Genomic DNA, 57520 nt, shown 5'->3' with positions numbered 1-57520 from the left:
CATGTGGCGGTGATTTTCAAGGCCGTCCGCGTGTGACGGTGGACGCGCCCGATCGGCGGTAGGTGGGCCGGCGGCGGGCTGGGCAGACTCGGAGAGGTCCAGACCAATACTGGAAGGGGAGGCCCAGTGCGGAAGTTCAACGCCCGCAAGCACACCACCCGGACGCTGGCCGCCGTGGCCCTGGCCGCCGGCGCGCTCGCGACCGGCGCGGGACCGGCGGTCGCGACCACCGGCGCGAGCGCCGCCGGCTGCGTCACGACGGACATCCACACCAACCCGGCGGCCAGAGAGGCCGGGTGGACCGTCGAGTGCACCGACCGCCGCTACATCCACGTCGACGTGACCGTGTTCGCGGGCGGCGTGGCGGACAGCAACCCGTGGGAGGCGCGTTGGGTCGACGCCGGGGACACCTGGCAGGACCTGAACGTCTACCCGCAGACCAACCCGGCCATCGACCACCTGTGCGTCCACATCGTCAGCTACGTGGACCCGACCAACCCGTTCGAGCAGCCGCAGGTCATCGGGCACGAGTGCGTGTGACCGAGCGGTAGTCCACTGTGGACGCCCGTCGGCGCGGCCGTGCGCGGTCGCGCCGACGGGGGCTCACCGGCCCCGCGCCACCTTCGCCCGCGGCGCGACGCCCGGCATGATCAGGAAAACGCGTGCGTGGCCCTGTTGCACCGGATGGGCATGACCGGTGCGCCGATGGTCGACGCCGACGTCACCGCACTGATCGAGATGGTCGGCCGGCACTGCACCTGAGCCGTCACCGACCCGCCGCCACCCGCCGCCCCCGCGCCACCGCCAGCCCGCCCAACGCGACGGCCGCGACCCCGACCACGAGGTCGAGGTACCCGCCCACGATCCCGTACCCGGTGCCGGGCCCGCCCTGGGCAGCCGAGACGACCCAGATCCCCACGCCCACGGCGACCACCCCGGACCCCACGGCGACCGGGGCACCCCGCCCGGCCCGCACGAGACCCACGATCCCGGCGACCACGCCGACCAGCCCGACCACCGCACCCACCAACGACCAGGCGCGCCCGGGGGTGAGGTCGTAGGGGTCGGCGGACTGCGCCAGAACCACCCCGGACCACTCGCTCAGCGCGGACGCGGCGGCGACGACCTGCGACATGATGTCCTCCCAGCTCAACGATTCCTGCGTTGACGCCGATCATGCCGACCAGTCCCCGCGAGATCGTCCCGCACGAGCGGACAATCCCGACTGCCACACCCGCCGCAGGAACGCGCCGCCTACCGCGACCGCGGTAGGCCTAGCGCCACGGCTTCTGCTTCACCAGCTCCTCGTGCACGAGCTTGAGGAACGCCCGGACCTCCGCCTCCCCGTACGGCGGCTCCAGGTCGGCCGTCACCGGGTCGGGCTGGCTCAGGGCCTGGGCGAGGGCCTTCTCGTAGGCCTCCGGGCCGTCGACGAAGTACTCGCGGGCGATCATGGCCTCGACCATGCTCGCCGCGACCTCGCGGTCCAGGCTCGGGGCGCGGAAGAGGCCGTAGACGACGGCGTTCAGCTCGGCTCGGTGCTCGATGGCCATGGCGGGGGTCCTCACGGGTCAGGCGAACAGGGGGCGGCCACCGGGGTGCGGGCCCCGGAAGTCCCAGATCGGCGGGCGGATGCCGTTGCGGCCGAACTCCTGGGCCAGGTTGGACATGTGCTCCGGTCCCGGCTGGTAGTGGCCGCTCGCGGCGGTGGCGTAGTTGACGCGGCCGTTGGTGACCGACAGTTCGCCCGCCGCCGCGACGGGGTGCCCGCCGGCCAGCGACGAGTGGTGGAACTGGCCGGGCGCGTGGTGGTTGGACGCGTAGATGTTGCCACGGCCGTCCATCACGAAGATCGCGCGCCCGCCGCCCCACGCCGACGTGCCCTGTTGCGTGTCGTAGAGCGAACCGTCCCGCGCCCGGCGCAGGTTGCCCTGCCCGTCGATGAACACGCGGTGCGCCTCGCGCTCGGCATCGTCGAGGCGGCGCACCGACCGGCCCGGGAACGGGTTCGCCGGGTGGTTCGGGTCCGTCTCGTGCTTGTACTTGTCCAGCATGGGTTTCTGCCGCGGGTACCGGGGCGTGGTGTGCGGGCCGGGCGTGCCGGGACCGCGCCCCGGGACGCCGGGGCCACCGCCGCCGCCGGAGCGCCGGCCCTTGCGCAGCCAGTTCAGGATCGGCTTGAAGATCCCGGCCCCGCCGCCGCGCCTAGCCACCGAGCACCGCGTTGATCGCCACGTCCAGCGCCATGTCCAGCAGCAGCTTGGTGATCTGCCGGAAGATGGGGATCTCCAGCAGCGACGCGCCGAAGGTCACCACCGCCGTCGCGATCGCCTGCGCGATCTGGATGGCCAGCACCACCAGCTGCGCGATCACCGCGACCTTCAACGCGATCAGCGCCGCCGCGCACACGTACAGGCCCGCGCCGACCATGGCCGCCGCCGTGGCGCCGTCCTCCAGGTTCTTCTTCGGCGCGTCCGCGCCGTCCCAGAAGGCCTTGAACCGCTCCACCGCCTCGGCGGCGTTCTGCGTCCACACGGCCTCGGCCTGGCCGTGCGCCTCGCCGACCGACCCGCTCAGGCGGTCGCCGAAGGCGATCCACTCCCCCGCCATGTCGAAGATCTTGCCCTCGTCGCCCTCCGGCCACGAGAAGCCCAGCGTGTTGAGCAGGCCCGCCAGTTCCGCGGGCAGCATGAGGCCCGTGGTCACCGGCCGTCCCCTCCCAGCCCGGTGAACAGGCCGTGGTTGGCCTGCTCGACGTTGACGTACTCGGCGCCCATCTCCACGAGCTTGCCGCCGGTCTCGGTCAGCACGCCCGCGTTGTCCTCGAAGCTCTCCATCGCCGCCTCGGAGATGACGTCGTAGATCATCTGCATGGCGGAACCCAGGTCGTCCCCGCCGAACGGGTTGCCGTAGGAGGCCAGGCTCGCGCGGAACGCGGCGATCTCCCCGGCCAGGCGCTCGGCCGTGCCGGTGAGCTGGTCCCCCGACCGGCCGATGGCCTCACCCGACAGGTTCAGGTGTCCGGACACTTCTCCCCCAGTCCTACGGCTCGCCGATGCTGCCCATGATCGACTTCATCCTGGCCGTGTAGCCCCGCAACTGCTCGAAGCTCTGCGTGCGCAGCGCCTCCGCCCGGCCGGACAGCCGACCGAAGTCCACAGTGGACGCGTCCGGCGGCTGGGCGCGGCGCTGCGCGGTCCAGTCGGCCAGCGCGGCGTCGAGCGCCTGCCGGGCGCGGTCGGTGAACTGGCGGGCGCTCAGCTCCGGCACGGCCGCCGACAGCTCCACCTTGGACACGGTCCCGTCGGTGCCGACCCGCACCCACACGTCGTGGTCCTCGTCGGCCCCCGAACCGGTGACCTGCGCGCCCGCCAACCCGCCGAGCGTGTCGCGTGCCGCCCGCAGCACGGCCGTGGCCTCGGAGAACAACGCGTCCACGCCGGCGGGCGACGGGTCGCCGTGCATGCCGGTGCGGGGTCCGACCTTGGCGATGACCTGGTCCATCGCCGTGCCGACCTGGCCGAGGAACCGGCTGCTCCGCTCGCCGATCTCGGCGAGCTTGCCGATCAGGGCGTTCAGGTCGGGCATCGGGTCCTCGGCGGTCGGCGCGACGGCGCGCGCGGCGGCCAGGGCCGCGTTGGTCGCGGTCGCCAGGTGCCGCCCCAACTCGGGCGCGGCGACCTCGGCCGGCGCGACCCGCAGCGCCACGGCCGTCACGCGGCCCCGCGCGACGGTCACGGTGACCAGGCCGTCCGGGGATTCGCCGACGTGCTCGCCGGTGTCGGCGGGCAGTTCCCCCAGTCCAGCGTCCTCGTCGTCCAGGGCCCGCCGGTACTCGTTCAGCCGCTGCTCAGGGCTGGGTCCAGCAGCATCCACTGTGCACCTCCCACGCGCCGTGGATCAGCCGAGCGTACTAGACCACATGCGCCGAGCAGCCGCTTTCCGAGAACCCGTCGACTACCAGGGCACCGGGCCGTCGGCGCCGAAGAACCCGCCGGTCGGGCCGTCGGCGGCGAGGGTGGCCAGGCGGAGCACCACGGCCGCGCCCTGGGCCGGGGTCAGGAAGCCGGTGTGGTCGTTGATGTCGGTGTCCACGTAACCGGGGTCGGCGGCGTTGACCAGGATGCCGTCTTCGCGCAGTTCGTTGGCGTACTGGACGGTCAGCGCGTTCAGCGCCGCCTTGGACGGGGAGTACGCCGCCGACGGCAGGAGCGCGGCGAGCGGGCCGTTCGGGTCGGCGTTGAGGGACAGCGAACCCGCCGCGCTGCTGACGTTGACCACGCGCGCCGCCGGGGAGCGCCGCAGGAGGGGCAGCAGGGCGTTGGTCACGGCGATCACCCCGAACACGTTGGTCTCGAACACCGACCGGACCATGCCCAGGTCCACGGTGCTGGGCACCTGGTCCACGGCGTCGAGCGGCGCGACCCGGCCGGAGCCGGTGACGCCCGCGTTGTTGACCAGCACGTCGAGGCGGCCGAAGCGCTGCTCGACCCACGCGGCGGCGGTCGTGGCGGTGGTCGGGTCGGTGACGTCCAGGGTGACCGCGTGCGCGTCGCCGCCGTCGGCGCGGATGGCGGCGGCGGCCTCCTCGCCGCGCCGCCGGTCCCGGGCTCCGATCAGGACGGTCGCGCCCGCCGCCGCCAGCAGTTCGGCGGTCGCGCGGCCGATGCCCTTGTTCGCGCCGGTGATCAACGCCGTGGTCCGGTGTTCCCGCATGGTGCAAGCTCCTCGCTCGATCGTTCGTCCTACGCCCCTGGGGACGAGGTGGCGCCGGCGTTCTGTGACATCGCGGCCGGATGTCACAGGGCGGGCGGCTGTCTCGTCCTGGGTGGTGGACCTGTCGGCGTCGGGGAGGGTGCGGTTCATGCGGGTGGGGAGTCGGGCTGGCGAGTTCGAGCGGCTGCGGCCGTTGCTGTTCTCGATCGCCTACCGGATGCTGGGCAGCGTCGGCGAGGCCGAGGACGCCGTGCAGGAGACGTGGTTGCGCTACGAGTCCGCCGGTGTGGAGCCGGAGTCGGTGAAGGCGTACCTGTCCGCGACGGTGTCCCGGATCGCGATCGACGTGCTGCGCTCGGCGCGGGTGCGGCGGGAGGCCTACGTCGGCGAGTGGTTCCCCGAGCCGCTGCTGACCGACCCGTACGAGGACCCGGAGCGGTCGGCGGAGCTGGCCGACTCGGTGTCGATGGCGGCGCTGGTGCTGCTGGAGCGGCTCAGCCCGTTGGAGCGCGCGGTGTTCGTGCTGCGGGAGGTGTTCGGGTTCGGCTTCCCCGAGGTGGCATCGGCGGTCGGCCGTTCGGAGGCGGCGTGCCGGCAGCTCGCGGTGCGCGCCCGCCGCCACGTGGACGCGGGTCGCGCGCGTTTCGCGGCCGACCGGCGGGAGCGGGAGGAGTTGGCCGGGCGGTTCTTCGCCGCCTTCCGCGAGGGTGACGTGGCCGCGTTGCGCGTCCTGCTCGCCGCCGACGTGGCGATGGTCGGCGACAGCGGCGGCAAGGCACCGCTGTGGAGCGACGGCGTGTTCGGGGCGGACGCGGTGGCGCGGCTGTTGGGGGCGTTCATGGCGCCGTTCACGCGGATCGGCGGGACCGTTCAGCCGCACGAGGTCAACGGGCAGCCGGGGGCGATCTTCCGCGACCGCGCGGGCGGGATCGTCAACACCCTGGTGCTCGACGTTTCCGGGGGCCGCGTGCAGACCGTCCGGGCGGTGCTCAACCCGGACAAGCTCGCCCACCTGGGGCCGGTGGCGGACGCCTTCGCGGTCGTCCGGGAGACCATCCGGGCCCGCCGCGCCGCCGGGTGACGCGGAAGCCCGGCGGCGCGGCCTTCCCGCGTGGTCGAGCGCGCCGGGGTGCTCGGCACGGGTCGCGCGGCGGCTACGGCGGTTCGATGGAAGTGGCTCAACGGCATCCGACCGCACGGCGGTTGACGCGATCACCGGGCGCGAATATGGTCTAGACCACTTGCCGGAACCGGCCCGCGCTCACGAGGGCGGGCCGCGTCCGGAGCACGATCCGGCCGCCGCGGACCCCCTGCCCAGGGACACCCCCTGGGGTTCCTCCGGATGGAGCTTCGAGAATGGGACTCAAGCGCAAGCTCGCGGCGGCGCTCGCCGGCGTCGCCGTCGCACCCCTCCTGGTGGTGGCGACCGCCGCACCGGCCAGCGCGCACGGCTACATCACCTCACCGCCCAGCCGGCAGGCCAACTGCGCCGCCGGCAAGGTGTCCAAGTGCGGTGACATCATCTACGAGCCGGCGAGCGTGGAAGGGTTGAAGGGGCAGCAGAACTGCCACGGCGGCGACGCCCGCTGGGCGCCCCTCAACGACGACAGCAAGGCCTGGCCGGCCGCGTCGGTCGGTGACACGGTGTCGTTCAACTGGCTCATCACGGCCAACCACGCCACCACCACGTGGCAGTACTTCGTGGGCGGCAGCAAGATCGCCGAGTTCAACGACCACGGCCGCCAACCGGGCCGCACCGTCAAGCACGACGTGAGCCTGGGCGGACGCACGGGCCGCATCAAGTTGCTGGCCATCTGGAACATCGCCGACACGGCCATGGCGTTCTACAACTGCGTCGACCTCCAGGTGGGCCCCGGCGGCGACCCGACCCCGACCAGCACCACAACCCCCACGACAACCACCACGACGACCACGACCACGACCACCCCGCCGGTGACGGGCCCGTGGACCGCGGGCGTCGCCTACCCGACCGGCGCACAAGCCACCTACGGCGGCGCGACCTACCGCTGCATCCAGGCGCACACCTCCTTGAGCGGTTGGGAGCCGCCCAACGTGCCGTCCCTGTGGCAACGGCTGTAGACGAACCCGCCACGGCCGGTGTCCCGCGCCACCTCGAACGGCGCGGGACACCGCCACCCGCCTCAGCGTCCTGCTCGCGCCAGGTCGCCGTGGGCTTCGGCCGACAGGTCCTGCCAGGCCTCCCAGGTCCGGAGGCGGTCGGCGTAGGCCTGTTTCACCATCGGGTAGAAGCCCTGGCCGAAGAGGACGCGCAGGGGCGGGTTCTCCGCGTCCACCAGCTTCAGCAGGGCCCGGGCCGCCGCCACCGGGTCGCCGGCCGGCTGCTCGCCCGCCACCGCCGCCAGGCGCTCGCGCAGGCCCGCGTAGGCCGGGTGGGCCGTGGACAGGTGGCCGTTGGCCAGCGGGTCGGGGTTCTTGCCGTTCCTGGTGGCGAAGCCGCCCGGCTCGACCACCGTCACCTTGACGCCCAGGTCGGCGACCTCGGCGGCCAGCGACTCGTTCATCGCCTCCACGGCCCACTTGGAGATGTGGTACGCCCCGCCCAACGGCATCGCGATGAGGCCGGCCGCCGACGACAGCTGCACGATGTGGCCCGAGCCCTGCGCGCGCAGGTGCGGCAGCACGGCCTGCACCACCCACAGCGCGCCGAACACGTTGGTCTCCAACTGGTCGCGCACCTCCCGCTCGGTCAGCTCCTCGATCGCGCCGATCTGCGCGTACCCGGCGTTGTTCACGACCACGTCGAGCCGGCCGAAGTGCGCCACCGCCCGCTCGACGCCCTCCGCCACGGCCGCCCGGTCGGTCACGTCCACCGCCAGCGGCAGCACCGCGTCGCCGTGCCCGGCCACCAGGTCGTCGAGGCTCGCGGTGTCGCGGGCGGTCGCCGCCACGCGGTCGCCGCGCGACAGCGCCGCCTCGACGAAGCAGCGGCCCAGGCCGCGCGACGAACCGGTGACGAACCAGACCTTGCTCATGGGACTCCCCTTCTCCTGCCGCGGCAACGAATGCCCGATCGACCCGGAGACACCGGCCCCGGAGGCCCCCGTGACAACTCGTGACCCACGTCACGGCGCCCAGCGCGGCAGGGCGCCGGCGAGGTGGCCGCGCAGGCAGTCGGCGCGGCGCAGCTTGCCGTTCACGGTGTAGGGCAACGCCCCCGCCGCGAGCAGCTCCACGCCGTGCGCCTGCAACCCGTGCGCCACGTGCACCGCGCGCCGGACCGCCTGCACCAGCTCCGCCGGGTCCGCTGCGGACTCCGGCACGACCTCGACCAGCACCACGAGCCGTTCCCGCTCGCCGTCGTCCACGCCCAGCGCGCACACGCCCCGCTCGCGCACCGCCGGGTGCGCGCGTTCCACGGTCGCCTCGATGTCGTGCGGGTAGTGGTTCGCGCCCGCGATGATGATCACGTCCTTGGCGCGGCCGGTGACGAACAGCTCGCCGTCGTAGCGGAACCCGAGGTCGCCGGTGCGCAGGAACCGCCGGCCGGGGTGGTCGGGCACCACCGCGTCGAACACGTCCGACTCGGCGTTCCAGTACCCCAGGCCGACGCTGGGCCCGGCCACGTGGATCTCCCCCACCCGGCCGTCGTCGCACGGCCGCCCGGTGACCGCGTCGACCGGCACCACGGTCGTGGCCGCCGGCACCGAGCCCGAGCTGACCAGCAGGCGCCCACCCGCCGCCGGTTCGACCGGGCGCGCGACGCCCGCGGTCAACGCCGTGCGGTCCACGCGCAGCAGCACCGGTCCCTGCCCGATCTGGCCCGCCGTGACCAGCACGGTCGACTCGGCCAGGCCGTAGGCGGGCACGAGCGCGTCCCGGCGCAGCCCCGCGCCGGCGAAGGTCTCGTGGAACCGGTCGAGCGTGGCCGCGCGCACGGGTTCGCCGCCGATGAGCAGCATCTCGACACCGCTGAGGTCGAGGGTGGCCAACTGCGCCGAGGTGATCCGGCGCGTGCACAGGTCCAGCGCGAAGTTCGGCGCGCACGTGTCCACCCGGCCGACGTCGGACAGCGTGCGCAGCCACGTGTACGGGCTGCGCACGAACGCGGACGCGGCCATGGTGACCACGTCGTGCCCGGAGTACAGCGGTTCCAGCACGCTGCCGATCAGGCCCATGTTGTAGTGCTGCGGCAGCCACAGCACCGACGGGGGCCGGGGTTCGCCTTCCGCGTCGGCGGGCCGGGCGGTGGCCTGGTGGATCATGGCCAGGTTGTGCAGGACGTTGGCGTGGGTCAGGGTCACGCCCTTGGGCTCGCCGGTCGACCCGGACGAGTACTGGAGGTAGGCCACGCTGTCCGGGCCCGTGTCGGGACGCTGCCAGCGGTCGGCCCGCTCGTGGTCGAGCGCGTCCACGGCGATCGGGACCAGGTCGCCCCACGACGCTTCCCCTTGCGGCTCGGCCAGTTCCCGCTCGGTGGACAGCAGCACGCCGGGGCGGGCGCTGCGCACGACGGACTCGACGCGTGCGCCCGGACCGCCCAGCGGTGGCACCGGCACCGCGACCACGCCCGCGTAGAGGCAACCCGCGAGGGCCACGGCGAAGTCCAGGCCGGGCGCGAAGCCCAGCAGCGCGCGGGACCCGGCGGGGACGACGTCGAGCAGCCGCACCGCGAGCGCGCGGGCGCGGGTGTCGAACTCGGCCAGGGTCAGCGCCGCGTCGGGCGAGCGGTGCCGGAAGACCCGGCGGCGCGGTTCGGCCGCCGCTCGCGCGCGGCACAGGTCCACCAGGGTGGCCAGCGGGGTGCCGTCGCCGGGCAGGTGGACCCGGGGGTCGAGGATGCGCATCAGCCGTTCCTCCCGTCGCGGCCGGACAGCAGCCACGCCGCCCGGGTGTCGGCGCGGCGCAGCTTGCCGCTGGTGGTGTAGCGCAACGTGCGGGGGCGGACCGGGACGACGAGGTCCACGTCGGGCACCTCGACCGCCACCGGTTCGCGGGTCTCGGCCAGCACGACGACCCGGCCGGCGGGGTCCTGGAACGCGCACGCGGCGCGGATCGACGGGCGGGCCGCCACGACCGCGTCCTCCAGGTCGTAGGGCATCAGGACGCGGTCGCCCACGGTGATCGCGTCGGCGAGCCGGCAGCGCACGTGCAGCCGCCCGTCGTGCAGGAAGCCGAGGTTGCCGGTGCGCAGGAACCCGCCGCCGTGGCCGGGCACGGTGGTGTCGAACGCGGGGTCGCCGGGCCGCCGCCAGTAGCCCGCGCCGACGCTGGGGCCGGCGACGCGGATCTCGCCGACCCGGTCGGGCGGCAGCGGTTCGCCGGTGCCCGGGTCGGTGATCACGACCGCGGCCGCGGGGTCCGGGACGCCCGAGGCGACCAGCCGGCACCCGTCCGCGCTGGGCCGCACCCGGCCGCGGGCCAGCTCGTCGGGGTCGAACGCGGTGACCACCGGGCCGGGCGGTCCCCCGCTGACCAGCACGGTCGACTCGGCCAGGCCGTAGCCGGGGAAGAACGCCTCCCGCCGGAACCCGCTGGGGGCGAACCGGTCGGCGAACGCGTCCACGGTGTCCGCGCGCAGGGGTTCGTCGCTGATCACCGCGACCCGCAGGCGGCTCAGGTCGAGCGCGTCGCGCTGCTCGTCGGTGACCCGCCGGGCGCACAGGTCGTAGCCGAGGGCGGGCGCGGCGGCGAACCGCGCGCCGTAGCGGTCCAGCGCGGCCAGCCACGTGACCGGGGAGCGGGCGAAGTCCTGCGGGGCCATGACCACCGAGGTGTGCCCGGCGTAGAGGGGGTGCAGGACGCCGCCGACCAGGCCCATGTCGTGGAACAGCGGCAGCCAGGTCACCGTCGGCGGCCGGTCGGGCGCGTCCGGCGCGGACCCGGTGATCAGCCGGACGTTGGCCAGCACGTTGCCGTGGGTGATCACCACGCCCTTGGGCCGGCCGGTCGCGCCGGAGGTGTACTGGACGTGCGACACGGCGTCCGGTCCGACCGGGACCGGCTCGAACCGCCGCGCGTGGCCCGGGTCCACCAGGTCCGTGGGCAGCGCGCGGTCCACCAGGCCCCGGCCGGCGAGCCGGTCCGAGCCGCACAGCAGCAGGTCGGGCCGGGCGTCGGCGACGATGTCGGCCAACCGCTCGAACCGGGGGTCGCCGTGGGTGCGCCGCGTCGCCGGGGCGGGCACCGCGACGATCCCGGCGTACAGGCAGCCGAGGAACGCGGGCACGAAGTCCACGCCCCGCGCGTGGCTGAGCACCGCGCACCCGCCCGGTGGCGCGAGGTCGCGCAGCCGGGCGGCGATCGCCCGCGCCCGCAGGTCCAGTTCGCCGAAGGTGAGCGCGGCGCTCTCGTTCCCGGCGTGGTCCAGGAAAACGTGGGAGCGCCGATCGGGAAAGCGTTCCGCCCGGTGTCGGCACAATTCCACGACGTCCGTCGGTTCGGCCAGGGCCGGCATGACGCCTCCTTTCCTCAGGTGGACCGGAAACGTAAGCCGGGCGCGCGGCACGGCGAATCGGCCGCGCGGCCGATCCGGCGCGGCGCACGACCGTGCTTGCCTGCACCCACCGACGAAAGGGGAACGACGATGGCAGCGCGCCGGCCGCGGATCGAGTACGCCCTGCACCCCACCCTGCCCCCGCCGCCCGACGACCCGGTGGTGGTGACCGGGCTGGGCCTGACCACGCCGCAGGGCGGTGACGTGCCGACGTCGTGGGCGGCGTTGCTGGCCGGGGAGTCCGGGGCCGTCACCCTGCCGTGGGCGGGGTCCCTGCCGGTGCGGATCGGGGCGCCGCTGCGCGCCGACCCGACCGCCGTGCTCGACCGCGTGGAGGCCCGCCGGTGGGACCGCTGCCAGCAGGTGGCGGTGGTCGCGGCCCGGGAGGCGTGGGCCGACGCGGGGCGGCCGGACGTGCCGCCGGAACGGTTCGCCGTGGTCGTCGGCACCGGGCTGGGCGGCGGCGGGACCCTGGTCGCCCAGCACGACCGGATGCGGGAGCTGGGCCCCGACCGCGTGTCGCCGTTCGCCGTGACCATGCTGATGCCCAACGGCCCGGCGGCGGCGGTGAGCCTGGCCCTGGGGGCGCGCGCCGGGGCCCACGCCCCCACCAGCGCGTGCGCGTCGGGCGCGGAGGCCGTCGCGTGGGGCTGGTCGTTGCTGCGGTCGGGCCGGGCGGACGTCGTGCTGGCCGGTGGCGCGGAGGCCTGCCTGGGCGAGCTGTCCCTCTCGACGTTCGCCCGGATGGGCGCGCTGTCGCGGCGCAACGACACCCCGACCGCGGCGTCCCGACCGTTCGACCGGGACCGCGACGGGTTCCTGATGGCCGAGGGCGCGGGCGCCCTGGTGCTGGAGAAGGCCTCCCACGCCCGCGCCCGGGGCGCCCGCCCGTACGCGGTGCTGGCCGGGGCGGGCATGAGCGCGGACGCGCACGACATGACCGCCCCCGCGCCGGGCGGCCAGGTGCGGGCGATCGGCGAGGCCCTGCGCACCGCCGGCCTGGACCCGCACGACGTCGGTCACGTCAACGCCCACGCCCCCGGCACGCGGGTCGGCGACCGGGTGGAGGCCTCGGCGATCCTGGCCGCCCTGGGGTCGCACCCGCTGGTCACCGCGACCAAGTCGGTGACCGGGCACTGCATCGGCGGGGCCGGGGCGATCGAGGCCGCCTTCACCGTGCTCACCGTGCACCACGGCCTGATCCCGGCGACGGTGAACCTGACCGAGCCGGACGTGCCGCTGGAGGTCGTCGCGGACGGCCCCCGCCGCACCCGCGTGACCGCGGCGCTGTCCCACTCCTTCGGCTTCGGCGGCCACAACGTGGTGCTCGCCTTCACCGGCCCGTAGGGCGGGTCAGCAGCGCAGGCCTTCCCGTTGCGCCAGCAGGGCGGCGTGCATCCGGTTGGGCAGGGCCAGCTTGGTGAGGATGTGGGAGACGTGGGTCTTCACCGTCGCCGCCGTCACGTGGATCTCCCGGGCGATCTCGCGGTTGGACCGGCCCTGGGCGACCAGCCGCAGCACCTGGCGTTCGCGTTCGGTCAGGTGCCGCAGCGGCGGCGCGGCGCGCAGCCGGTCCACCAGCCCGGCGGCCAGGTAGGTGCCGCCGGCGGCCACCGCCCGTGCCGCCGCCTCGGCGTCGCGCCCGTCCCGGCAGGCGAACCCGCGTGCGCCGGTGTGCAGGTAGCGGGCCAGTTCGTGCGGGAAGACCAGGGCGACGACCCGCAGGCCGGCGTCGGCGAGCCGCCGGACCGGCTCCTCGTCGGCGGTGTCCGCCAGCACCACGTCCGGGCGTCTGCGCAGCGCCGCCGAGAGCGTGTCCGGGCCCGGGACGGTGCCGGGCAGGGCGGGCGGCCGGCGCAGCGGGTCGGCTACCAGGAGGACGTCCATCAGTGCCCCATCCCCATGCCGCCGTCCACCGGGATGACCGCGCCGGTGATGTAGCCGGCGCCCGGTCCCGCGAGCCACTCGACCACCGACGCCACCTCCTCCGGCTCGGCGAACCGGCGCAGCGGGATCGCGTCGCGGTAGGCCGCGCCGTACTGCTGCGGCAGGTCCGCGGTCATGTCGGTCACGACGTACCCGGGCGCCACGACGTTCGCCGTGACCTGCCGGCTGCCCAGCTCCCGGGCCAGCGACCGCGCCAGGCCGATCAGGCCCGCCTTGCCGGCCGCGTAGTTGGTCATGCCCGCGCTGCCGTAGGTCGCGGCGACCGAGGAGATGAAGATCAACCGGCCGGAGCGGTTGCGGACCATCGGCCCCACCGCCCGCCGCGCGCAGCGCCACGCGCCGGTCAGGTTGGTGTCCAGGACGCGGGTGAAGCGGTCCTCGGTCATGCGGGTGATCAGCGTGCTGTCGGTGATGCCGGCGTTGGCCACCAGGACCTCCACCGGGCCCAGCTTCTCCTCCACCTCCCCGAAGGCCACCTCCACCGCCTCCGGGTCGGTGACGTCGCACCGCACGCCGAACAGGTAGTCCGGCACGACCGCGCCGCGGTGGGTGACGGCCACCCGGTCACCCCGTTCCGCGAACGCCCGTGCGGTGGCCAACCCGATACCGCGGTTGCCGCCGGTGACCAACACCGTTCGGCTCATGTGCCGCTCCTTTTCCTAGGCCGGTCGAATGATTTCCGGAGCATTCACAGATGTGCCCCGGAATCGGCTTGTACGGTTGGTTCCGGTGATGGGCACCGGCGCCCCCTGCAATGGACATTAGGGAGGACGGCCGTGCACGCCGTAGACATCACGGGACGGCCGGTTGGCATTTCCGGCCGGCGCGGCACGGCGGGCATTCGCGGCATGGTCGCGGTGGGGCGCGAGCACGGGGTGGACGTCCGGACGCTGCTCACCGGCAGCGGGGTCACGCCCGAGCAGGTCGAGGACCCGGCGGCCGTGGTCCGCGCGGCGCAGGAGCTGGTGGTGGCGCAGAACCTGGTCCGCGCGTGCCCGCGGCCGGGGCTGGGCATCGACGTGGGGTCGCGCCTGCGGCTGCGGCACTACGGCGTGTGGGGGTTCGCGCTGCTGGCCAGCCCGACGCTGCGGGTGGCCGCCGAGGTCGGGCTGCGCCGGTTGCCGCTGACCTACGCCACCGCCGGGGTGTCGGTGCGGGTGGCCGGGCCGGAGGTGCGCGTGCAGGTGGACGACGCCGGCGTGCCCCCGGCCGTGCGGGACTTCGTGGTGGAGCGGGAACTGGAGTCGATCCGCGGCATCATCGGCGGGCTGCTCGGCGAACCGGTGCCGCTGCTGCGGATCGACCTGCGCCGCGCGCCGACGCCGGGGCTGTTCCGCGACGTCCCGGTGTCCTTCGGCGCGCCGCGCGACGCCCTGGTGGCCCCGACCGCCCTGCTGGACCGGGCGCTGCCGCAGGCCGACCCGCACACCATGCGCGTGTGCGCCCGGGAGTGCGACCTGCTCATGCTCGGCCGGCTCGACGGGGTGGTGGCGACACGGGTGCGCGAGGTGTTCCGGGCGGCCGGCGTCCTGGACATGGAGTCGACAGCCGCCCGGTTGCACCTGTCCTCGCGCACCCTGCGGCGGCGGCTGGCCGCCGAGGGCACGTCGTACCACCGGGTGGCGGCGGAGGCGCGGCACGCGGCGGCGGTCGAGCTGCTGACCACGACCCGGTTGGGCGTGGAGCCGATCGCCCTGCGGCTGGGGTACACCGACGCTTCGACGTTCACCCGGGCGTTCCGGCGGTGGACCGGGGTCACGCCGGGCGCTTACCGCGCCCGCGGGCCGGGCTGGGCGTCGGGCGGCACGGAGCCGAGCGCCAGCACCGCCGCCACCGCGCCGGCCGCCGCCAGCAGCACGAACACGACCGGGTAGCCGCCGAGCCGTTCGGCCACCGCGGTCGCGATCCACGGCGACACCGCCGCCGTCACCGCCAGCGGCGCGTGGAGCAGGCCGCCGAGCCGGCCGTAGTGCCGGGTGCCCCACCGGTCGGTGACGGCGGTGGCGTGCAGGAGTGTGAAGGTGCCGCGCGCCGCGCCGGCCAGGACGGAGGCGGCGACCAGCGCGACCGCCGGACCGGGGACCAGGCCCAGCAGCAGGGCGGTGGCGGAGGCGGCGAGCAGGACCGCGACCGTGCGCGCCCGCACCGAGGTACGCGCCACCAGCCGCCCGTACCCCAGGCGTCCCAGCACCTGCCCGACGCCGGCCAGGCCCAGCGCCCACGCCGCGACGGTTGTCGGCATCCCGCGTTCGGCGAACAACGGCACCATCGCCACCACCACCGCGTACACCGCGACCCCGCCCAGGCTCATCGCCACGACCAGCACCGCGAACGGGCGGCTGCGCGCGATCACGGTCGGGTCGTCGGACCGGTGCGCCACGACCGGCGGCGCGGGCCACGGCCGGCGCAGGCCGAACAGGTGCGACGGCACGGTGAGGACGGCGAGGACACCGGCCAGCACCAGGTAGGTCTGCCGCCAGTCGAGGTGTTCGGCGAGCACCGCGGTCAGCGGCGCGAACACCGTGCTGGCCAGGCCGCCGACCAGGGTCAACACGGTCAGCGCCGCCACCCGCCGGTCGCCGTGCCAGCGGGTCAGCGCGGCGAACGCGGGCTGGTAGAGGGTCGCCGACATGCTCGCCCCGACCAGCGCCCACCAGGCGAAGAACCACGGCGGCGACGGCGCGGACGCCATCCCGGCCAGCGCGCCGACCGCGGCCAGCGACCCGACCGTCATCACCGGCCGCGGGCCGACCCGGTCGAGCAGGCGGCCGACCGGCACCCCGGCCGCCGCCGACACCAGTTGCGCCACCGAGAACGCCCCGATCACGGCGGTGAGCGACCAGCCGGTGTTCGCGGCGATGCCGGGCGCCAGCACGGGGAAGGCGTAGAACAACACGCCCCAGGCGGTGATCTGGGTCAGGCACAGCACCGCCAGGACCCGGCGCGGCCCCACCACCGCGCCGGGCCGCGCTTCCTCAACCGCGCGCACGCCACCCGCCTTCAGCCACCCGCACGTCACGCCCCCTCAGCCGCGCACACCGCGCCGCATCCTCAGCAGCACGCACGCGCCGCGTCCTCAGCAGCGCACACCCCGCCGCGTCCTCAGCAGCGCGCGCCGGGCGCGGACAGCGTCAGGACCTGCGGGGTGCCGCAGCAGCCGCCCGACGCGGCCTCCGGCTCGGCGTCGAACACCCCGGACCCGCCGCACACCCCCGTCTCGGGCAGCGTCAACTCCACCCGCCCGGCGGACTCGTGGTCGCCGGCGATCTCCGCGACCACGCTGCGGACCTGCTCGTACCCGGTCATGGTCAGGAACGTCGGCGCGCGCCCGTAGCTCTTCATGCCCACCAGGTACACCCCCGGCTCCGGCTGGCGCAGCTCGTTCGCGCCGTGCGGGTAGACCGTGCCGCACGAGTGGACGTTCGGGTCGATCAGCGGCGCGAGCCGGACCGGGGCCTGCAACACCGGGTCCAGCTCCAGCCGCACCTCCGACAGCCACGACAGGTCCGGCCGGAACCCGGTCAGCACCACGACCTCGTCCACCGGGTCCAGTCGGTGCCCGTCCTGCGACTCCAGCACCAACCGCTCGCCGTGCCGCTCGACCGCGGCCGTGCGGAACCCGGTGACCACCTCGACGTTGCCCGCCCGCGCCGCCGCCTTGGCCCGCAGCCCCAACGCGCCGCGCGCCGGGAGCTGGTCGGCCTCGCCGCCGCCGAAGACGTTGCCCACCGCGCCCCGGCGCAGCAGCCACGTGACGTGCGTGCCGGGGTGCTGCTCGGCCAGTTCGGCGAGCACGACCAGGGCGGTCAACGCCGAGTGCCCGCTGCCGGCCACCGCGATCCGCTTGCCCGCGTACCGCTCCCGCTCCACCGCCAGGTCCGGCACCCGGTAGGCGATCCGGTCCGCGGCCTCCCGCTCCCCCAGCGCCGGCAGCCCGTCACCGCCCAGCGGGTTGGGGTCGCCCCACGTGCCGGAGGCGTCGATGACCGCCCGCGCCGTGATCCGCTCGCCCGCCAGGTGCACGGTCAGCGGCTCGGTCTCGCGGCCCGCGTCCACCACCCGGTCCCGGCCCCGCCGGGCCACCCCGATCACGCGCGAGTCGTAGCGGACGTACCGGTCCAGCTCCTTGGCCAGGGGCTCCAGGTAGTCCGCGACCCACTCGCCGCCGGTCGGGTACCCCTCGGGCGCCCGCCACCCGGTCGGCTCCAGCAGCCGGCGCGCGGCCGGGTCCACCAGCTCCGACCACCGCGAGAACAGCCGCACGTACTTCCACTGCGCCACCGCCGCGCCCGCCCGGGGACCGGCCTCCAGCACCAACGGCCGCAGACCCCGCTCCAGCAGGTGCGCCGCGGCGGCCAACCCCGCCGGACCCGCACCGACCACGACCACCGGAAGCTCGCTCACGCCACTACCCCTTCCATCGACGTTCTTCTATCAACGTGGGGCGACTCTATAGGCAGGCATCTATGGGCGCAACCTCTCCGGCCCTCTATAGTCGACGCCATGACGACCACGCTGACGCCCACCACCCTGCCGGTCGAGGACGCGACGACCTACGCCCAGTGGTTCGCCTGCCTGGCCGACCCGACCCGGGTCCGCCTGCTGCACACCGTCGCGGTGTCGCCCGGCGAGATCGCCGTCGGCACCCTGGCGGAGGCGATCGGCGTCAGCCAGCCCACCTGCTCCCACCACCTGCGCAAGCTCGCCGAGACCGGGTTCGTGCGCCTGCGCAAGGAGGGCACCCAGACCCTCGTGTCGGTCAACCAGGCGTGCTGCACGGGCCTGCCGCACGCCGCCGACGCCGTCATGGGCACCGTCGTCACCCGGCCGTGCTGCCCGAGCGACCTGCCCGCCGACGTGACCGTCCGCGCGATGACCGAGGACGACTGGACCGACGTCCGCCGCATCTACGGCGAGGGCATCGCCACCCGCAACGCCACGTTCGAGACCGAGACCCCGAGCCGCCGCACCCTGGACGCCAAGTGGCTCCCCGACCACCGCTGGGTCGCCGAGATCGACGGCGAGGTGGTCGGCTGGGCGGCGGCCACCCCGGTCTCCGCCCGGGAGTGCTACGCGGGCGTCGCGGAGACGTCGGTCTACGTGGGCGACGGGGTGCGCGGCCGGGGTGTCGGGAAGTCGTTGCTGCACAAGCAGGTCACCGCCGCCGACCAGGCGGGGCTGTGGACGTTGCAGACGGCGATCTTCCCGGAGAACCGGGCCAGCATCGCCCTGCACCACGCGGCCGGCTTCCGCACGGTGGGCGTGCGGGAACGCATCGCCCAGCACCACGGCGTGTGGCGCGACACCGTCCTGCTGGAACGCCGCAACGACACCGCGGCCGACTGCGCCTGCTGAGCCTCACGCGCGGGCCGGCACGCTCCGGGCGCGCTCGATGTCCGGTCCCCGGTAGAGGCGTTCCGGGATGCGGGCCAGCGTGGACGGGTGCACCTGCGGGCCGAGCCCGTAGAACTTCTGGAAGCTCATGATCAGCGGGCGCCAGCGGTCGGGGTCGATGTGGTCCTCCGACCCCGGCACCCTGACGTCCTCGTGCACGAACACCCGCTGCACCCGCACCTCGACGGCGAGGATCGACCCGCGCTGCCGCTCGTCGCGGTCGGCCACCGGGTGCACCGCCTCGACCACGACCTCCATGGCCACCGGGCACTCCGCCACCCGCGGCGGCCCGACGGTCTCCGACGCCACCGCCGTGAACCCGGCCCGCGCGAACTTGTCGGCGACGTGGAAGTACCCGCGCTCGGCCTTGCCCGGCGGCACCGGGTCGGCCCCGGTGGTCAGGGCGAGCCGGTCCACGTTGGCCGCCAGCCGGTCGCAGGGCAGGTTGAGCACGGCTTCCCCGGTGCGCAGGAGGTTGCGCGCGGTGTGCGCCCTGGCCCCGATGCCCAGGACCGCCCGCCAACCGAGCCAGAAGGCGGAGGAGATGGGGGCGAGGTTGGGCGTGCTGTCCTCGTTGTCGGTGGAGACCAGGACGACGGGCGTGCCGAAGTACAGGATGCCCGGCTCGATCGGCTGGTGGAGGGGGGTTTCCGAGGTCACGGGCACCAGTTTCGCCGGCCGCGGAGACCCGCGGCCGGCGGGAAACGGCCGTCGCGCCGACGGGGCCCGCTCGGCTCGGTGGAAGGGGCCGACGGCAGTGGGAGGGACCGGCCGCAGTGGGAGGGACCGGCCGCGGTGCGAGGGGCCGGCCGCGGCGGGAGGGGCCGGCCGCGGCGCGTCTAGGCCGCGGCGGCGCGGGTGGAGGTCGTCCAGGTGAACCCGTCGAGGTCGGTGAAGGCGGTCGAGTCGCCGCCGATCGTCACACCGTGCGAGCCGTCGCCCTCGGGAGCGACACCGACGTCCTTGGCCAGGGCGCGGCGCCGGTACAGGGCGAGCTTGACCGGGCCCGTGGCGAACTCCACGTACATCCGGCCGAAGCTCTTGCCGACCGCCAGCCCCCGGCCCGCGTAGAACTTCTTCGCCGCCACCACGTCCGCGACCCCGAGCAGCAGCACGACCTCGTCCACCTCTCGCGCGACCGGCCCGGTGTCCTTCTTCGCCGACGTCGCCACCTTCCAGATCGCCCCGTCCGGCGCCTGCACGACACCGCCGTAGCCCCACAGCGACTTCGCGGCCGGCTTGAGCACCGTTGCGCCCGCGGCCACGGCGGAGTCCACATAACTGTCCACAACAGACGGCTGGGACACCGTCAGGGCCAAAACGAAGCCGCGGAAACCGGTCCCGACCGCGTCGGAGGCACGGAAGTCCAGGACGTCCAGGCCGAACGCGGCGGTGTAGAAGCGTTCGGCGGCCTCGGTGTCGGCCACGTCCAGGGTGAGGGAGGCGATGTTCGTCATGGCTTGAACGCTAAGCGCCGGCCGCCGCGCGGGGCTTCTCGAAACCTGACCGGTTCGGGTCATGATCAACTCGTGGGCCGAGCCACGGGCGGAGGCGTCCGGCGCGGAGTCGGCGGCCAGGCGCGCGGCTCGTGCGCCATCCAGTCGAGCAGCGCCGGGACCTCCCGGGGTGCGGGCGGCGCGCCCTGCGGCACGGCCTTGGCGTCGGCGGGACCCGCGGCGATCGTCGCGGCCCATGCGCGCCGGCCCACGCCCCCGGTGCTGGACCAGGTCGAACAACGCCCAGCCGGGGCACAGCGGTTTTCACCGCCGCAAAGGCAGGTGGGCGGTGAACCAGGCCCCCTGGTCGTGCTGCTGGGCGACGAGCGTCCCGTGGTGGGCGGCGGCGATGCGGCGGGCGATGGGCAGGCCCAGGCCGGTGCCGCCGTCGTCGCGGGCGCGGGCCTCGTCCAGGCGGGTGAACCGGCGGAAGACGTGCTCGCGCTGGTCGGCGGGGATGCCGGGGCCGTCGTCCAGCACGTCGAGGCGGGCCCGGTCGCCCTCCCGGGCCAGGCGCACGGTGACGGTGGTGGCCGCGTGGCGGACGGCGTTGTCGAGCAGGTTGCCCAGCAGCCGGGCGAGCAGGGCCGGGCGGCCGGCCACCGGGAGCGGGTCGTCGGGCAGGTCCGCGACGACCCGGACGCGCTCCGAGCGGGGCAACGCGGAGCGCACCACGGCCGTGAGGTCGACGGGCTCGGCCGGCACCGGGGGCGGCGCGTCGAGGCGGGCCAGCAGCAGCAGGTCGGTGGACAGCTGTTGCAGCCGGTAGGTGTCCTCCAGCGCGCTGTCCACGACCCGCCGCCAGTCGGCCAGGTCGGGGTGGGCGGTGGCGATCTCCAGCTCCGCGCGCAGCGCCGCGATGGGGCTGCGCAGCTCGTGGGACGCGTCGGCGACGAACCGGCGGTTGTCCTCGATCGCGGCCTGGAGGCGGTCCAGGGTCGCGTTCAGGGTGGTGGCCAGGCGGGCGAACTCGGTGCGGGCGCGCGGCACCGGCACCCGGCGGGTCAGGTCGTGCTCGGTGATGTGGGCGACCTCGCGGCGGATCGCCTCGACCGGGCGCAGCACCCGGCCGGTGGCCGACCAGACGACCGCGCCGAACAGGCCGGTCAACGCCGCCGCGCCGCCCACCAGCAGCAGCACCCGTTCGTTCAGGGTGGTCTGGGCGCGGGCGAGGTTCGCCCGCTGGAGGCGGCCCAGCGGGGTGGTCGCGGTCGCCGGGTAGCGGTCCCCGGTGTCGGTGACGTGGGTGAACGCGACGCTGTCGGGGTCGGTGAACGGCCACAGCGACAGTTCCGGGATCTCGGCGGAGGAGCTGTAGTGGGCCTCGCAGCGCACGACCTTGTCGGCGTCGGCCACCCCCGGCACCACCACGTCACCGATCCGGGTGGCCGGTATCGCGGTGTCGTGCCCGTCGCCCTCGCACCGCTCGCCGAACGCGATGTCCCCGACCACGTCGGCCGTCAGCCGCCCGGCCACGCAGACGACGCTGAACTTGGCCGGCGAGCTGTCGAACCGCATCGCCTCGGCGCGCAGGAACACCGCCGCGAACACCGCCATCGTCGCCAGCGGCACCGCGACCACGGCCGTGGCCACGACGGTCACCCAGACCCGCAACCTCCCGCGCGTCACCGGTCGCCGCCCTTCGCGGACACCTGGTAGCCGACGCCGCGCACGGTCGTGATGGCGTCCGGGCCGATCTTGCGCCGCAGGGCGCTGATGTAGACCTCGACCAGGTTGGGGTCGGGTTCGCGCACCTCGTCCCACACCCCGTGCAGCACCTCCGCCTTGGTCACCACCTGGCCGGCGCGCCGCATCAGGAACTCCAGCACCGCGAACTGCTTGGCGGTCAACGAGACCACCTCCCCGCGCCGGCGGCACGTCCGCGTGGCCGGGTCGAGTTCGAGGTCCCCGGTGGTCAGCACGGCCGGCCGCGCGGGCGCGCCGCGCCGGACCAGCGCCCGCAGCCGCGCGACCAGGACGAGGTAGGAGAACGGCTTGGTCAGGTAGTCATCGGCGCCGGTGTCGAGCCCCTCGGCCTCGTCCCACTCGCCGTCCTTGGCCGTGAGCATGAGGATCGGCGTCCACACCCCGGCCGCGCGCAGCTCCGCGCACACGCGGTAGCCGTTCAACCCGGGCAGCATGATGTCCAGGACGATCACGTCGTAGGACCGCTCGCGCGCCCGCCACAACCCGCCGCGCCCGTCGCGCTCGACCTCCACGACGAACCCCTCGGCCGCCAGCCCGCGCACCAGCAACTCGGCCAACCGCCGATCGTCTTCGACCACCAAGACCCGCACCCGCCACACCTTGCCGCAAACGCGGTCACGGCACCTGAAACCTCCTTCAGGTCGCTACAGCGGGACTTCAGGCGTCAGCGGGCACAGTGGTGCCAGGTCGCCGGACGCGAGGGGGAGGCGGCGACCGGCGCCAGGCCCTTCCCCGGGCCGCCGGACCCGGGGAAGGGCCTGCGCTCACGCCGGGACCGTCCACCTCTGGTTGGCGCCGCCGTGGCAGGTCCAGACGAGCAACTGCGTGCCGTCGGCCGTCGACCCGCCCGAAGCGTCCAGGCACTTGCCCGAGTTCGGGTTCACCAGCGAACCACCGGCCCCGGCGGTCCAGTTCTGCGCGCCCGACCCGTTGCACGACCACAGCTGCACCTTCGTGCCGTCGGCCGTGCCCGCGCCGGACACGTCCAGGCACTTGCCCAGCGCTCGCCAGGTCTCACCGGACCGCGTCCACGTCTGCGCCGCGGACCCGTTGCACGTCCACAACTGCACCTTGGTGCCGTCGGCGGTCGCGCCGCCGGAGACGTCCACGCACTTGCCGCCGGCCCCGACGATCGGGCCCGACCCGGCCGTTCCCGGCGCCACCGCGAAGTCGTCCACGTCGAACAGGCCCGTGCCGCTCCCGGTGAAGGCCAGGTACAGCCGGTGCCGGCCGGACGGCGCCCCGCTCAACGCGGTCCGCACGTCCGCGAACGTGGTCCAACCCCCCGTGTTCGGCACGGCCACCCGGCCCAGCACCGGACCGGTGGCCGAACCCGTGCGGACCTCGATCGTCCCGCCCGGCCCGCCGGACACGACCCGGGCCTGGAAGACGCCCGCGCCGGTCAGGTCCACGTCGTCGTAGGCGGCCCAGTCGCCCGGGTCGACGAACCCCAGCGTCTGGCCGTTGTGCGCGCCCGCCTTCGCGAACGCCTGCACGCCGCTCGCCTGGCTGAACGATTCCGCCTGCACGGTCCGGTCCAGCTCGCGCACCCGGACGTCGCGGAACGACACCTCGTCGCCGTCGCCGTGGTTCTGCAGGCCGATGTGACCGGCCAAGGACCGGTTCGGGTCGGTGTTGGTGAAGTCGTTGACCAGCACGCCGTTCAGGTACACGCGGAGCCGTTCGCCCTCCACGAGCAACTCGAAGGCGTTCCACTCGCCGGGCGGGTTCAGCGCCGCGTCCCGCGCCGCCACGTCCGGGGACTTGAAGCCGTAGACCGCGCCGGTGGTCCGGTCGGGGCTGTCGGTGGCGTCGATCTGGACCTCGTAGCCGTTGTCCACCGCCGACCACGGGTCGGTCGAGGGCGGGAAGCCGATGAACACGCCGGAGTTGTCGTCGCCGGCCATCCGCCAGTCCAGCTTGAGCGAGTACGACGTGAACTGCCGCCCGCTGTGCCAGAACAGGCCCAGCCCGCCGAAGCTGGTCAACGTCGCGTCGGTGGTGGTGAACCCGCCCGGACCGGCCTGCGACCACCCGTCGACCGACCCGGCGAACAGCCGGGTGTAGCCGCTTTCCGGACGGCAGTCCATCCGCGTCTGACCGGCGGCGTACCGGATACCGCCCAGCAACAGGCCCTTGAACGCCGGTTCGGCGTAGGAGGACGCCGTGTGCCCGCCGCCCACGTAGAAGCTCCGGCCGCCCTGGTAGGTCTTGCACCAGACGTGCGGGTGGTCGGCGCCCATGTTGCCGCCCGTGTAGCCGCTTTCGTCGAGCGTGGCCAGGACGCGGGCGCCCGACCTGGGGTTGGCGCGGTAGTTGTACCACTCGTCGGTGCGCGTCCAGGTCGCCGGCAGGTGGGCGGTGGCGGCGGTGGCGCGGTTCTCCACCTTCACCGGGGCCTGCTGGATCGCCGGGTGGGAGTGGAAGTACGCGCCGACCAGCTCGCCGTAGAACGGCCAGTCGTACTCGGTGTCCGCCGCAGCGTGCACGCCGACGAAACCCCGCCCGGACTTGACGTGGTTCTCGAACCCGGTCTGCTGGGACGCGTTGAGCACGTCCCCGGTCGTGTTGAGGAACACCACGGCCTCGTACTGGCCCAGCGTCCCGTTGGTGAACACCGCGGCGTCCTCGGTGGCGGTGACGGTGAACCCGTTGGCGGCCCCCAGGTCCTTGATCGCCTGGACGCCGGCGGGGATGGAGTCGTGCCGGAACCCGGCCGTCTTGGAGAACACCAGGACGTCGTAGGTCGCGGCCGACGCGGGCACGGGCACGGCCGGCGCCAGGAGCGCGGCTGTCAGGAGCGCTTTCACAGCGTGCGTTTTCACGGGGTCGTCCACCTCTGGTTGGTGCCGCCGTGGCAGGTCCAGATGATCAGTTGGGTGCCGTCGGCGGTGCCGCCGCCGGACGCGTCCAGGCACTTGCCGGAGTTCGGGTTCACCAGCGCGCCGTTCGCGCCGGCCACCCAGTTCTGGGCCCCGGTCCCGTTGCACGTCCACAGCTGCGCCTTCGTGCCGTCGGCCGTGCCCGCGCCGGACACGTCCAGGCACTTGCCCAGCGCCTGCCACGTCTGCCCGGCCCGCTGCCAGCGCTGCGCGCCCGTGCCGTTGCACGTCCACAGCTGGACCTTCGTGCCGTCCGCGGTGGCCGCGCCGGAGACGTCCACGCACTTGCCGCCGGGCCCGACGATCGGACCGGTGGGGCCGTTGAGCGTGAAGGAGTCCACGTCGAACAACGCGCCCGCGCCGCCGCTGAACGTCAGGTACAGCGCGGTGGTGCCGGTCGGGGGGCTCGTGACGCTCCCGCTGACCGTCGTGAACGTCTCCCACCCGCCGGTCACCGGCACCGCCACCGACCCGAGGACCGTGCCCGTGGGCGAACCGGCGCGGACCTGGAGCGTGCCGCCGACCCCGCCGGAGGAGACGCGTGCGGCGAACCCGCGGACGTCGCCCAGCGCGTACGGGGTGAACGACACCCAGTCGCCGTTGTGGACGTCGCCGACCGTGTAGCCGCCCTCGGCCTGCGACTTGGCGATCCGGGCGATGCCCGAGGACGTGGTGAAGTGCTCGGCCTGGCGGTGCCGGGGCTGGGTGACGCTCTTGGCGTGCGTGGTCAGCGCGGGCTGGCCGTTGGCGCCCAGGTCGGCGTACTCGGCGTCCCACACGCCGAACACGTTCGCGGCCTCGTCGTGCTCGCCGTCGGCGGCCACGGTGATCGAGCCCGTGCAGCCGGTGCGGGTGGTGATGACGTGGCCGTGGTTGTCGTGCCCGATGCCGTAGGTCATTTTGACCCGGTTGCAGTCGATCGCGCCGTCCTCGGGGTCGGTGACGGTGATGCGGAAGGGGATCGTGTCGCCGTAGGAGAACGGCACGCCGTTGACGGGCAGCTCGATCGTCACCTCGGGCGCGGTGTTGCCGACGGTGACGTAGACGCTGGCCGACCCGGTCGCGCCGCCGGCGTCGGTGACGGTCAGGGTCGCGGTGTAGGTGCCGTTGGCGGTGTAGGTGTGCGACGGGTCGGCCGCCGTGCTGGAGGTGCCGTCACCGAAGTCCCAGCGGTAGGTCAGCGGCGTGCCCTCGGGGTCGCTGGACCCGGCGGAGGAGAACGCGACGGCCAGCGGCGCGTGCCCCGAGGTGACGTTCGCCGCGGCGCGGGCGGTGGGGCCGCGGTTGGTGCCGGCGATGTACTCGATGCGGTAGAGCGCGGAGTTGTGGTCGCCGTTGAAGTAGCCGGTGCCGTAGTCCAGCACGTACAGCGCGCCGTCCGGGCCGAACGCCAGGTCGATGATCTGGGTGCCCGACCACGGCATCGCCTCGATCGTGCCGGCGGACCCGTCGGAGTCGACCGCGATGTCCTTGATCCAGCGGCGGCCGTACTCGGCGGCCATGAAGTGCCCGTCGAACGACTGCGGGAACTTGACCGTCGAGGTGGAGGCCGGGTCGTAGCGGTAGACCGGGCCGCCCATCGGCGACTCCGAGCCCGAGCCGAACTCCGGGGGCGAGCCGGCGTCGCCGCCGTAGCGGATCCAGCTCGGGCGCGCGGCCGGGAGGGTGGACCGGCCGGTGTTGCGGAAGGAGTTGTTGGTCGGGCTGCCGCAGTTGTACTTGGGCCCGGTGGCGCCGGTGGCGAAGTTCCACTCGTTGTAGGTCTCGGCGCTGGTGTTCGTGCCGGTGCAGTACGGCCAGCCGTAGTTGCCGGGCGAGGTGATCCGGTTGAACTCGACCTGCCCGGACGGGCCGCGGTTGGCGTCCGTGGTCGCCGCGTCGGGGCCGTAGTCGCCCAGGTAGACCGCACCCGTCGCCTTGTCGACGGTCATCCGGAACGGGTTGCGGAAGCCCATCGCGTAGATCTCGGGACGGGTGTTCGGGGTGCCGGGGGCGAACAGGTTGCCGCTGGGCACGGTGTAGGTGCCGTCGGCGTTGACCTTGATCCGCAGCACCTTGCCGCGCAGGTCGTTGGTGTTGGCGGAGGTGCGCTGGGCGTCGAAGGCGGGGTTGCGGTCGGCGCGCTCGTCGATCGGGCTGTAGCCGCTGGACTGGAACGGGTTGGTGTCGTCGCCGGTGGACAGGTAGAGGTTGCCGGCGGCGTCGAAGTCGATGTCGCCGCCGACGTGGCAGCACATGCCGCGATCGGCGGGGACGTCGAGCACGGTGCGTTCGCTCGCGGTGTTCAGCGTCCAGTCGGCGTTGAGGGTGAACCGGGAGAGCCGGTTGACGCCGCGCCAGGTCTCCCACGTGCTCGCGGTGCCGGTCGCCGGCGCGTCGCCGGTGGGCGTGGAGAGCTTGGGCGCGTAGTAGAGGTAGATCGCGCGGTTGGTGGCGAAGCCGGGGTCCACGCCGACGCCTTGCAGGCCTTCCTCGTCGTGGCTGTAGACGGGCAGGGTGCCGACGACCTTGGTGGCGCCGGCGGCGTCGGTGCGGCGCAGCACGCCGTCCCGGGCCGTGTGCAGGACCGACGTGTCGGGCAGGACGGCCAGGGAGATCGGCTCGCCCATCTCGGCGACCCCGCGGGCCAGTTCGACCTGCTGGAAGTCGGCGGGGTCGTGGTGCGCGCGAGCCGGCGGCCCGACTAAGAGCAATCCGGCGGCGAGCAGCAGGGTGCCGCAGATGCGTGGGGTTTTGGGCATGGCGGTGTCGCGCCTCCTTGAGCGAGCCGGCAGGGGTGTTGCCCAGGTCACAGCAAGGTAGGACGCACTTTTGGAGCAGGTCAATCAAAAGTCAACTATCAGACACCGACCATTGGCCGTCTTTCGCCGTAAGTGGGTCGGAGCTGCGCTTCCACCGCGCTCAACGCGGGTCAGAGCTGCTCCTCCACCGCGCTCAGCGCGGCCAGGACCGGCGTCAGCAGGTCGGCGGTGTCGGGCGCGAGCCGGACGTGCGTGGACACCGGCACGTCCCGCGCCTCGCCCGGCGGTTCCCCGTGACCGGGCTCGACGGCCGGCACGCTGACGCGCCGCACCGCGTCCCCGTAGCGGACGGTCACCGTGGCCACCAGTGAGTCCGGCACCAGGTCGGCGGGCGGCAGCTCGGGTGGCGCGTCGTCCAGGAGGCCGGCGTCGCGGGCGGCGTCGAACACCCGTCGGGCGGTCTCCGGCGGCACGGTGCCGGTCGAGTCCGCGTCCGGTTCGGCGGAGAACTCGTCCACCAGCACGCGTCGGGCCGCGCCGGAGCCGGACACCGCCAGCCGGTACTCGTAGCGCTCCCCCGGCGCGCCGCCGGTCACCTCGAACGACACCTCGGCCCCCTCGTCGGCCGACCGCAGCCGTTGCAGCACCTCGGCCCGGCGCGCGGTCGCCATCCGGTCCAGGGAACGCAGTTCCACCGCCACACCCTCCACTTCGGACGGTCCTTCGCCGGGCGCCGCGGCCGGGGTGTGGCCGCAGTGGGAGGACGCCAGCCGGTTGTAGAGGCGGGCGACGGTCTCGGTGTTGTCGTCCATCACCGTGCCCGTGCCCACCGGGTTGCGGGCCGGGCACGCCGACGTCGCGTACTCGTCGGGGTGGCCCAGCATGTGCCCGAACTCGTGCGACGCCACGTCACCGGTGTCGCTGGTGTCCCACGTGGTCATGTTGGACCGTTCCGGGCCCGGCCGCACGCGGACCACGTGGTGGGCGCCGCTGGTGACCCACTGGACGTCGAAGGTGAACCGCTTGCGCTGCCCGTTGCCGACGCAGTCGAACCGGTTGGACCACTTGCCGATGATCCCGTTGCGCCAGGTGGTGCGCAGGGTGTTCATGGTGGCGTCGCTGATGCCGCTGTCGGGGTTGAGCTGGATGCGGATGGTGACGTGCGTGTCGGCCTGGTGGTAGGCCGCGCGCCAGCCGAACGTGCACTCGCTGACGTTGAACCCGATCTCCGCGCCGACCCGGAACGGGCCCGACCACGTCCACGGGGCGCGATCCAGGCGCCAGAAGAAGTCCACGTCACCGGCTTCCGTGGTGGCCAGGACCTCCAGATTGCCGACCGTGCCGTAGTTGGACTGGATCAGGGCCGCGTTCACGTACCGCGCGCCGCCGCCGAACCGGCCCGGCGCGCTCCACGTCATCCCGGCGTCGTTGTTGCGCCACAGGTGCGCCAGACCGCCGTCGCGGTGCGGTACCACGACCTCGAAGTTGCCCTTCGTGCCGTGCCTGCCCTGCACCAGCGACGGCGTCCCGCGCAGTCCGCTCGCGACGCGGAACGGGCCGGACCACGTCCAGGGAGCGCGGTCCAGCCGCCAGAAGAAGTCCAGCTCGCCCGCGTCGGTGGTGGCCAGCACCTCCAGGTTGCCGACCGTGCCGTAGTTGGACTGGATCAGGGTCGCGCCCGCGTACCGCGCGCCGCCGCCGAACCGGCCCGGCGCGCTCCACGTCATCCCGGCGTCGTTGTTGCGCCACAGGTGCGCCAGACCGCCGTCGCGGTGCGGGACGACCACCTCGAAGTTGCCCTTGGTGCCGTGCCTGCCCTGGATCAGCGCGGGTGCGCCCCGGACGCCGGTGGCGACGCGGAACGGGCCCGACCACGTCCAGGGGGCGCGGTCCAGCCGCCAGAAGAAGTCCAGCTCGCCGGCGTCGCTGGTGGCCAGCACCTCCAGGTTGCCGGTGGTGCCGTAGTTCGACTGGATCAGCGTGGTCGCGAGGTACCGCCGTGATCCGCCGAAGCACGTCGGGCCGCTCCACGTCATCCCGGCGTCGTTGTTGCGCCAGAGGTGGACCAGCCCGCCACCGTGCGAGGACGGCACGACCGCTTCGAAGTTGCCCTTGGTGCCGTGCCGTCCTTGGACGAGGAAGCCGCTCATGGCGCACCCACCCCTGTCGGTTGCCGGGATGCCCGTGGAGTCGCTCGCCGCCCGGCTCCGGTTAGCCACCCCGCTCACACCGAACGGGTGAATCACCCCGTGAATCCACCTCACTACGGAGTGACGCGGGTCACTCCGGGCTTACCCTGCCGGCCATGACGATCGATGTGCAGCAACCGAGGCCCCACGACCTGGTCGGCAACCTGATCCGCATCGGCGGCGTGGCCGGCGGCGCGTTCGAGGCGAACTTCAACTACCGGGTGCACGAGGGGCACGACGAGGTGACCGGGTCCTTCATGGCCGGTGACGGGACCGGCGGGCACGGCCAGTTCCAGCTCACCGTGGACGTGAGCGGAGCGGCGTTCACGCTCGAACGGCTCTTCGTGGAGGTCTTCCACGTCTCGCCGAAGGACGGCGCGGAGCTGGACAAGGTGGTCGTGCCGGTGGTCCACGGGCCGCGCATCCTGCCCGGCTACCGGGTGTACCTGGAGCACGTGGTGCAGGCCGGCGAGACCCTGTGGGCCATCGCGACCCGCTACTACGGCTCCGGCAACCTCTACCACCGCCTGGTCGCCGCCAACCCGCACACGATCACCAACCCGAACGTCATCCACCCGGGCGACGTGATCCGCGTACCCCAGACCTGATCACCTGGTCACCTCGTAGACCAACTTCTGGATGCCGTTGCCGTAAGCCTGCGACTCCACGAGCCCCAGCCCCTGCTTGTCCTTGTCCGCCGCACTGAACAGCCGCTTCCCCGCACCCAACAACACCGGGAACACCAACAGGTGGTACCGGTCGATCAAACCCGCGTCCGACAGCGACCGGTTCAGCGCCGCGCTGCCGTGCACGATGATCGGGCCGCCGTCGCCCTCCTTCAGCGCCGCCACGTCGTCCAGGGAGCGCAGGATCGTCGTCTCGCCCCAGTTCGACACCAGGTCGTCCTCGCGCAGCGTGGTGGACACGACGTACTTGGGCATCGCGTTGTAACCGGCGAACTCCTCGGTCATCGTCGGCCACACCGGCGAGAACGCCTCGTAGCTGACCCGGCCCATCATCATCGCGGCGGCTTCGTCCTGCTCGCGCGCCTTGATCTCGTAGGCCTCCGGGAGGAACTCGATGCCGTTGAACGTCCAGCCGGTGTTGCGGTAGCCGGGCTCCCCACCGGGCGCTTCGACGACGCCGTCGAGGGAGACGAAGGCGGTGGTGATCAGGGTGCGCATGGGGTGCTCCTCGGTTGTTCCGTGTTGCTCTCGTGCAGTGCGTCGAACACTGCCGCACAGGATCGACAACCGCCCGATGTGACGCGCACCACACCTCCGCGCGGCCGGCGGCGCGGGGCGGGGCGGCGGCGCGGGGCGGGGCGGCGGCGCGGGGCGGGGCGGCGGCGCGGCGCGGGGCGGGGCGGGGCGGCGGCGCGGCGCGGCGGCACGGGGCGGCGGCGGCACGGGGCGGCGCGGGGCGGCGGCACGGGGCGGGGCGGCGGCGGCACGGGGCGGCGGCACGGCGCTCTCGGAGAAGACACCGGGCAAGGGCCCGTGCAGGCTGGGACGGAACGGTCGGCGTGAGCGGGGATGTGGTCGGATGCTGCGGAGCGTGACCGGTGCGGGCGGGTTCGGCCGCGCCACCCGGGGACGCGTCCGGCCGCTCGGACCCCGCCCGCCGGCCGAGACCACGTCCGCCGCCGCGCGCCGGCCGCACCGCGCGGGGCGGCGAGCGGGTTCCCCCGGCGACGCGCACCTCCTGGGAGACACGGATGACTGACCTGTCGGATTTCCGGATCCTGCGGCAGAACACCTCGCCCGAGGTGGAGTCGCTCGACTTCGTGCCCGAGCCGGTGCCGCTGCGCCCCGTCCCCCCGGCCGCTCCCAGGACCGCCCGGCGCACGATGGCGTCGGTCCGCAAGAGGCTCGACGAACTGCGGCAGCGCGTGCTGGCCGGGGACCCCGCGGGCGTCGAGCGGCAGCACTCGCTGGGCAAGAAGACCGCGCGCGAACGGCTGGACCTGCTGCTGGACGAGGACTCCTTCGTCGAGATCGACCTGTACCGGCAGCACCAGGCCCGGGGCATGAAGATCTCGGAGAACCGACCGCACTCCGACGGCGTCGTGGCGGGCTCCGGCACGATCCACGGGCGCCGCGTCTTCGTGTACTCGCAGGACTTCTCCGTCTTCGGCGGCTCGCTCGGCGCGGCGCACGCGGCGAAGATCCACAAGGTGATGGACCTGGCCATCGCGACCGGCTGCCCGATCATCGGGCTCAACGACAGCGGCGGCGCCCGCATCCAGGAGGGCGTCATGGCCCTCGACGGCTACGGGGGCATCTTCCGGCGCAACGTCGAGGCGTCCGGCGTCGTGCCGCAGATCAGCGTCGTGATCGGCCCGTGCGCGGGCGGCGCGGCGTACTCCCCCGCGCTCACCGACTTCACGTTCATGGTGCGCGACACCGCGAAGATGTACCTGACCGGTCCGGACGTGGTCGAAGCGGTCAACGGCGAGCGGGTCACGCACGAGGAACTCGGCGGCGCGGAGGTCCACGGCAGCCTGTCGGGCGTGGCGACGTTCGTCCACGACGACGAGGAGTCCTGCCTGGAGGACGTGCGCTTCCTGGTCTCCCTGCTGCCGAGCAACAACCTGGACGGACCGCCGGTGAGCGAGCCCGTGGGCGCTACGTCGGACGCGCGGCCCGCGCTGGCCGACATCGTCCCCACCGAGCCGAACAAGCCCTACGACATGCGCGCGGTCCTCGGCGAACTCGTGGACGACGGCGAGTTCCTGGAGGTGCACGAGAACTGGGCGCGCAACATCATCTGCGCGCTGGCCCGGATCGACGGCCGCGTGGTCGGCGTGGTCGGCAACCAGCCGATGGCGCTCGCGGGCGTGCTGGACTCCACGGCGGCCCAGAAAGCCGCTCGCTTCGTGCGGTTCTGCGACGCGTTCGGCATCCCGCTGGTGACCCTGGTGGACGTGCCCGGGTTCCTGCCGGGCAGCGAGCAGGAGCACGGCGGCGCGATCCGGCACGGGGCCAAGCTGCTCTACGCGTACTGCGAGGCGACCGTGCCGCGCATCCAGGTGATCATCCGCAAGGCCTACGGCGGCGCGTACATCGTGATGGACTCCCGCTCCATCGGCACCGACCTCTCCCTGGCGTGGCCCACCAACGAGATCGCGGTCATGGGCGCGGAGGGCGCGGTGAACGTCCTGTTCCGCCGGGAACTGGCCGCCGCGGCGGACCCGGCCGCGCTGCGCGCCGAACTCATCGCCGAGTACACCGAGCAGCTCATGCACCCGCGCTACGCCGCCGAGCGCGGACTGGTGGACGACGTGATCGACCCGGTCCAGACCCGGGCCGCTGTCGCACGTGGACTCCAGATGATGGCGACCAAGCGACGCGGTGTGCCGGCGCGCAAGCACGGCAACGTCCCGCTGTAGCGGGGCGGTCGCACCCGCGGGCCGCCTACCCGAGCGCGCTCGACCGCCCCGCGGGCGGCTTCCGCTTGGCCGCGACGGGGTCGCCGACGCCCGCCAGACCGCCCAACTCGCCCGCGACGCGCCGCCGCGACGAGCGCACCGACTTCGCCGCCGCGCCCGGCGCGTCGCCCACGCCGACCATCAGCGCGACGAGCTGCGACTCGAACAGCCCCGCCACGTCGAGGTCCGCGGTGAAGTAGTCGCCGAGCTCCAACGTGACCAGGCCGTGCGTGGCGATCCACATCTGGTAGGCCACCAGTTCCGCGTCGGCGGTGCCGAAGCGGCCGGCCTGGACGCACCGGGCCGCGCACGTGACGACGTTGGACAGGGTGTAGCGGCCGTGCTGGCGGTCGTCCTCGGTCAGCGAGAAGCCCGCCAGCGACGCGCCGCCGAACATCACCCCGTACAGGTGGGAGTTCTCCAGCGCGTTGATCCGGTACGCCCGGCCCAGCAAAGCCATGTCCGACACCGGGTCCGCGGTCTCCCGCACCGCCGTCAGGTAGCGCTGGAGCCGCGCGAAACCCTCGTGCACCATCTCCCGCACGAGCCCGGACATCCCGCCGAAGTGGGTGTAGACCGCCATGGTCGAACTCCCGGCGTCGGCGGCGATCCGCCGCGTCGACAGCGCTTGCGGCCCCTCGGCGGCCAGCAGACGGGCGGCGATGTCGATGAGTGCGGTGCGGGCGGTCGGGTCCGATCGGCGTGGGCTCACCTTGACAAGGTTACATAACACCGATATTTTGATCAACGGCATCGTCATGCCCTCCCGGTTTCAGCACCCGGCTGGAGGTACCACCGTGTCGCCCAGGACCAGGAACCTCGCCGCGGTCGCACCACTCGCGCTCGACCGGCTCGGCCCCGCCGACGAACTGCCCGTCCGGGGCGAGCTGCCCGACGAACTCCGGGGCTGCTTCCTGCAATCCGGCCCGCGACCGCCCGCCGGCGAGGTGATCACCGGCGTGCGGATCGGCGACGGCGTGGCGCGGTGGTACCGGACCCAGGACCCGGAGGGGTGCCTGCCCGCCGGGCCGGTGCCCGCGCTGGCCCCGCGCGTCCGTCCGGCCGCTTCGGGCACGAAGCTGCTCGCCCACCCCGTGCAGGACCCGACGACGCGCGAGTGGCACACCATCGCCACCACACCGGGTTCGACGGAGGCCGAGCACCTCGTGATGGCCACGTCGGGCGCGGTGAGCCGGGGACGCTCGTTCGCGCTCGGCGCGCCGACGCTGGTGACCACGCTCGCCCTCACCCGCGACCACGTCGTGGTGTTCGACCTGTCGCTGGTGCACGACCACGCGGCCGAGCTGCGCGGCCTGCGCCACGCCCACACCTGGCGGGCGGACAAGCCCGCTCGCCTCGGCCTGCTGCCGCGCACGCCCGGGAGCGGCGAGCTGCGGTGGTTCCCGGTCCGGCCCGGCGCCACTTTCCGCGCACTGAACGCCTTCCAGGACGGCGGAACCGTCGTCGTGGACGCCCTGCGCCACGACGGCCCGCTCGACGCCGAGCAGGCCCCCAGGCCGTACCTGGGGCGCTGGACGCTCGACCTGGGCACGGGCGCGGTGACCGAACGGCGGGTGATCGCGGCGGTGGACTCCGCGACCACCGACCCGGCGGCGTGCGGCCGTGAGCACCGGCACGTGTTCGGGACGACCGGTCGCCTGCTGTTCCACCACGACCTCCACACGTCCACTTCGGACGCTTACGACCTCGGCGCGGGCCGGCGCGGCGGACAGCCGGTGTTCGTCGGCGGCACGACCGGCGAGTGGCTGCTGGTGTTCGCGGAGAACCTCGGCCGGCGCGGCAGCGAGGTGCTGGTCTTCGACGCGCGCCGGCTGGGAGCCGGTCCGTGCGCGTCGGTCCTGCTGCCCGGGGCGGTCCCGGCGGCCGACCGGGCGACCTGGCAGCCGTTCGCGGAGCACGGTCCGCTGTAGACGGTCCTCTGCGGACCGTCTGCTGTGGACGGTCTGGACGCGCTTCGACCACCGCTGCGCGCGACAGGGCCCGTGGTGAGCGCGCAGCGGTGGTCGAAGGCGTCCCGGGACGACGGGCCGCCAGGGGGGAAGCGGCCCGTCGTGGTCCGGGTCGGGCGCCGGCCGGGTGGTCCCGACCGGCGTGGACCGGGGTGTGCGGCCGGTCAGGACGTGAACTGGCCCGGTTTCCGGCCCTCGCCGGCGGGGCCGCGGTAGGCCTGGGCGATGTCCAGCCAGGCGTCCGCGTCCGGGCCGGTCGCCGTCAGCGCGAGGTCGTCGCGGTGGCGGCGGCGGGTGGCGAGCAGGCACAGGTCCGCGGCCGGGCCGGTGATCTTCTGCTCGGCGTCGGCCGGGCCGAACGCCCACGTGGCCCCCGACGGCGCGGTGACCTCGAACCGGAACGGCGCGGCGGGCGGGTTCAGCCGCCGCGACTGGTAGGCGAAGTCCCAGGTCAGGGAGACGAACTGGGTCACCCAGAACAGGCGGTCGGTGCGCTCGCGGACCACGCCGAGCGCGTCGGCGACGTCCTGGCCGTGGGCGAACATCTCCATCATGCCCGCGGAGGCGAGCACCATCGGCGGCAGCGGCCGGACCAGCCAGGGCACCACCTGGTCGGCCGGGACCGCGGCCAGCGCCTTGATCGCGGTGTCGGTCTCGGCGCGCCAGCGCGCCCGCAGCGCGTCGGGCGTGTAGCCGGCGTACTCGGCCAGCGCGGCGTTGACCGCGCCGTCGAAGTTCGCCGCGGCCTTCGCCGCCAGCTGCCCGAACAGCTCCGGGTCGGAGGCGGCGGTGCCCGCGAGGCGGAAGATGAACGCCAGGTGGGCGACCTGGTCGGCCACCGTCCACCCGGGAGCCGGGGTCGCGCGCTGCCACGCCGCCTCGTCGACGCCGGTGATGAGTCCCTCGAACTCCGCGGCGTCGTCGGTCAGGTCGGAGATCACGTCTCGCTGAGTCACACGCCTTGTCCTTTCGCCCGTGCGTCCACCCAGGATGGTCGGCGGTGGAACGCGCTGTCTTCTCGGTGGGTGCCCTGTCTCAGGCCGACTTGGCCGCGGACGGCGGGTCGTACCGGTGCATGCCGCCACCGAGGAACAGCAGCGCCTGGCCCGTGCCGCAGCTCGCCTCGCGCACCAGGCCCAGGAAGATCGAGTGGTCGCCGCCGTCGTAGACCGCCTCCAGGTCGCACTCCAGCCACGCCAGGGAGCCGGTGAGCAGCGGCACGCCGGTGTGCCGGCCCGGGAACCAGTCGACCTGGTCGAACTGCGCCATGCCGGTCGGGCGACCGCGGGTCGCGAAGTACCGCGCCAGCCCCTCCTGCTCGCCGCCGAGCACCGAGACGCCGAACGCGCGCGCGTCGAGGATCGTCTGGTGCATGCGCGCGGTGCGGGCCACGCAGCACAGCACCATCGGCGGGTCGAGCGAGACGGACGTGAACGAGTTCGCCGTCATGCCGTGCGCGTCCGCGCCGTGCGCGGTGAGCACGGTGATGCCGGTGGCGAACCGGGCCATCACGTCGCGCAGCTCGCGCTTGGCCGCCTCCTTGTCGGCAGCGGTGTGCAGCACGGCCACCGGGTCGCCGCCCTGGTGCCGCTCGGGCTGCCCGGCGCTCACCGGGCGTCCCGCGGGCCCGCGGCGGCGCTCGGGAGCACCGCGTCGGTCGTGGTCGCGCGCGTGCACGCGTTCCGCTGCTTGGTCCTGGCCACCAGGCCCTCCCGCCGGTCGACTCCTCCGCACGCAGTCGGGGTGGGCCCCACCGGCGTCGGCGCAATCCGCCGACCGCGAGCAGGCGCGGCCCCGGTGCTCCCGCACCGCCCGACTGACGCACCCCAGCGTGCGGCAGCCCGCGGGCACCCGGCCACTCTCCCTGTGCGGTGGGCGAAATCGTCGGCGCACTCCGGGATATCCCCGGCGACCGCGGCCGGCCCTACCCTCGGGGGCAGGCCCGCCGCCGCGTGCCGCGGGAGGTCGAGACGAGCGGGGAGGACCGACATGCCACCGATCCTGGGAGCGCTGCGCAGGTTCGCGCTGACGCCGAAGCTGCGCTCGGTGACGTTCGCCGAGCGCGGGTTCCCGGCCGCGGGCACGCCCGCCGCCGAACACCTGGAGTCGATCCCGCAGTCGGTGGTGTGCGGTTTCGAGTGGGGCATCGAGCAACCGACGCTGTGGGACGTGGAGCGGCGGCTGGCGACCGTGTCGCCCGAGCTGCGCGGGTTCGCCTACGAGGGCGCGGCGATGGCGTTCGCGGTGCGCGACGCGATGGCGGGTGGGAAGGGCACCAGGACCAAGGAGTTGTTGGAGGGTCCGGGTCTGCCGCACCTGTTCCTGACCTACATCGGCATCGGCTTCGCCATGGCGCGGCTGCCGAGGGCGTTGTGGCGCAACATCATGCCGGACCTGGAGGGCGTGCCGTTCTTCCCGACGATGAGCTGGCTGGCCGTGGACGGCTACGGGTTCGACGAGGCGTACTTCAAGACCAAGCGGTTCGTCGGCGCGCAGGAGCCGTTCAAGCCCTACCCGTGGACCGGTCGCGCCGACTACTTCCCGCGGGCCGCCGACCAGGGGGTGGGGCGCGCGCTGTGGTTCATCGAGGGCGCGCGGCCCGAGGAGGTCGCCGCGGCGGTCAACGCGTTCCCGCCGGCGCGGCGCGCCGACCTGTGGAGCGGGGTGGGCCTCGCGGCGACGTTCGCGGGCGGGTGCCCGGAGGAGGGGTTGACCCGCCTGGTCGCGCTGGCCGGCGACCACGCCGACGAGGTGGCGCTGGGCGCGGTGTTCGCCGGCACCGCGCGCACGGCGGCCGGGCACGTGCCCGAGCACAGCGAGCTGGGGGTGCGGGTGTTCACCGGCGGTTCGGTGCAGGACGCGGTCATGCTGGCCGCCACGGTCGCCGTCGAGCCGGAGGACGTGGGTCCCGGCGACAGCCCGGCCTACGAGCTGTGGCGCGAGCGGATCAGGGAGCACTTCCGGAAGGGCGCGTCCAAGGCCGCGTGACCGCCCTTCGCGCGAAGCGGAACGCCCCGCCCGGCGACTTGCCGGGCGGGGCGTTTCGTTGGGTGATGTGACGGGCGGGGGCGGTTGCGGTGCGGGGTCAGGCGACCGTCGAGGCGGTTTCCAGGGTCCGGCCGTAGGACCCCGCGCTGATGGCCAGCATCGCCTCGTCCAGGTGCGCCAGCAGCGCGGGCGGGTCGAAGATCGACTTCCGGCGCAGCCGCACGTCCACCGGGCGCACCGGCCGGCCCTCGGTCACCTTGATCGGACCGGACACCGCCACGTACGTGTCGTGCTCCGCGTCCACGCCCAGGCCCACCGCCCGCGCGATGAGGTACCAGGTGCCGTCCGGCACGTCGGCGACGCCGAACCCGCCGGCGCCGTCGAGCGTGGTGTGCCGGACCGGGAGACCGCGGGCGATCCGCTCGGGGAACAGCCCCAGCACGACGCGGCGCGGCCGGAACTCCGGCGGGTGCTGCACGCTGCCGCGCAGCACCGGGTGCCGGTCGCGGGCCGGTCGGTCGGTGCGCGGGTGCTCCTCCAGCGGCGGCACGTAGCCGCAGTGCTTGCGGTAGGTCGTCGGCGAGACGCCCACGCTCAGGCTGAACCGGGAGCTGAACGTGCCGATGCTGTTGTAGCCGACCACGTGGCTGATGTCGGCCACGGTCAGCGAACTGGTCAGCAACAGCCGCTTGGCCTCCTGCAACCGCAGTGCGGACAGGAAGCGGCGCGGCGACACCCCGGTCACCCGCAGGAACATCCGCGAGAAGTGGAACTTGCTGAACATGGCGGTGCGCGCCATGTCGTCGATCGTGATCGGTTCCCCCAGGTTGCCCTGCATCACGCGGATCACGCGCTCGACCGATTCCACGATGGCCTCGTCCATGCTGCCGCCGATCACTCGGAAGGTTTCGACTCAAACGTTCGGGCCGATCGAACGTAAGTTGACGCGAAATCGGCGGCAAGGACGTTCCGCGGCGGCTCGACAGCCGGACCACCGCCGCTTGAGCGCCGGTCTACTTCCGCTCTACCCCTGCTCGTCTTCGCAGGTAGAGGGCTCCTCACGGGGAAGGTCGCACGGGAGGAGATGCACCCGAAGGAATTCCGCACCCAGAATTGCGGAATTGGTTCGCGGCACAGACAGGAGGAGCCGTGGAAGCGGTCGGGAAATCCGACGACCAGATCCAGACAAGCACCTTGGAAGCCTTTGCGGACACGATTCTCCCGGGCGTCAAGCGCAGTCCGGACGACCGGGCGATCGCCGGTGTCTGCGACGACCCCGGCGCGGTGGAGGCCGGCGCCCTCGACCTGCTCAACGACCCCGCGACGGGCGTCGCCGCCGGGCTCGGCCCCCTGTCGCAGGCGCTCAACGCGCACGCGGTCGCGTACGCCGAGGAGCGCGGGCTGCGGCTGGACGCCGACGTGCCGCCGTTCGTGGCGCTGGACTACGAGGACCGCGTGGCGCTGGTCGACCGGCTGACGGCGCCCGGGCACCCGGAGCAGAGCGGCTGGGTGCTGCTGGCGATGTTCAGCAACATGGCCTTCGACACCGCCGCGCACATGAGCACCGGCGAAGCCCTCGCCCAGGGCCACCCCGGCCTGCTCCAGATGGGGTTCGCCAAGCCGGACAGCGACGGGCTGTGGCGCTTCCCCGACTTCAGCTACGGCCGCGAACTGGCCAAGCGGCACCCCGAAACGACGGAATCCGGGAGTCCGGCATGAGCGCGGTGGAGAGTACCGACGTCCTGGTCGTCGGCAGCGGGTTCGGCGGGTCGATCACGGCCTACCACCTCGCCGCCGGCGGCGCGAAGGTCGTCGTGCTGGAACGCGGCCCCTGGTTGGAGGGCAAGGACTTCGACCACGACTACCTGCTCGGCAAGTCCTACACGCGGGTGTTCGACTTCGTGGCCGGGGAGGGGATGAGCGTCCTGGGCGGCAACTGCGTCGGCGGCGGCAGCGTCGTCTACTTCGCCGCCCTGCCGCGCGCGCCCCGGTACGTCTTCGAGAAGCAGGGCTCGATCGGCCGCCGCATCTGGCCGGAGGCGATCAGCCGCGACACGCTGGAACCCTGGTACGACCGGGTGTCCGACGTGCTGCCGGTGAGCCAGCAGAGCTGGAACGACATCTCCTACGCGGGCGGGCTGTGGGCGGCGGCGTGCCACCACTCCGGGCACACGGCGAACCCGGTGCCGGTCGGCATCGACACCGCCAAGTGCACCAACTGCAACTGGATGATGGCCGGCTGCCGGTTCGACGCCAAGAAGTCCATGCTGTTCAACTACCTGCCCGCGGCGCTCGCCCACGGCACGCAGATCCGGCCGCTGCACGAGGTGCAGAAGATCACGCGCAACGACGACGGAAGTTACCGCGTGCACTTCAACACCATCGACGAGGTCGACTACCGGATCAGCACCGGCAGCGGCGCCATCGACGCGAAGATCGTCGTGCTCGCGGCCGGCGCGGGCGCCACGCCGGTGATCCTCCAGCGCTCCGAGGCGGAGCTGGGCGCGATGCCGCACGGCGTCGGGCGTTACTTCTCCGGCAACGGCGAGCGCCTCAACACCGCGATCATCAACGAGGAGCGCGTCGGCGAGGTGCTCGGCCTGCGCCGGCCCAACGGGGCGGTGTACGAGGCCAACCAGATCGGCAAGGGTCCCGTCGTCGCGTGCTGGGACCACGTGGACGGGAACAAGCCGGAGTACTCCCGGTTCAGCATGGAGCAGCTCTACTTCCCGCCGGGGCTGGGCACGATCCTCGCCCAGGTGCCGGGCAAGACCGGGGCGACCTGGTTCGGCAAGGAGAAGAAGGAGATGCTCAAGCGCTGGAAGTCGTGGCTGACGATCTTCCTGATGACCGAGGACGACAACGAGGGCGTCTTCGGCCCGCCGCCGCCCACCGGCAACGCCTACCGCATCTCCCAGCAGATGCTGGGCAAGGGCCCGCTGCGCTACGACCCGACGCCCAACACGTTGCGCGGCTGGGCGGAGGCCGACGCGGCGGCCAAGCAGATCCTGGAGAAGGACGGCCTGGCCACCGTCGCGCCGTGGACCAACGACCTGGTGGGCGCGTACACGGTGCACCCGTTGTCGTCCTGCCGGATCGGCGACGACCCGGCGACCTCCGCGCTGGACGACCGGCACGAGCTGCGCGGCCACCCCGGCATCTTCGTCACCGACGGCTCGTCCGTGCCGACCGCGCTGACGGTGAACCCGGCGCTGACGATCGCCGCGCTCGCCGAACGCGCGGTGCCCGGCATCGTGCAGGCGGCCCGGGACCGCGGCGTCGAGGTGACCTACGGGGCCCCGCTGCCCAACGGGGCGGCCTCCCGCCCGGTTACCGGTTCGGCCGCGTGACCGGTTCGGCCGGGTGACCGGTTCGGCCAGGTCAACAGTTCGGCCGGGTCAACAGTTCGACCCGGTGAACAGTTCGGCCGGGGGACCCCCGCGCCCGCAGGAGCCGGCCCCGCGGCCGGCTCCTGCGCGGTGGGTCAGGCGCGGAAGAGCACCGACCGGTCCTCGACCGACGCCTGGCCGGTGAGGATGGCGTGGTGGAGCTGGCGCACCCACGGCGACGGTTCGACGCCCGAGTGCTCCACCATCTGGTCGCGCAGCCTGCGGTAGACCGCCAGCGCCTGGCTCTGCCGGCCGCTGCGGCACAGCGCGATCATGTGCTGCACGTGGAAGTTCTCCTGCATCGGGTACCGCGCGCACACCGTCGCCAGCTCGCCCAGCAGCTGGTGGTGGCGGCCCAGCGCCAGGTCCGCCTCGATGCGCAGGTACAGGTCCCCGAGCCGGTTCTCGTCCAGCCGCATCGCCTCGATCGCCAGCTGCGGCCCCAGCGGCACGTCCGCCAGCGCCCGGCCCCGCCACAGCCGCAGCGCCTCGCTGAGCGTGCGGGACGCCCGCTCGTGGTCGCCTTCGTTGACCGCCTGGCGGCCGGCCGCCGACAGCTCCTCGTAGCGGACCGCGTCCACGGCGGTCGGTTCGACGTCGAGCAGGTAGCCGGTGCGGCGGGTGATCAGGATGTCCTTGGAGGTCTTGTCGCCGCTGTCGGCCAGCGCCATGTCCAGGTTCCGGCGCAGCTTCAGGATGTAGGTGCGCAGGGTGGACACCGCGGTGCGCGGCGGGCGGGCGGCCCAGATCTCCTTGATCAGGGTGTGCGCGGGCACGACCCGGCCCGCGTTGAGCGCCAGGAGCGCGAGCAGCTGGCTCGGTTTGCTCGCGTTCGGCACGATCGAGACACCGCCCAGATCGACCATGAGCGGACCTAGCACGACGATTTCGATGCGCATGAGCTTTCTCTCCCCAGTTTTGTCTTGCGGACGGATCTCCGTCGACATGAAGAACCCTTCGCGCGGCGGGCGCGAAGGAATGCGTGGTGCCCGGGTAAGCCGGAGGTCACGAGCGAGCCGGACGCGCCCCGGCCCCGCTCCACGACGACCGGACCGGGCGCGGATCGCGGCCCACGCCGGCCGCCGCCGGGCCCTGCGGCGGCCCGGCCCCCCAGGACGCGCGGGCCTCGCCCGCCACGGCCGGGCCTCGCGGCGGCGCTGCCCGCTCCCCCACCCGCATCCCGCGGCTCGGGCGCACCCCCGCCCGGCCCTGCGGCCACTCAACCCCCCGGGACGTGCCGGCCGTTGCCCGGCCCTGCGGCCACTCAATCCCCCAGGACGTGCCGGCCGTTGCCCGGCCGTGCGGCGACCCAGCCCCCCAGGGCGTGTCGGCCGTTGCCCGGCTGCGCGCCGGCTGAGCGGGTCGGGGATCGCCTGTCCACGGCTCGTCGCCCCCACCACCCCGGCGGCCCCCCAGCGGGCCCTCACCACCCCGGCGGCCCCCCAGCGGGCCTCCGGCGCGGTCCCGGCGGTCGGTTCGCGGCAGGTGTGCACCCTCGGCGCGCAGCGCTGCGCTGCCGTCCCCCGCGCCGAGCCACCCGACCGCGCCGACCACCACGCTCGCCCCCCATCGCAGACCCGACGATCACAAATCTTCCGGAATCCGCTACTGACTTCCCATCGGTCCGCTATCGCCCGCCAATAGAAAACGCGAAGTACGAAACCATCCATTCCGAGCTGGCCCGATCGGGCGAGTTCCGCCGATTTCCCGAAGCCGCGCAGCAGCAAGCCGGCCGGCGCACGAGGCGCCGGCCGGCTGTTTTCGTGAAATCTGGTTGAACGATCACCTTTCCGGGCGCAACGCGGCCCCGCGGGCCGGACCTCCCTCCGCGAGCCACGAGCTGACCCGGCGCGCCGCCGCCAGGCCCGCCCACGCCGTGAGCTCCACGAGCGTGGCGTCACCGGGCGCGGTGCGGCGGAAGTCCTCCACCACGGCGTCGTCGACCTGGTAGGAGGCCAGGGCCACCAGCAGCGCCAGCCGGCCCGCCGCCCGGTCCTGCGGCGGCAGCGTCGCCACCGGCTCGTCCAGCCACGCCCGGCTGATCCCGGGCGCGGCGCCGTCCCACTCGGCCAGCCGCGCCGTCACCAGCGCGCGGACGCTGTCCGGCACGGACCGCGCACCCGCCGCCTCGACGGCCGCGTAGGCCCGGGCGAACGCGTCGGCGACCACCGGGTTCGAGACCGCCCAGACCAGGTCGTCGGTCACCGGCGCGGCGGGCAGCAGATCCAGCGACTCCCCCGCGGCCGGGCCGTGCGCGTCGGGCCGCAGCACCCCGCCGAGCACCTTGCGGGCCTGTGGCTTGGCCGACTCGGGGACGTGCGACGGGAACGGCGACTCGCTGAGGAACACGTTCACGACGCGGTTGTAGTAGTGGAACGCGACGGCGACCCCGACCAGCTCGGCCGCCTGCTCCGGCGGGAACGGCGCGGCCACCGGCGTCCCGGCCGACGCGGTCGCCCGCGCCCACTCGATGAGCACGTCCCGGTCCGCGCTCGCGTGCGGCACGGCGTCCAGCGTCATGCCGTGCACGTCCGCGCAGTACGGGCAGGAGTTGGCCAGCGACACCCCGGTCGCCACCGCCTCCTTGGCCACCCGCTCGGCGGACCCCCGCGCCAGCAGCGTCTCCCGCAGCACCATCCACGCGGCGGCCAGGGTCTCCGGGGCCGCCGAGTGCAGCGCGACCGGCGGCGCGAGCATCTTGAAGTCCCGCTCCACCTGCCGGTACACCCGGGCGACCAGGCCCGTGGCGTGCCGCCGCTTGACCACCCGCACGTGGCGGGTGTCGTTGAGCGACCGGCGCACGGCGAAGCGGACCAGCTTGGCAACCATCGACGCCCTCCCCTCACCCCGAGGCGCGGGCCAGCACCGCGCCGACGACGAAGTCCGGGTACTCCTCGGCGACCGCGTCGACGTCGGGCAGGATCGTCACGTCGCCGAGCCCGGCGGCCTCGAACGTGGCCCGCCAGGCGGCGGGCGTGAGGAAGCCGTGCGTCGGCCGCCGCACCGGGTCGGTGGCGACGTCGGTGAAGCTGTCCAGGAAGTCGAAGATGATCTCGGCGTGGATCGGGCGCGCGGCCTTCGTCGGGCGCACGCACTCCGACACCACGACCGTGCCGCCCGGCTTGAGCGCCTTCGCGGCCTCCTTGACGACGAAGTCCATGTCGTGCGCCACGTGGAAGCAGTTGACCGCGTAGACCACGTCGTAGGTGCCCGGCTCGATGCCCTGCGGCTCCCACGGCAGCGTCATGTCCACCCGGTCTGGCTCCACGACCGTGGTCGGCGACGCCGCCGCCTTCGCCGCCCGTTCACCGTGCCGCGCGAAGGTCTCCGCCACCTCGGTGAAGCGGTAACGGGTGATCGCGGGCCCGAGGGTGCGCAGCGCGTGCTCGGCCGCGCTGCCGCAGCCGCCGCCGATCTCCAGCACCTCGAACGGGCCGCCGTCGGCCGGCACCAGCCGCGACAGCGCCTCGGTGCCGACCGCGTTGTTGATGGCGTAGAGCAGGTTGTCGTTGGAGAAGTACTTCAGCCACAACGGGAGCTTGTCGGGCGCGAACAGGATCTCGTCGCCCGCCGCCTCGCCGGCGAAGAACCGCTTGGCCTCGTCCACCAGCGTCCGCAGGATCTCCACCGCCACGGCCGCGCCCGGCTCGCGCTCGGACAGCTCGGCCGCGACGGTGTCGAAGTCCGGGGCCGCCGCCGGGCCCGCGTAGTAGCGCCCGTCCTCCTGCTCGAACACGCCCGAGGACGTGAGCTTCTCGTACAGGAACGCCAGCGGGACGGTCCGCCGCCACGGGATCGACAGGTCCTTCTTCGCCTGCCCGACCGTGATCCCCGACGGCCGCGGCAACGCGTCGATCGAGCCGAGGATGCGGTGCGCGGTCGCGTCGACCAGGCGCGAGAACGCCTCGTTCGCCGCGAGGAACCGGAACGTGAACAGGTCGCGGACGCGCTCGTCGGCGATGGCGGCGCGGAGCTTCGCGAACTCCGCCGCCTTCGGGTGCTCGGGGTTGGTCATGGTGTTCACCGCCCCTTCCGGGAGGTCGACGCGCTCAGGCCGCCCGGTTGGCGGGCTCGGACCAGTCGCGGACGGTCATGGGCAGGCCACCGCCGAGGCGCAGCGACATCATCGGCTCCGGCTTGACCCGGAACCCGGGCACCGCGACGAGCTTCAGGTCGCGCATCAGCGTGGAGATGATGAAGGTGGCCTCCATCGTGCCCAGGTGGTTGCCGACGCAGAACCGGGGGCCCGCGCCGAACGGGATGTGCGCGTAGCGCGGCCGGTCCGACGGGGTCTCCGGATCGAACCGCTCGGGGAGGAACCGGTCGGGCTCCGGCCAGTACCGCGGGTGCCGGTGCAGGGTGTACGGGCAGATCAGCACCTCCGCGCCGGCCGGGACGTGCCAGCCGCCCACCTCGTCCTCGGCCAGCGCGCGCCGCGGCAGGATCCACACCGGCGGGTGCAGGCGCATCGCCTCCTGCAACACCATGTTGGTGTACCGCAGCTTGATCAGGTCCTCGTAGGCCGGGCGGCGGTCGCCGTAGACCGCCACCGCCTCCTCGTGCAGCTTCCGCCGGACCTCGGGGTGCTTGGCCACCAGGTCCAGCGTCCAGCCGACCGTGCTGGCCGTGGTCTCGTGCCCGGCCAGCAGCAGCGTCACCAGCTCGTCCTGCATGCGGCGGTCGGCAACCCGGCGGTCGCTCTCCTTGGCGGTGGACGCGATGAGCCGGGTCAGCACGTCGTCGCCGGAGGCGACCGGGTTGGCCTTGCGCTGCGCCACCAGCAGGCCGACGATCCGCTGGAGGTCGGCGCGCGCGTGGCGGAAGGCCCGCTGGCCCTTCAGCGGCAGCCACCGCGGGACCATGCCCATGGTCTCCATCTCGAACATGGCCTGGTCCTGCACGGCCTCGAACGAGTGGCCCACCGAGTCGAACTCGCCCAGGTCGGCGTCGAGCAGGGTTCGGCCCAGCACGCCCAGCGTGAGCGCGGTGACCTCGGAGAGCACGTCGACCGGCTGCTCCGCGCCCAGGTGCGGGCGCAGCCGGTCGACCAGCCCGAGCGCCTCCTCCACGATGACGTCGGCCTGCGCGGCGATCCGCTTGTGCTGGAACACCGGCTGGATGGTGCGCCGCTGCTCCTTCCACAGGTCGCCCTCGCTGGTCAGCAACCCGTCGCCCAGGGCGCGCTTGGCCTCGGTGTAGCCGATGCCCTTGTGGTAGTTGGCGGCGTTGTCGGCGAGCACGTGCTTGGCGTGGTCGGGGTGGTTGAAGATGTAGAGCTTCATCGGGCCGATGGCCACCCGCACCGCGTCCCCGTACTCGCGGACCGCCTCGCTCATCAGGCCGAGGCGGTCCGCGCGCAGCTGGCGCAGGATCCCCAGGGCCGCCCGCCGGGGCGGCCCTGGAGGCACTCGGCCACCGCTGGTGGTCATGCCACTGCCGTGCGGGCGGCGTGCTTGCCCGCCGCCTCGCCGTTGTGGTTGACCGAGATCGCGAGCGCGGCCTCGTCCTTCTCCCGCTCCAGCCGGGCTCGCTCCGCCGCGGCCTTGTTGACGAAGTGCAGGCCCCACAGGAACATGCCGCGGATCAGGCAGACCAGCGCGGTGGCGATGAACAGGCCGTAGGCGATGTGCATGACCATGAACAGACCGTACGCCAGGGCCACGCCGGCGCCGAACGCGAACTGCGCTCCCGGCCGCGACGGCGTCGTGCCGGGGTCGGTCACCATGTAGTTGGTGTAGAGGATGAACGCGACGCCGGTCATGACCGCGAGCCCGCCGGGGATCGAGGTGTCGAACAGGATGCCGCGCACGATCGCCTGGAGCGCGAAGAAGGTCAACCAGCCGAAGATCAGCCACATCCGGTCGGTCAGCTTCGCGTTGAGCATGGTGCCGGTGATGATGATGATCCCCGGCAGGATCCAGCTCCCCCAGTCGTTGAGGCCCTCGGTGAAGTGGTACGGCGGCGCGATGCTGCCCCACGGGAACAGGACGAGCACCATCAGGATCCCGAAGTTCGACGGGTTCATGTAGTGCCGCAGGTTGCCGCGCACCGGGGCGCGCAGGATCCACTTCGCCGCCACCGCCAGGGTGACCGCGAACATCATCACCCAGATCCGGTCGTTGACGTAGATCAGCATGTTCAGCGCGATCGAGGTGATGTGCGTGGGCAGCAGGAACTCCGCGAGGCCGCGGAACCCGTTGCCCGCGTAGCGGGGCGCGCGCCCCTCGACCCGGGCGCCGATGGTCTCCAGCACCAGTTCGACGAAGTAGCCGGTGCCGATGGCCACCAGCGGCCAGGTCCACGGCTGCTCGAACCCGAGGAAGATGTACCCGGCGATGTTGAAGATCGTGATCGAGATGGCGAACCGCTTGAGCGCCTTGATCACCTTGGCGTGGTGCGGCGGAGGTCCCCCCGCGGGCGGCTTCCCGTCGGCCTTTGCTTCCTGGACAACCATTTCCGTCCTCACTTCTCCTCGGCCGTGTCGCCGAGCACGAACTCGTGCCTGCCCTGGTCGAGCTTGAGCTCCTGCTTGTGGACCTCGCCCTGGCGGTCGCGCCACTCCAGGGTCACCGCCACCGCGCCCTTCGCGTCGCCGAGCCCGATGTGGACCTCGGTGCTGCGCTTGCCGCCGTGCCCGCTGCCGCCGTCCACCCGCTGGACGTACTTGCGGCCGTCGGAGGTGGTGACCGTGACCTGCGCGCCGGTGGCCGGGGACCCGGCGGCCTTGGCCGAGCCGGTGGTCCGCGCCTGCTCGCGGGTCAGCTTGAGGTTGAGGAAGCCGCCGGGGTCGGGGGCCTCGTTGTGGTAGTACACCGGCTCGCCGTACTGGCGGGCGACCGCGAAGTCGAGCAGGCCGTCGCCGTCCGCGTCGCCGGTGGCGATGCCGCGGGTCGGGATCGGCACCGCCAGGCCCAGCTCGGGGGCCAGGTCGGTGTAGCGGCCGTCGTCGCCCTTGACGAAGAAGTGCAACGTCTCGCTGCCCGCCAGGTCGTCGCCGGCGTTGGCGTTGGGCCAGTAGAACGGGTTGGCCACCACGGCGTCGTTGGCCATCGCCAGCTCTTGCAGCTGCGGCCAGCGGTTGGTCGCGCCCCGGATGAAGCCGTTGGTCACGGTGATGTCCAGCTCGCCGCGGTTGGTGAAGTCGGCGAGCTTGTTGTCCCACGACCAGCCCGACCAGGCGGTGCCGTTGCCGCCGCTGACGTCCTCGAACGGCGCCTCACCGTCGCGCAGCCGCGTCTGGAGGTCGGCCTTGTCCTTGGCGGTGTTGACGTAGTGGAAGTTGCTCTCGACGATGCCCCACCCGACGGTCAGGTTCGACACGAACATGTCGTACAGGCCGTCGTGGTTGGTGTCGCCGAAGTCGACGCCCATGCCCTTGAACGAGTCGTCACCGATCCGCTTGGACTTCGGCGTGCCCGGGGTGCGGTCGGTCCGGACGGTGGCGAAGCTGACCTTGCCCGGCTCGGACCTGTTGTGCAGCAGGCGGTCCTGGCCGAAGTCGTTGGCGATGTAGAGCTCGGGCAGCAGGTCGCCGTCGAGGTCGTTGGCGCTGACCGCGAGCGTCCAGCCGTTGCGGGCCTCCTCGGGCAGCGCGTCGGCCGGCAGCGCCTCGAACCGCGCGGTCGGGTTCGCGCCCGCCGTGCCGCCCTTGCCCAGCAGGATGTGCTTGCCGCCGCCGTTCTGCGCGTGCGACAGCGAGTGGTTCATCACCACCCCGCCGTTCTTGCTCGGGTCGATGACCGGGCTGTCGGGGAAGTAGTTGCCGACGAACACGTCGTCGTGGCCGTCGCCGTCGAAGTCGGCGACCGTGGCGGCGTTGGAGTTCCACTGCGGGCCGTCGTAACGCCCGTCGGAACCCTTGTTGTCGCCCGCCACCGCCTCGACCGCGGTGAACGCGGACGCCGAGAGCCCGGTGTGGTCGGCCTCCTGCAGGTGGATGACCGGCGTGCGGCCCCACATGTAGATCAGCAGGTCCAGCCGGCCGTCCTCGTTGAGGTCGGCGGGCACGCAGCCCATCGGGGCCATGACGTCGTTGACCGGCAACGGGTCGGGCTTGAGCTCGAACGGCGCGTAGCGGTCGCCGCGCGCGTCGGGGACCGGGGTGACGATCACCTGGTCGGTGCGCGGGTCGACCACGCACAGGTCGTTGGGCAGGCCGTCGCCGTCCAGGTCGTTCATGGCGACCGCGGCGCCGACCGAGGAGATCCAGGCGTCGATGTGCTTGTAGGCCTGGTTCACCGGCCGGATCGACTGCTGCTTGTCCGACGCGGGCAACGCGACGCCGTGCTCGGCGAAGGAGTACTTGCCCGCCATCGCGTTCCGGGTCTCCGCCGAGCTCTGCGGCAGGCTGACCACGAAGTAGGAAACGACGACGACGACCAGCGCGATGACACCGGTCAACTGCCTGCGCAGCATGCCAAACATCTGTTCACACCTCCGTGGGGACGAGTGCGTCGGCGAGCCGCTGCCGCCACAGCTCGTAGGCCGGCTCGGCGCCGGCGGGCTGGTGGTCGGGGCGGCACTGGTCGGTGAGGGCCGCCGCCTCCTGCGGCGTCCGGCCGCACAGCACCCAGGTGGCCAGCGCCGAGTGCGCGGGGATGATGTCCGCCCGCACCCGCGCGTGCGCGGCGAACGCGCTGCCCTGCGCGAGGTTGCCGCGGTACTGGCCCGCGCGGGCGAGGAGGGTGCGCAGCTCCCGCTCGGCCTCGACCGGGTCGCCGCCGCCCGCGGCGTAGGTGGCCGCGAGCCCGACGCCGCTCCACAGGTCGGCACGCCGGCGTGCCGGGAACGCGTCGACCAGGTCGGCGACCAGGTCGGGGTCGGTGCCGCGGACGAACCACGCGGCGCGGCCGATGCCCTGGTCGATCGCGTGGTTGGCGTAGCCGCCGTGCGGTCCGCCCGGCCACGGGAACGCCGGGTCCTGGTACTGGCCGTCGACGTAGCGCGCGGTGTGGAAGTAGGCCTGGTGGAAGCCGTAGCCGTCGAGGACCAGCGGCGCGAGCACCGGGTCCAGCGACGACGCCGCGGGCCAGCGGAAGCGCGGCAGCCGCGCCATCGCCCAGCCGATCCCGACGTAGGCGAGGTACTGGTACTTCCGCCCGGTCGGCGTGGCCAGGAACCGGTGGACGTGGTCGGAGCGGCCGAACGGCAGCCCGTCGAGCATCGCCAGGCCCATGCCCGCGCCTTCGTAGGCGAAGCCGCGCAGCCAGTCGGGCAACTGCTCGATGTGCTCCTCCGCCTCGGCGGGCGTGCGCGCCTCGACGGCGTGGGCGTAACCGGTCAGGAATGTCTTGCCGACCGTTTCGAGCCGTTCTTGGGCAGCCGGACTCTTTTTGTGGAATCCACGCTTCTCAAGACTCGTCTCGGCGGTCTTCGGGGTCAGGAGGCGTCGCCGCAGCGCCCGCCAGGAACTGGTCAAGTCTTTCCCCCAACATCTTCGTGAGAACGGCGTGCGATTCCGCCGTCGATCGTCACACGCCCACGGGGCGACTTCGTCTCTCGCCGTGCTGCATCCCGGGGCCGTCCGGGTGCTCCGGCGCAGGTGGAGGGCAAACGGGAAGATGGCAGGCCACCCGCCGCTGGGCACACTCGACGGGGCAGAACGCGCGTCGAGGACTGTCGTCTGACCCGGCTTCTTGCCGCGTGTGCGGCGCGGCGCAATTCCGCGCGCCGATTTCCGGCCGAGTGGTCGTCGAGGATGGGCGGTACAGGTTGAGCACCGAGCGGATCGCGATCGTGGGCATCGGGCTTCGTTATCCCGACGCCTCCAGCACCCAAGACCTCTGGGAGAACGTCCTGGCCGGGCGCCGTGCCTTCCGCAGGCTGCCCGACCAGCGGATGAACCAAGCGGACTACTACTCGCCGGACCGGAACGCGCCGGACCGCTTCTACGCCTCGAAAGCGGCGGTGTTGCGCGATTTCGAGTTCGACCGGCTGAAGTACAAGGTGGCGGGCAGCACCTACCGGTCCACCGACCTCACGCACTGGCTGGCGCTGGACGTGGCCGCCAACGCGCTGGCCGACGCCGGCTTCCCCGACGCGGAGGGCCTGCCGAAGCAGACCACCGGCGTGGTGCTGGGCAACAGCCTCACCGGCGAGTTCTCGCGGGCCAACCTCATGCGGCTGCGCTGGCCGTACGTGCGGCGCACGATGGCCGCCGCGCTGGCCGCGAAGGGCTGGGACGACGAGGAGACGGCCGCGTTCCTGCGCGACCTGGAACCGGTCTACAAGGCGCCGTTCCCGCCGATCGACGAGGACACCCTCGCGGGCGGGCTGGCCAACACCATCGCGGGCCGCATCTGCAACTACTTCGACCTGCGCGGCGGCGGTTTCACCGTCGACGGCGCCTGCTCGTCGTCGCTGCTGTCGATCGCGACCGGCGCCAAGGCGCTCAGCGACGGCGAGATGGACGTCTGCCTCGCCGGCGGCGTGGACCTGTCGATCGACCCGTTCGAGGTGATCGGGTTCGCCAAGACCGGCGCGCTGTCCACCGGCGAGATGAAGGTCTACGACGCCGACTCCAACGGCTTCTGGCCGGGCGAGGGTTCCGGCGTGCTGGTGCTGATGCGCGAGGAGGACGCCATCGCGCGGGGCGCGCGGATCTACGCGTCGATCACCGGCTGGGGCATCTCCTCGGACGGCAAGGGCGGCATCACCCGGCCCGAGGCCTCCGGCCACCGCCTGGCCATCAGCCGCGCGTACGGCCGCGCCGGGTACGGCGTGGAGACCGTCGCCTACTTCGAGGGCCACGGCACCGGCACCGCCCTGGGCGACGCGACCGAGCTGGAGGCGATCGGCGCGGCGCGGCGCGAGTCCGACCCGGACGCGAAGCCGGCGGCGATCAGCTCCCTCAAGGCCAACATCGGCCACACCAAGGCCGCGGCGGGCGTCGGCGGGGTGATCAAGGCGGCGCTCGCCGTGCACCACCAGGTGATCCCGCCCGCGACCGGCAACTACGAGACGCACCCGAAGCTCGCCGGCGAGGACGCGGCGCTGTACGTGCCGCACGCGCCCGAGCTGTGGCCCGCGGACCGGCCGATCCGCGCCGGCGTGTCGGCGATGGGCTTCGGCGGCATCAACACCCACATCGCCCTGGAGCAGGCGCCCGGCACCAAGCGGCGCGCCGAGCTGCGCGGCGAGACCGCGACGCTGACCCGCAGCCGCCAGGACGCCGAGCTGCTGCTGTTCGACGCCGCCGACCACGCCGAGCTGCGCGAGCGGCTGACCGGCCTGGTCGAGGTGGTGGCCAAGCTGTCCTTCGCCGAGATCACCGACCTGGCCGCCGAGCTGGCCGGCCGCCTGTCCGGCCGGCGGGTCCGCGCCGCGATCGTGACCGGCAACCCCGAGGACGCCGTGGCCAAGCTGGAGCGCCTGGTCGCCGCGATCGACGCGGGCGAGCAGCGCCTGGCCACCGCGGACGGGGTGTACCTGGACAACCGGACCGCCGCGCCCAAGATCGCCTACCTGTTCCCGGGCCAGGGTTCGGGCCGCGGCGCGATCGGCGCGATCCGCCGCCGCTTCGCCGAGGCGGAGGCCGTATTCGCCGCCGCGGGCCTGCCGACCGGGGGCGACCAGGTCGCCACCCAGGTCGCCCAGCCGCGCATCGTCGCCGGCTCGCTGGCGGCCCTGCGGGTGCTGCGCGGGCTGGGCGTCGAGGCGGACGTGGCGGTCGGCCACAGCCTCGGCGAGCTGACGGCGCTGTCGTGGGCGGGCGCGCTGTCCGACGACGACGTGCTGCGGCTGGCCAAGGCGCGCGGCGAGGTCATGGCCAACGCCAGCAAGGGCGGCGGCGCGATGGCCGGCCTGGCCACCACGCCGGAACGGGCCGCCGAGCTGTTCGGCGACGACCCGGTGGTCATCGCCGGGTACAACGGTCCCCACCAGACGGTCGTCGCGGGTGACGCGGACGCCGTGGGCCGGGTGTCCGAGCGGGCCAAGGCCGCCGGCATCACGGCGAACCGGATCAACGTCTCGCACGCCTTCCACTCGCCGCTGGTCGAGCCCGCCGCGCGGGCGTTCACCACGCGGCTGGCCGAGTTCACCTTCGCCGCGCCCACCCGCGCGGTGGTGTCCACGGTGACCGGCGACCTGCTCGACCCGGCCACCGACCTGCGCGAGCTGCTGCGCGACCAGGTGCTGTTCCCGGTGCGCTTCCACGAGGCCGCCGCGAAGGCCGCCGGCGACGCCGACCTCGCGGTCGAGATCGGCCCCGGGCGGGTGCTGGCGGGCCTGCTGCACGACATCGCGCCCGGCACGCCGGTGCTGTCCGTCGACACCGACAGCACCTCGCTGGTCCCGCTGCTGTCCATCGTCGGCGCGGCCTTCGCGCTGGGCGCCGAGGTGGACACCCGCGCGTTGTTCGCCGGCCGGGTGGTCCGCCCGCTGCCGTTGGACGGCGCGTTCACCTTCCTGACCAACCCGTGCGAGACCGCGCCGGACGTGGCGCTCGGGCTCGCCGACGCCGCGGCGGAGGTCGCGCCGGCCGAGCGGAGCGCCGCGGTGGCCGGGGAGGCGGTCGGCGGCGACGGCCCCAACACGCTCGACCTGCTGCGCGAGCTGGCCGCCGAGCGCGTGGAGCTGCCGCTGGAGACCGTGACCGCGGCGACCCACCCGCTCGACGACCTGCACCTGAGTTCCATCACCGTGGGGCAGCTGGTCAACGACGTGACCGGCCGGCTGGGCCTGCCCACGCTGGAGGCCACGACCAGCTTCGCGACCGTGACGCTGGGCGAGCTGGCCGAGCTGATCGACGAGCTGGCCGAGTCGGCGCAGGACGGGGCGACCGGCGGCGCCGACGAGGTGGCCGGCGTCGGGCAGTGGGTGCGGCCGTTCTCGGTCGACTACGTGCCGGCGCGGGCGCCGCGGGTGCGGGTCGGCACCGGGCCCGCGGGCACCTGGCGGTCCTTCGCGCCGGCGGGTCACCCGCTGGCCGAGCGGCTGCGGGTCGCGCTGGACGAGGCCGGGATCGGCGACGGCGTGCTGCTGTGCCTGCCGGACAACGGCGAGGAGCACGTCGAGCTGATGCTCGCCGCCGGGCAGGCGGCCACCTCGGCGCGGCCGGGCACCCGGTTCGTCGTGGTGCAGGGCCGCTACGGCGCGTCCGGCCTGGCCCGGACCGCGTTCCTGGAGGCGGAGGGCGTGGCCACGACGATCGTGTCGCTGGCCGACCTCGCGCCGTCGACCGCCGCCGAGATCGACGAGACCGTCCGCAAGGTCGTCGTGGAGGCCGCCGCGACCACGACGTTCAGCGAGGTCCGCTACGAAGCGGACGGCACGCGGACCACGCCGGTGCTGACGGTGTTGCAGTCGCCGGCCGAACCGCGCACCGGCACCCCGTTGGACGGCACGGACGTCCTGCTGGTCACCGGTGGCGCCAAGGGCATCACCGCCGAGTGCGCGCTGGTCATGGCCAAGGACTCCGGCGCGAAGCTCGCGCTGGTGGGCCGGGACGCCCCCGAGGCCGACGAGGAGATCGCCGCCAACCTCGCCCGCATGACCGCGGCGGGCGTGGAGGTCCGCTACGAGCGGGCCGACGTGACCGACGCCGCGCAGGTCGCCGCGGCGGTCGCCCGGTTCGAGGCCGCGCTGGGCCCGGTCACCGCCGTCATGCACGGCGCGGGCCGCAACGAGCCGACCGGGCTGGGCACCCTGACCGCGGAGCGGTTCCGGCAGACGCTGGACGTCAAGGTCGCCGGCCTGCGCGCGGTGCTCGACGCCGTGGACGAGGACAAGATCAAGCTGCTGGTCACGTTCGGCAGCATCATCGGCCGGGCCGGCCTGCGCGGCGAGGCGCACTACTCGACCGCGAACGACTGGATGAGCGAGCTGACCGTCGACTTCCAGCGCGCGCACCCCGGCGCGCGGGCGTTGGCGATGGAGTGGTCGGTCTGGTCGGGCGCCGGCATGGGTGAGCGGCTGGGCGTGGTCGAGGCGCTCACCCGCAACGGCATCACGCCGGTGTCGGTCGAGGAGGGCCTGCGGGTGCTGCGGCAGGTGCTGGCCGACCCGTCGGCCGGTCCGGTGCTGACCATCACCGGCCGGATGGGCGGCCTGCCCACGCTGCCGCTGGACACCAGCGGTGAGCTGCCGCTGTCGCGGTTCGTGGACCGGGTGCTGCTGCACTACCCGGACGTCGAGCTGGTCACCGAGGTGGAGCTGTCCGCGGGCAGCGACCCGTACCTGTCCGACCACGCGCTGGACGGCGACCTGCTGTTTCCCGCGGTGGTCGGCATGGAGGCGATGGCCCAGGTGGCCACCGCCGTGCTCGGCCGCACCGGCACGCCGCTGCTGGAGGAGGTCGAGTTCCTGCGGCCCGTCGTGGTCCGGCCCGGCTCGACCACGACCGTGCGGCTGGCGGCGCTGGTCCGCGACACCGAGACGGTGACCGTGGCGATCCGCGCCAAGGACACCGGGTTCAGCGCCGACCACTTCCGCGCGACCCTGCGGTTCCCGCGGCCCACGCCGCCGGAGTCCGGCGCCCAGCGGGCGGCCGTCGAGCTGACGCCGGTTCCGCTGGACCCGATCACCGAGCTGTACGGCGGCGTGATGTTCCAGGGCAAGCGGTTCCAGCGGGTGCTGGCCTACCGGCGGGCCAGTGCGCGGCACGCGGTGGCGGACCTGTCCACCACCTCGCCCGCGCCGTGGTTCGCCGCCTACCTGCCGCAGGAGCAGGTGCTGGCCGACCCGGGCACCCGGGACGCGGTGATGCACGCGTTGCAGTGCTGCGTGCCCGACGCGACCCTGCTGCCGCAGGGCATCGAGCGGCTGTACCTGGCCGAGCCCGCCGACCAGCAGGTGGAGTACGTCGTGCTGGACGCGCGGGAGCGGTCGCAGGACGGCGACAGCTACGTCTACGACGTGGACGTCCTCGAACCGTCCGGCCGGGTGGTCGAGCGGTGGGAGGGGCTGATGCTGCGGGCGGTGCGGCAGAAGGACAGCTCGGGCCCGTGGGTGTCGGCGATGCTCAGCGGCTACCTGGAGCGGGCGTTGGAACGGGTGCTCGGCGGCAGCCGCGCGGTCGTCGTGGAACCGGACCCGCGCACCGGCGAACCGGCCGACCGCCGCGCCCAGACCCGCCTGGCCGCGAGCCGAGCCCTCGGCCGGTCGGTGGCCGTCCGGTACCGGCCCGACGGCAAGCCCGAGGTGGACGGCGCGTCGATCTCGGCGTCCCACGGCGCCGGCGTGAGCCTGGTGGTGGCCGGTGACGGCACGCTGGGCTGTGACGTCGAGGCGGTCGTGGCGCGCACCGAGTGGGAGTGGGCCGGGCTGCTGGGCAAGGAGCTGTTCCAGGTCGGCGACCTGCTGGTGGCCGAGACCGGGGAGGGCCGCGACGCGGTGTCCACCCGGTTGTGGTCGGCGCTGGAGTGCCTGCGCAAGACGGGCACGACGAGCCGGGACCTCGTGGTGGACCGGGTCCTGCCGGGCGGCTGGGTCGTCCTGGCCTCGGGCGACGCCCGGGTGGCGACGTGGGTGACCACGCTGAACGACGTGTCCGAGCCGGTCGTGTTCGCGGTGCTCGCGGGAGGTGGTGAGTGATGTCCGCCGGGTACTACGAGTTGCGCCACCGGGTGGGGTTCGAGGAGACGAACTTCGTCGGGAACGTGTACTACGCGCACTACCTGCGCTGGCAGGGGCACCTGCGGGAGAAGTTCCTGCTGGAGCAGGCGCCCGGGGTGCTGGACGAGATCATGCACGACGACCTGAAGCTGTTCACGCTGAAGGTGGACTGCGAGTTCTACGCCGAGTTGGCGGCGTTCGACGAGTTGAGCGTGCGGATGCGGTTGGAGGAGTTGACGCAGACGCAGATCGCCTTCGCGTTCGACTACGTGAAGGTGCGGGACGGGGTGGAGACGCTGGTGGCTCGCGGGTCGCAGCGGATCGCCTGCATGCGGGGGCCGAACAACGCCACCGTGCCCACTCGGGTGCCCGCTGAGTTGCGGGAGGCGTTGGCGCCGTTCAGCAGCGCGCAGGTGGTCTAGCGGTTGGTCGGTTCGGTCGGGCGGGGTGTCCGCGGGTTCCGCGGGCACCCCGCCCGCTTCGTTCGTGGCCCGGTCACACCACCCGCAACCCGGCCGCGATCCCCGCCGCCCGGTCCGACAGCAGCCCCTCCCGGTGCAGCCACCGCACGGTGTCGGCGAACGTCTCCCCCACCGGCCGCCCCGCCCGGCCGCCGGCCACGCCCTCCCCCACCCACGCCG

The 57520-nt window shown here is 73.6% G+C and carries 49 protein-coding genes (1 of these 49 running past the window's edge); 14 read left to right on the top strand and 35 right to left on the bottom strand.

From position 1 onward, the window contains the following. Nucleotides 1-126 precede the first annotated feature (126 nt). Nucleotides 127-540: a hypothetical protein gene (locus ABD126_RS26105; protein WP_343936563.1), complete on the top strand. Its 414-nt coding sequence runs from the start codon at nt 127-129 to the stop codon at nt 538-540. Between the two features lie 226 nt (nt 541-766). On the opposite strand, the gene ABD126_RS26100 is transcribed toward ABD126_RS26105, so the two are convergent. From ABD126_RS26100 to ABD126_RS26070, 7 genes are all read right to left on the bottom strand, one after another. After that, nucleotides 767-1135 carry a DUF6223 family protein gene (locus ABD126_RS26100; protein ID WP_343936562.1) on the bottom strand — a complete coding sequence of 123 codons (369 nt, stop codon included), beginning with the start codon at nt 1133-1135 and terminating at the stop codon, nt 767-769. Between the two features lie 139 nt (nt 1136-1274). Next, nucleotides 1275-1553 (bottom strand): hypothetical protein, encoded by a 279-nt coding sequence (locus ABD126_RS26095; protein WP_343936561.1) that lies wholly within the window; start codon nt 1551-1553, stop codon nt 1275-1277. Nucleotides 1554-1571: 18 nt separating this feature from the next. Continuing rightward, on the bottom strand, nt 1572-2213 hold the full coding sequence (locus ABD126_RS26090; RefSeq protein WP_343936560.1) for a hypothetical protein: 642 nt from the start codon (nt 2211-2213) through the stop codon (nt 1572-1574). Next, entirely contained in the window at nt 2206-2706 is a 501-nt protein-coding gene (locus ABD126_RS26085) for a WXG100-like domain-containing protein (RefSeq protein ID WP_343936559.1), read from the bottom strand. The genes ABD126_RS26090 and ABD126_RS26085 overlap by 8 nt, the downstream gene beginning before the upstream one ends. Continuing rightward, entirely contained in the window at nt 2703-3029 is a 327-nt protein-coding gene (locus tag ABD126_RS26080; RefSeq protein ID WP_343936558.1) for a hypothetical protein, read from the bottom strand. The genes ABD126_RS26085 and ABD126_RS26080 overlap by 4 nt, the downstream gene beginning before the upstream one ends. A 13-nt stretch (nt 3030-3042) precedes the next feature. Beyond that, a complete protein-coding gene (locus ABD126_RS26075; RefSeq protein WP_343936557.1) occupies nt 3043-3876 on the bottom strand; it encodes a hypothetical protein in 834 nt (277 codons plus the stop codon). Between the two features lie 81 nt (nt 3877-3957). After that, nucleotides 3958-4716, bottom strand: a complete 759-nt coding sequence (locus ABD126_RS26070; protein ID WP_343936556.1) for an SDR family oxidoreductase — start codon at nt 4714-4716, stop codon at nt 3958-3960. A gap of 148 nt (nt 4717-4864) precedes the next feature. Between ABD126_RS26070 and ABD126_RS26065 the strand changes: the two genes are divergently transcribed. Together ABD126_RS26065 and ABD126_RS26060 are read left to right on the top strand one after the other, a co-directional pair. After that, nucleotides 4865-5797 (top strand): RNA polymerase sigma-70 factor, encoded by a 933-nt coding sequence (locus tag ABD126_RS26065; RefSeq protein WP_343936555.1) that lies wholly within the window; start codon nt 4865-4867, stop codon nt 5795-5797. A 275-nt stretch (nt 5798-6072) separates the two neighbouring features. After that, nucleotides 6073-6816 (top strand): lytic polysaccharide monooxygenase, encoded by a 744-nt coding sequence (locus ABD126_RS26060; protein WP_343936554.1) that lies wholly within the window; start codon nt 6073-6075, stop codon nt 6814-6816. Nucleotides 6817-6878: 62 nt separating this feature from the next. Here the strand turns inward: ABD126_RS26060 and ABD126_RS26055 are convergent, their stop codons facing one another. From ABD126_RS26055 to ABD126_RS26045, 3 genes are all read right to left on the bottom strand, one after another. Next, nucleotides 6879-7730, bottom strand: coding sequence for an SDR family NAD(P)-dependent oxidoreductase (locus tag ABD126_RS26055; protein ID WP_343936553.1), 852 nt, complete (start codon nt 7728-7730; stop codon nt 6879-6881). Nucleotides 7731-7820: 90 nt separating this feature from the next. Continuing rightward, a complete protein-coding gene (locus ABD126_RS26050; protein WP_343936552.1) occupies nt 7821-9542 on the bottom strand; it encodes a fatty acyl-AMP ligase in 1722 nt (573 codons plus the stop codon). Next, on the bottom strand, nt 9542-11152 hold the full coding sequence (locus ABD126_RS26045; RefSeq protein WP_343936551.1) for an AMP-binding protein: 1611 nt from the start codon (nt 11150-11152) through the stop codon (nt 9542-9544). The genes ABD126_RS26050 and ABD126_RS26045 overlap by 1 nt, the downstream gene beginning before the upstream one ends. Nucleotides 11153-11281: 129 nt before the next feature. Here ABD126_RS26045 and ABD126_RS26040 point away from each other — a divergent pair, with 129 nt between their 5' ends. Next, nucleotides 11282-12538, top strand: a complete 1257-nt coding sequence (locus tag ABD126_RS26040) for a beta-ketoacyl-[acyl-carrier-protein] synthase family protein (RefSeq protein WP_343936550.1) — start codon at nt 11282-11284, stop codon at nt 12536-12538. A 6-nt stretch (nt 12539-12544) separates the two neighbouring features. Here the strand turns inward: ABD126_RS26040 and ABD126_RS26035 are convergent, their stop codons facing one another. Both ABD126_RS26035 and fabG read right to left on the bottom strand, forming a co-directional pair. Continuing rightward, entirely contained in the window at nt 12545-13078 is a 534-nt protein-coding gene (locus tag ABD126_RS26035; RefSeq protein ID WP_343936549.1) for a response regulator transcription factor, read from the bottom strand. Continuing rightward, a complete protein-coding gene (gene fabG / locus ABD126_RS26030; RefSeq protein ID WP_343936548.1) occupies nt 13078-13782 on the bottom strand; it encodes a 3-oxoacyl-ACP reductase FabG in 705 nt (234 codons plus the stop codon). The genes ABD126_RS26035 and fabG overlap by 1 nt, the downstream gene beginning before the upstream one ends. Before the next feature lie 132 nt (nt 13783-13914). Between fabG and ABD126_RS26025 the strand changes: the two genes are divergently transcribed. Then, nucleotides 13915-15012 (top strand): AraC family transcriptional regulator, encoded by a 1098-nt coding sequence (locus ABD126_RS26025; RefSeq protein WP_343936547.1) that lies wholly within the window; start codon nt 13915-13917, stop codon nt 15010-15012. Here the strand turns inward: ABD126_RS26025 and ABD126_RS26020 are convergent. Beyond that, nucleotides 14907-16127 (bottom strand): MFS transporter, encoded by a 1221-nt coding sequence (locus ABD126_RS26020; RefSeq protein WP_343936546.1) that lies wholly within the window; start codon nt 16125-16127, stop codon nt 14907-14909. The genes ABD126_RS26025 and ABD126_RS26020 overlap by 106 nt on opposite strands. A 113-nt stretch (nt 16128-16240) precedes the next feature. Continuing rightward, on the bottom strand, nt 16241-17542 hold the full coding sequence (locus tag ABD126_RS26015; protein ID WP_343936545.1) for an NAD(P)-binding domain-containing protein: 1302 nt from the start codon (nt 17540-17542) through the stop codon (nt 16241-16243). A 99-nt stretch (nt 17543-17641) separates the two neighbouring features. Between ABD126_RS26015 and ABD126_RS26010 the strand changes: the two genes are divergently transcribed. Continuing rightward, on the top strand, nt 17642-18493 hold the full coding sequence (locus tag ABD126_RS26010; protein WP_343936544.1) for a helix-turn-helix domain-containing GNAT family N-acetyltransferase: 852 nt from the start codon (nt 17642-17644) through the stop codon (nt 18491-18493). A 3-nt stretch (nt 18494-18496) separates the two neighbouring features. On the opposite strand, the gene ABD126_RS26005 is transcribed toward ABD126_RS26010, so the two are convergent. The 8 genes from ABD126_RS26005 to ABD126_RS25970 all read right to left on the bottom strand — a co-directional run bounded on the left by ABD126_RS26005 (nt 18497) and on the right by ABD126_RS25970 (nt 29508). Then, nucleotides 18497-19192 (bottom strand): flavin reductase family protein, encoded by a 696-nt coding sequence (locus ABD126_RS26005; protein ID WP_343936543.1) that lies wholly within the window; start codon nt 19190-19192, stop codon nt 18497-18499. Nucleotides 19193-19371: 179 nt separating this feature from the next. Beyond that, nucleotides 19372-19989: a glyoxalase gene (locus tag ABD126_RS26000; protein ID WP_343936542.1), complete on the bottom strand. Its 618-nt coding sequence runs from the start codon at nt 19987-19989 to the stop codon at nt 19372-19374. 65 nt (nt 19990-20054) lie between these two features. After that, nucleotides 20055-20240 (bottom strand): hypothetical protein, encoded by a 186-nt coding sequence (locus ABD126_RS25995; protein ID WP_343936541.1) that lies wholly within the window; start codon nt 20238-20240, stop codon nt 20055-20057. 52 nt (nt 20241-20292) lie between these two features. Further along, a complete protein-coding gene (locus ABD126_RS25990) occupies nt 20293-21630 on the bottom strand; it encodes a sensor histidine kinase (protein ID WP_343936540.1) in 1338 nt (445 codons plus the stop codon). Nucleotides 21631-21653: 23 nt separating this feature from the next. Then, the gene (locus ABD126_RS25985) at nt 21654-22325 is read right to left on the bottom strand and encodes a response regulator transcription factor (RefSeq protein WP_343936539.1); all 672 of its coding nucleotides are present in this window, start codon (nt 22323-22325) and stop codon (nt 21654-21656) included. A 174-nt stretch (nt 22326-22499) separates the two neighbouring features. Beyond that, nucleotides 22500-24533: a ThuA domain-containing protein gene (locus ABD126_RS25980; RefSeq protein ID WP_425542886.1), complete on the bottom strand. Its 2034-nt coding sequence runs from the start codon at nt 24531-24533 to the stop codon at nt 22500-22502. A gap of 23 nt (nt 24534-24556) precedes the next feature. Then, the gene (locus ABD126_RS25975) at nt 24557-27358 is read right to left on the bottom strand and encodes a PQQ-dependent sugar dehydrogenase (protein ID WP_343936537.1); all 2802 of its coding nucleotides are present in this window, start codon (nt 27356-27358) and stop codon (nt 24557-24559) included. Between the two features lie 170 nt (nt 27359-27528). Then, nucleotides 27529-29508, bottom strand: coding sequence for a PLL family lectin (locus tag ABD126_RS25970; protein ID WP_343936536.1), 1980 nt, complete (start codon nt 29506-29508; stop codon nt 27529-27531). Between the two features lie 155 nt (nt 29509-29663). Here ABD126_RS25970 and ABD126_RS25965 point away from each other — a divergent pair, with 155 nt between their 5' ends. Next, nucleotides 29664-30155 (top strand): Gmad2 immunoglobulin-like domain-containing protein, encoded by a 492-nt coding sequence (locus tag ABD126_RS25965; protein WP_343936535.1) that lies wholly within the window; start codon nt 29664-29666, stop codon nt 30153-30155. Here the strand turns inward: ABD126_RS25965 and ABD126_RS25960 are convergent, their stop codons facing one another. Further along, nucleotides 30156-30731 carry a dihydrofolate reductase family protein gene (locus ABD126_RS25960; RefSeq protein ID WP_343936534.1) on the bottom strand — a complete coding sequence of 192 codons (576 nt, stop codon included), beginning with the start codon at nt 30729-30731 and terminating at the stop codon, nt 30156-30158. Between the two features lie 665 nt (nt 30732-31396). On the opposite strand from ABD126_RS25960, the gene ABD126_RS25955 reads away from it, so the two are divergent. Then, nucleotides 31397-32938 carry an acyl-CoA carboxylase subunit beta gene (locus ABD126_RS25955; protein WP_343936643.1) on the top strand — a complete coding sequence of 514 codons (1542 nt, stop codon included), beginning with the start codon at nt 31397-31399 and terminating at the stop codon, nt 32936-32938. A gap of 25 nt (nt 32939-32963) precedes the next feature. Here the strand turns inward: ABD126_RS25955 and ABD126_RS25950 are convergent, their stop codons facing one another. Then, a complete protein-coding gene (locus ABD126_RS25950; RefSeq protein ID WP_343936533.1) occupies nt 32964-33689 on the bottom strand; it encodes a TetR/AcrR family transcriptional regulator in 726 nt (241 codons plus the stop codon). Nucleotides 33690-33774: 85 nt separating this feature from the next. Between ABD126_RS25950 and ABD126_RS25945 the strand changes: the two genes are divergently transcribed. Continuing rightward, entirely contained in the window at nt 33775-34908 is a 1134-nt protein-coding gene (locus ABD126_RS25945; RefSeq protein ID WP_343936532.1) for a carotenoid oxygenase family protein, read from the top strand. A 203-nt stretch (nt 34909-35111) separates the two neighbouring features. Here ABD126_RS25945 and ABD126_RS25940 read toward each other — a convergent pair whose 3' ends face one another. After that, the gene (locus tag ABD126_RS25940; protein WP_343936531.1) at nt 35112-35903 is read right to left on the bottom strand and encodes a TIGR03084 family metal-binding protein; all 792 of its coding nucleotides are present in this window, start codon (nt 35901-35903) and stop codon (nt 35112-35114) included. A 79-nt stretch (nt 35904-35982) separates the two neighbouring features. Next, nucleotides 35983-36456 (bottom strand): flavin reductase family protein, encoded by a 474-nt coding sequence (locus ABD126_RS25935; protein ID WP_343936642.1) that lies wholly within the window; start codon nt 36454-36456, stop codon nt 35983-35985. Nucleotides 36457-36936: 480 nt separating this feature from the next. Between ABD126_RS25935 and ABD126_RS25930 the strand changes: the two genes are divergently transcribed. Continuing rightward, nucleotides 36937-37935 (top strand): DUF1702 family protein, encoded by a 999-nt coding sequence (locus ABD126_RS25930; RefSeq protein ID WP_343936530.1) that lies wholly within the window; start codon nt 36937-36939, stop codon nt 37933-37935. A gap of 97 nt (nt 37936-38032) precedes the next feature. Here ABD126_RS25930 and ABD126_RS25925 read toward each other — a convergent pair whose 3' ends face one another. Beyond that, nucleotides 38033-38803 (bottom strand): helix-turn-helix domain-containing protein, encoded by a 771-nt coding sequence (locus ABD126_RS25925; RefSeq protein WP_343936529.1) that lies wholly within the window; start codon nt 38801-38803, stop codon nt 38033-38035. Nucleotides 38804-39084: 281 nt separating this feature from the next. Here ABD126_RS25925 and ABD126_RS25920 point away from each other — a divergent pair, with 281 nt between their 5' ends. Continuing rightward, entirely contained in the window at nt 39085-39654 is a 570-nt protein-coding gene (locus tag ABD126_RS25920) for a DUF5987 family protein (RefSeq protein WP_343936528.1), read from the top strand. Further along, complete coding sequence (locus ABD126_RS25915; protein WP_343936527.1) at nt 39651-41285, top strand: FAD-dependent oxidoreductase; 1635 nt, start codon at nt 39651-39653, stop codon at nt 41283-41285. Before ABD126_RS25920 ends, ABD126_RS25915 begins: the two co-directional genes overlap by 4 nt. A 134-nt stretch (nt 41286-41419) precedes the next feature. On the opposite strand, the gene ABD126_RS25910 is transcribed toward ABD126_RS25915, so the two are convergent. The 7 genes from ABD126_RS25910 to ABD126_RS25880 form a co-directional block, all read right to left on the bottom strand. Beyond that, complete coding sequence (locus tag ABD126_RS25910) at nt 41420-42223, bottom strand: AfsR/SARP family transcriptional regulator (RefSeq protein WP_343936526.1); 804 nt, start codon at nt 42221-42223, stop codon at nt 41420-41422. Nucleotides 42224-43106: 883 nt separating this feature from the next. Next, nucleotides 43107-44153 carry a carboxymuconolactone decarboxylase family protein gene (locus tag ABD126_RS25905; protein WP_343936525.1) on the bottom strand — a complete coding sequence of 349 codons (1047 nt, stop codon included), beginning with the start codon at nt 44151-44153 and terminating at the stop codon, nt 43107-43109. Between the two features lie 13 nt (nt 44154-44166). Then, nucleotides 44167-45339, bottom strand: a complete 1173-nt coding sequence (locus ABD126_RS25900; RefSeq protein WP_343936524.1) for a class I SAM-dependent methyltransferase — start codon at nt 45337-45339, stop codon at nt 44167-44169. A 34-nt stretch (nt 45340-45373) separates the two neighbouring features. Further along, nucleotides 45374-46753, bottom strand: coding sequence for a cytochrome P450 (locus ABD126_RS25895; protein ID WP_343936523.1), 1380 nt, complete (start codon nt 46751-46753; stop codon nt 45374-45376). Further along, a complete protein-coding gene (locus ABD126_RS25890; protein WP_343936522.1) occupies nt 46750-47778 on the bottom strand; it encodes an enediyne biosynthesis protein in 1029 nt (342 codons plus the stop codon). Before ABD126_RS25890 ends, ABD126_RS25895 begins: the two co-directional genes overlap by 4 nt. A gap of 8 nt (nt 47779-47786) precedes the next feature. Next, nucleotides 47787-49748: a CRTAC1 family protein gene (locus ABD126_RS25885; RefSeq protein WP_343936521.1), complete on the bottom strand. Its 1962-nt coding sequence runs from the start codon at nt 49746-49748 to the stop codon at nt 47787-47789. 4 nt (nt 49749-49752) lie between these two features. Then, the gene (locus tag ABD126_RS25880; protein WP_343936520.1) at nt 49753-50742 is read right to left on the bottom strand and encodes a DUF1702 family protein; all 990 of its coding nucleotides are present in this window, start codon (nt 50740-50742) and stop codon (nt 49753-49755) included. Nucleotides 50743-51035: 293 nt separating this feature from the next. Here ABD126_RS25880 and ABD126_RS25875 point away from each other — a divergent pair, with 293 nt between their 5' ends. Then, entirely contained in the window at nt 51036-56858 is a 5823-nt protein-coding gene (locus tag ABD126_RS25875) for an SDR family NAD(P)-dependent oxidoreductase (protein ID WP_343936519.1), read from the top strand. Continuing rightward, a complete protein-coding gene (locus ABD126_RS25870; protein WP_343936518.1) occupies nt 56858-57301 on the top strand; it encodes an acyl-CoA thioesterase in 444 nt (147 codons plus the stop codon). Before ABD126_RS25875 ends, ABD126_RS25870 begins: the two co-directional genes overlap by 1 nt. Nucleotides 57302-57374: 73 nt before the next feature. On the opposite strand, the gene ABD126_RS25865 is transcribed toward ABD126_RS25870, so the two are convergent. Then, nucleotides 57375-57520 carry the 3' portion of an NAD-dependent epimerase/dehydratase family protein gene (locus tag ABD126_RS25865; RefSeq protein WP_343936517.1) on the bottom strand. 880 nt of this gene lie beyond the right edge of the window, so only the last 146 of its 1026 coding nucleotides appear in the window; its start codon lies off the right edge, out of view — the gene reads right to left on this strand; it ends in the stop codon at nt 57375-57377.

The organism is Saccharothrix mutabilis subsp. mutabilis (genome assembly GCF_039521145.1).
Lineage (GTDB): Bacteria > Actinomycetota > Actinomycetes > Mycobacteriales > Pseudonocardiaceae > Actinosynnema > Actinosynnema mutabilis.
Note: the sequence above shows the minus strand (reverse complement) of the source record. Positions and strands in the feature narration are given on the sequence as shown.

Coding starts and splice junctions, on each gene's coding strand:
- ABD126_RS26100 (WP_343936562.1), bottom strand. CDS start 1,135: ATGTCGCAGGTCGTCGCCGCCGCGTCCGCGCTGAGCGAGTGGTCCGGG.
- ABD126_RS26095 (WP_343936561.1), bottom strand. CDS start 1,553: ATGGCCATCGAGCACCGAGCCGAGCTGAACGCCGTCGTCTACGGCCTC.
- ABD126_RS26070 (WP_343936556.1), bottom strand. CDS start 4,716: ATGCGGGAACACCGGACCACGGCGTTGATCACCGGCGCGAACAAGGGC.
- ABD126_RS26065 (WP_343936555.1), top strand. CDS start 4,865: ATGCGGGTGGGGAGTCGGGCTGGCGAGTTCGAGCGGCTGCGGCCGTTG.
- ABD126_RS26060 (WP_343936554.1), top strand. CDS start 6,073: ATGGGACTCAAGCGCAAGCTCGCGGCGGCGCTCGCCGGCGTCGCCGTC.
- ABD126_RS26055 (WP_343936553.1), bottom strand. CDS start 7,730: ATGAGCAAGGTCTGGTTCGTCACCGGTTCGTCGCGCGGCCTGGGCCGC.
- ABD126_RS26050 (WP_343936552.1), bottom strand. CDS start 9,542: ATGCGCATCCTCGACCCCCGGGTCCACCTGCCCGGCGACGGCACCCCG.
- ABD126_RS26045 (WP_343936551.1), bottom strand. CDS start 11,152: ATGCCGGCCCTGGCCGAACCGACGGACGTCGTGGAATTGTGCCGACAC.
- ABD126_RS26040 (WP_343936550.1), top strand. CDS start 11,282: ATGGCAGCGCGCCGGCCGCGGATCGAGTACGCCCTGCACCCCACCCTG.
- ABD126_RS26035 (WP_343936549.1), bottom strand. CDS start 13,078: ATGGACGTCCTCCTGGTAGCCGACCCGCTGCGCCGGCCGCCCGCCCTG.
- fabG (WP_343936548.1), bottom strand. CDS start 13,782: ATGAGCCGAACGGTGTTGGTCACCGGCGGCAACCGCGGTATCGGGTTG.
- ABD126_RS26010 (WP_343936544.1), top strand. CDS start 17,642: ATGACGACCACGCTGACGCCCACCACCCTGCCGGTCGAGGACGCGACG.
- ABD126_RS26000 (WP_343936542.1), bottom strand. CDS start 19,989: ATGACGAACATCGCCTCCCTCACCCTGGACGTGGCCGACACCGAGGCC.
- ABD126_RS25975 (WP_343936537.1), bottom strand. CDS start 27,358: ATGCCCAAAACCCCACGCATCTGCGGCACCCTGCTGCTCGCCGCCGGA.
- ABD126_RS25970 (WP_343936536.1), bottom strand. CDS start 29,508: ATGAGCGGCTTCCTCGTCCAAGGACGGCACGGCACCAAGGGCAACTTC.
- ABD126_RS25965 (WP_343936535.1), top strand. CDS start 29,664: ATGACGATCGATGTGCAGCAACCGAGGCCCCACGACCTGGTCGGCAAC.
- ABD126_RS25960 (WP_343936534.1), bottom strand. CDS start 30,731: ATGCGCACCCTGATCACCACCGCCTTCGTCTCCCTCGACGGCGTCGTC.
- ABD126_RS25955 (WP_343936643.1), top strand. CDS start 31,397: ATGGCGTCGGTCCGCAAGAGGCTCGACGAACTGCGGCAGCGCGTGCTG.
- ABD126_RS25935 (WP_343936642.1), bottom strand. CDS start 36,456: ATGGCCCGGTTCGCCACCGGCATCACCGTGCTCACCGCGCACGGCGCG.
- ABD126_RS25930 (WP_343936530.1), top strand. CDS start 36,937: ATGCCACCGATCCTGGGAGCGCTGCGCAGGTTCGCGCTGACGCCGAAG.
- ABD126_RS25915 (WP_343936527.1), top strand. CDS start 39,651: ATGAGCGCGGTGGAGAGTACCGACGTCCTGGTCGTCGGCAGCGGGTTC.
- ABD126_RS25910 (WP_343936526.1), bottom strand. CDS start 42,223: ATGCGCATCGAAATCGTCGTGCTAGGTCCGCTCATGGTCGATCTGGGC.
- ABD126_RS25905 (WP_343936525.1), bottom strand. CDS start 44,153: ATGGTTGCCAAGCTGGTCCGCTTCGCCGTGCGCCGGTCGCTCAACGAC.
- ABD126_RS25900 (WP_343936524.1), bottom strand. CDS start 45,339: ATGACCAACCCCGAGCACCCGAAGGCGGCGGAGTTCGCGAAGCTCCGC.
- ABD126_RS25895 (WP_343936523.1), bottom strand. CDS start 46,753: ATGACCACCAGCGGTGGCCGAGTGCCTCCAGGGCCGCCCCGGCGGGCG.
- ABD126_RS25890 (WP_343936522.1), bottom strand. CDS start 47,778: ATGGTTGTCCAGGAAGCAAAGGCCGACGGGAAGCCGCCCGCGGGGGGA.
- ABD126_RS25885 (WP_343936521.1), bottom strand. CDS start 49,748: ATGTTTGGCATGCTGCGCAGGCAGTTGACCGGTGTCATCGCGCTGGTC.
- ABD126_RS25870 (WP_343936518.1), top strand. CDS start 56,858: ATGTCCGCCGGGTACTACGAGTTGCGCCACCGGGTGGGGTTCGAGGAG.